Origin of the sequence: Streptomyces sp. NPDC050738 (assembly GCF_040654175.1) — a bacterium.
Taxonomy (GTDB): Bacteria; Actinomycetota; Actinomycetes; order Streptomycetales; family Streptomycetaceae; genus Streptomyces.
Genome location: NZ_JBFAHN010000004.1, coordinates 498,082 through 554,885, shown reverse-complemented (window position 1 = coordinate 554,885; position 56,804 = coordinate 498,082). Strand labels below are relative to the sequence as shown.

49 protein-coding genes and 3 pseudogenes (2 of these 52 only partly in view) are annotated in these 56,804 nt (G+C 66.9%); 24 read left to right on the top strand and 28 right to left on the bottom strand.

Annotation, left to right across the window (positions count from 1 at the left end):
* The 6 genes from AB0H78_RS14315 to AB0H78_RS14290 form a co-directional block, all read right to left on the bottom strand.
* On the bottom strand, positions 1 to 197 hold the beginning of the coding sequence (locus AB0H78_RS14315; RefSeq protein ID WP_363234645.1) for a class I adenylate-forming enzyme family protein. It extends 1,495 nt beyond the left edge of the window; 197 of the gene's 1,692 nt are visible here — the first part of the coding sequence; it begins with the start codon at positions 195 to 197; its stop codon lies beyond the left edge, outside the window.
* A 145-nt stretch (positions 198 to 342) separates the two neighbouring features.
* Positions 343 to 3,255: an FG-GAP-like repeat-containing protein gene (locus AB0H78_RS14310; RefSeq protein WP_363234644.1), complete on the bottom strand. Its 2,913-nt coding sequence runs from the start codon at positions 3,253 to 3,255 to the stop codon at positions 343 to 345.
* Positions 3,255 to 5,828 carry a S8 family serine peptidase gene (locus tag AB0H78_RS14305; RefSeq protein WP_363234643.1) on the bottom strand — a complete coding sequence of 858 codons (2,574 nt, stop codon included), beginning with the start codon at positions 5,826 to 5,828 and terminating at the stop codon, positions 3,255 to 3,257. Before AB0H78_RS14305 ends, AB0H78_RS14310 begins: the two co-directional genes overlap by 1 nt.
* Before the next feature lie 157 nt (positions 5,829 to 5,985).
* Positions 5,986 to 6,342: a hypothetical protein gene (locus tag AB0H78_RS14300; RefSeq protein ID WP_363234642.1), complete on the bottom strand. Its 357-nt coding sequence runs from the start codon at positions 6,340 to 6,342 to the stop codon at positions 5,986 to 5,988.
* A gap of 200 nt (positions 6,343 to 6,542) precedes the next feature.
* A complete protein-coding gene (locus AB0H78_RS14295; protein ID WP_363234641.1) occupies positions 6,543 to 6,806 on the bottom strand; it encodes a hypothetical protein in 264 nt (87 codons plus the stop codon).
* Positions 6,807 to 6,902: 96 nt separating this feature from the next.
* Positions 6,903 to 8,384, bottom strand: coding sequence for an MFS transporter (locus tag AB0H78_RS14290; RefSeq protein ID WP_363234640.1), 1,482 nt, complete (start codon positions 8,382 to 8,384; stop codon positions 6,903 to 6,905).
* 120 nt (positions 8,385 to 8,504) lie between these two features.
* Between AB0H78_RS14290 and AB0H78_RS14285 the strand changes: the two genes are divergently transcribed.
* From AB0H78_RS14285 to AB0H78_RS14270, 4 genes are all read left to right on the top strand, one after another.
* Positions 8,505 to 9,035 (top strand): hypothetical protein, encoded by a 531-nt coding sequence (locus AB0H78_RS14285; protein ID WP_363234639.1) that lies wholly within the window; start codon positions 8,505 to 8,507, stop codon positions 9,033 to 9,035.
* A gap of 74 nt (positions 9,036 to 9,109) precedes the next feature.
* Positions 9,110 to 9,946, top strand: coding sequence for a DUF4097 family beta strand repeat-containing protein (locus AB0H78_RS14280; protein WP_363234638.1), 837 nt, complete (start codon positions 9,110 to 9,112; stop codon positions 9,944 to 9,946).
* 236 nt (positions 9,947 to 10,182) lie between these two features.
* Positions 10,183 to 11,169 (top strand): ATP-binding cassette domain-containing protein, encoded by a 987-nt coding sequence (locus AB0H78_RS14275; RefSeq protein WP_363234637.1) that lies wholly within the window; start codon positions 10,183 to 10,185, stop codon positions 11,167 to 11,169.
* Entirely contained in the window at positions 11,166 to 11,981 is an 816-nt protein-coding gene (locus AB0H78_RS14270) for an ABC transporter permease (protein ID WP_363234636.1), read from the top strand. Before AB0H78_RS14275 ends, AB0H78_RS14270 begins: the two co-directional genes overlap by 4 nt.
* Before the next feature lie 57 nt (positions 11,982 to 12,038).
* Here the strand turns inward: AB0H78_RS14270 and AB0H78_RS14265 are convergent, their stop codons facing one another.
* Entirely contained in the window at positions 12,039 to 13,487 is a 1,449-nt protein-coding gene (locus AB0H78_RS14265) for an MFS transporter (RefSeq protein ID WP_363234635.1), read from the bottom strand.
* 109 nt (positions 13,488 to 13,596) lie between these two features.
* Between AB0H78_RS14265 and AB0H78_RS14260 the strand changes: the two genes are divergently transcribed.
* Positions 13,597 to 14,163 carry a TetR/AcrR family transcriptional regulator gene (locus AB0H78_RS14260; protein ID WP_363234634.1) on the top strand — a complete coding sequence of 189 codons (567 nt, stop codon included), beginning with the start codon at positions 13,597 to 13,599 and terminating at the stop codon, positions 14,161 to 14,163.
* Between the two features lie 688 nt (positions 14,164 to 14,851).
* Here AB0H78_RS14260 and AB0H78_RS14255 read toward each other — a convergent pair.
* The 3 genes from AB0H78_RS14255 to AB0H78_RS14245 all read right to left on the bottom strand — a co-directional run bounded on the left by AB0H78_RS14255 (position 14,852) and on the right by AB0H78_RS14245 (position 16,555).
* Positions 14,852 to 15,223: a toxin Doc gene (locus AB0H78_RS14255; protein ID WP_363234633.1), complete on the bottom strand. Its 372-nt coding sequence runs from the start codon at positions 15,221 to 15,223 to the stop codon at positions 14,852 to 14,854.
* A complete protein-coding gene (locus AB0H78_RS14250) occupies positions 15,220 to 15,480 on the bottom strand; it encodes a hypothetical protein (protein WP_363234632.1) in 261 nt (86 codons plus the stop codon). Before AB0H78_RS14250 ends, AB0H78_RS14255 begins: the two co-directional genes overlap by 4 nt.
* Before the next feature lie 331 nt (positions 15,481 to 15,811).
* Positions 15,812 to 16,555, bottom strand: coding sequence for an FkbM family methyltransferase (locus AB0H78_RS14245; RefSeq protein WP_363234631.1), 744 nt, complete (start codon positions 16,553 to 16,555; stop codon positions 15,812 to 15,814).
* A gap of 867 nt (positions 16,556 to 17,422) precedes the next feature.
* Between AB0H78_RS14245 and AB0H78_RS14240 the strand changes: the two genes are divergently transcribed.
* Positions 17,423 to 17,815: an ATP-binding protein gene (locus AB0H78_RS14240; RefSeq protein WP_363234630.1), complete on the top strand. Its 393-nt coding sequence runs from the start codon at positions 17,423 to 17,425 to the stop codon at positions 17,813 to 17,815.
* Positions 17,816 to 18,029: 214 nt separating this feature from the next.
* Positions 18,030 to 18,950, top strand: a complete 921-nt coding sequence (locus AB0H78_RS14235) for a SigB/SigF/SigG family RNA polymerase sigma factor (RefSeq protein WP_363234629.1) — start codon at positions 18,030 to 18,032, stop codon at positions 18,948 to 18,950.
* Positions 18,951 to 19,767: 817 nt separating this feature from the next.
* On the opposite strand, the gene AB0H78_RS14230 is transcribed toward AB0H78_RS14235, so the two are convergent.
* Entirely contained in the window at positions 19,768 to 19,938 is a 171-nt protein-coding gene (locus AB0H78_RS14230) for a hypothetical protein (protein WP_363234628.1), read from the bottom strand.
* Between the two features lie 290 nt (positions 19,939 to 20,228).
* Here AB0H78_RS14230 and AB0H78_RS14225 point away from each other — a divergent pair, with 290 nt between their 5' ends.
* Positions 20,229 to 20,363 (top strand): hypothetical protein, encoded by a 135-nt coding sequence (locus tag AB0H78_RS14225; protein WP_363234627.1) that lies wholly within the window; start codon positions 20,229 to 20,231, stop codon positions 20,361 to 20,363.
* Between the two features lie 273 nt (positions 20,364 to 20,636).
* On the opposite strand, the pseudogene AB0H78_RS14220 reads toward AB0H78_RS14225, so the two are convergent.
* From AB0H78_RS14220 to AB0H78_RS14210, 3 pseudogenes are all read right to left on the bottom strand, one after another.
* A pseudogene (locus AB0H78_RS14220) lies at positions 20,637 to 20,992 on the bottom strand (ISKra4 family transposase); the annotation flags it as partial.
* Between the two features lie 156 nt (positions 20,993 to 21,148).
* Positions 21,149 to 21,325: pseudogene (locus tag AB0H78_RS14215) on the bottom strand (helix-turn-helix domain-containing protein); the annotation flags it as partial.
* A gap of 2,284 nt (positions 21,326 to 23,609) precedes the next feature.
* Positions 23,610 to 23,708 (bottom strand): annotated as a pseudogene (locus tag AB0H78_RS14210) (IS5/IS1182 family transposase); the annotation flags it as partial.
* Between the two features lie 2,450 nt (positions 23,709 to 26,158).
* On the opposite strand from AB0H78_RS14210, the gene AB0H78_RS14205 reads away from it, so the two are divergent.
* Together AB0H78_RS14205 and AB0H78_RS14200 are read left to right on the top strand one after the other, a co-directional pair.
* Positions 26,159 to 26,557 (top strand): transposase, encoded by a 399-nt coding sequence (locus AB0H78_RS14205; protein WP_363234626.1) that lies wholly within the window; start codon positions 26,159 to 26,161, stop codon positions 26,555 to 26,557.
* A 27-nt stretch (positions 26,558 to 26,584) separates the two neighbouring features.
* Complete coding sequence (locus tag AB0H78_RS14200) at positions 26,585 to 27,514, top strand: LysR family transcriptional regulator (RefSeq protein WP_363234625.1); 930 nt, start codon at positions 26,585 to 26,587, stop codon at positions 27,512 to 27,514.
* Positions 27,515 to 27,646: 132 nt separating this feature from the next.
* Here the strand turns inward: AB0H78_RS14200 and AB0H78_RS14195 are convergent, their stop codons facing one another.
* On the bottom strand, positions 27,647 to 28,849 hold the full coding sequence (locus AB0H78_RS14195; RefSeq protein WP_363234624.1) for an FAD-dependent monooxygenase: 1,203 nt from the start codon (positions 28,847 to 28,849) through the stop codon (positions 27,647 to 27,649).
* A gap of 311 nt (positions 28,850 to 29,160) precedes the next feature.
* On the opposite strand from AB0H78_RS14195, the gene AB0H78_RS14190 reads away from it, so the two are divergent.
* Both AB0H78_RS14190 and AB0H78_RS14185 read left to right on the top strand, forming a co-directional pair.
* A complete protein-coding gene (locus tag AB0H78_RS14190) occupies positions 29,161 to 30,366 on the top strand; it encodes an MFS transporter (RefSeq protein WP_363234623.1) in 1,206 nt (401 codons plus the stop codon).
* A 633-nt stretch (positions 30,367 to 30,999) separates the two neighbouring features.
* Positions 31,000 to 31,833, top strand: coding sequence for a serine protease (locus AB0H78_RS14185; protein ID WP_363234621.1), 834 nt, complete (start codon positions 31,000 to 31,002; stop codon positions 31,831 to 31,833).
* A 536-nt stretch (positions 31,834 to 32,369) separates the two neighbouring features.
* Here AB0H78_RS14185 and AB0H78_RS14180 read toward each other — a convergent pair.
* The 3 genes from AB0H78_RS14180 to AB0H78_RS14170 all read right to left on the bottom strand — a co-directional run bounded on the left by AB0H78_RS14180 (position 32,370) and on the right by AB0H78_RS14170 (position 35,782).
* Positions 32,370 to 33,581: an FAD-dependent monooxygenase gene (locus tag AB0H78_RS14180; RefSeq protein ID WP_363234620.1), complete on the bottom strand. Its 1,212-nt coding sequence runs from the start codon at positions 33,579 to 33,581 to the stop codon at positions 32,370 to 32,372.
* A gap of 1,230 nt (positions 33,582 to 34,811) precedes the next feature.
* The gene (locus AB0H78_RS14175; protein WP_363234619.1) at positions 34,812 to 35,096 is read right to left on the bottom strand and encodes a hypothetical protein; all 285 of its coding nucleotides are present in this window, start codon (positions 35,094 to 35,096) and stop codon (positions 34,812 to 34,814) included.
* A 98-nt stretch (positions 35,097 to 35,194) separates the two neighbouring features.
* The gene (locus AB0H78_RS14170; RefSeq protein ID WP_363234618.1) at positions 35,195 to 35,782 is read right to left on the bottom strand and encodes a vitamin K epoxide reductase family protein; all 588 of its coding nucleotides are present in this window, start codon (positions 35,780 to 35,782) and stop codon (positions 35,195 to 35,197) included.
* A gap of 221 nt (positions 35,783 to 36,003) precedes the next feature.
* Here AB0H78_RS14170 and AB0H78_RS14165 point away from each other — a divergent pair, with 221 nt between their 5' ends.
* Positions 36,004 to 36,231 (top strand): hypothetical protein, encoded by a 228-nt coding sequence (locus AB0H78_RS14165; RefSeq protein ID WP_363234617.1) that lies wholly within the window; start codon positions 36,004 to 36,006, stop codon positions 36,229 to 36,231.
* Between the two features lie 75 nt (positions 36,232 to 36,306).
* Here the strand turns inward: AB0H78_RS14165 and AB0H78_RS14160 are convergent, their stop codons facing one another.
* Positions 36,307 to 36,810 carry a DUF5949 family protein gene (locus AB0H78_RS14160; protein WP_363234616.1) on the bottom strand — a complete coding sequence of 168 codons (504 nt, stop codon included), beginning with the start codon at positions 36,808 to 36,810 and terminating at the stop codon, positions 36,307 to 36,309.
* 207 nt (positions 36,811 to 37,017) lie between these two features.
* Here AB0H78_RS14160 and AB0H78_RS14155 point away from each other — a divergent pair, with 207 nt between their 5' ends.
* A complete protein-coding gene (locus tag AB0H78_RS14155; RefSeq protein WP_363234615.1) occupies positions 37,018 to 37,578 on the top strand; it encodes a tyrosinase family oxidase copper chaperone in 561 nt (186 codons plus the stop codon).
* Entirely contained in the window at positions 37,562 to 38,431 is an 870-nt protein-coding gene (locus tag AB0H78_RS14150) for a tyrosinase family protein (protein ID WP_363234614.1), read from the top strand. The genes AB0H78_RS14155 and AB0H78_RS14150 overlap by 17 nt, the downstream gene beginning before the upstream one ends.
* A gap of 97 nt (positions 38,432 to 38,528) precedes the next feature.
* On the opposite strand, the gene AB0H78_RS14145 is transcribed toward AB0H78_RS14150, so the two are convergent.
* The 6 genes from AB0H78_RS14145 to AB0H78_RS14120 form a co-directional block, all read right to left on the bottom strand.
* The gene (locus tag AB0H78_RS14145) at positions 38,529 to 38,816 is read right to left on the bottom strand and encodes a chaplin (RefSeq protein WP_363234613.1); all 288 of its coding nucleotides are present in this window, start codon (positions 38,814 to 38,816) and stop codon (positions 38,529 to 38,531) included.
* Positions 38,817 to 38,972: 156 nt separating this feature from the next.
* Positions 38,973 to 39,476 carry a hypothetical protein gene (locus tag AB0H78_RS14140; protein ID WP_363234612.1) on the bottom strand — a complete coding sequence of 168 codons (504 nt, stop codon included), beginning with the start codon at positions 39,474 to 39,476 and terminating at the stop codon, positions 38,973 to 38,975.
* Positions 39,477 to 39,762: 286 nt separating this feature from the next.
* On the bottom strand, positions 39,763 to 40,014 hold the full coding sequence (locus tag AB0H78_RS14135) for a chaplin (RefSeq protein ID WP_363234611.1): 252 nt from the start codon (positions 40,012 to 40,014) through the stop codon (positions 39,763 to 39,765).
* Between the two features lie 141 nt (positions 40,015 to 40,155).
* Entirely contained in the window at positions 40,156 to 40,449 is a 294-nt protein-coding gene (locus tag AB0H78_RS14130; protein ID WP_363234610.1) for a hypothetical protein, read from the bottom strand.
* Between the two features lie 960 nt (positions 40,450 to 41,409).
* Positions 41,410 to 42,261: a hypothetical protein gene (locus tag AB0H78_RS14125; protein WP_363234609.1), complete on the bottom strand. Its 852-nt coding sequence runs from the start codon at positions 42,259 to 42,261 to the stop codon at positions 41,410 to 41,412.
* Positions 42,262 to 42,671: 410 nt separating this feature from the next.
* The gene (locus AB0H78_RS14120) at positions 42,672 to 42,914 is read right to left on the bottom strand and encodes a chaplin (protein WP_363234608.1); all 243 of its coding nucleotides are present in this window, start codon (positions 42,912 to 42,914) and stop codon (positions 42,672 to 42,674) included.
* A gap of 889 nt (positions 42,915 to 43,803) precedes the next feature.
* On the opposite strand from AB0H78_RS14120, the gene AB0H78_RS14115 reads away from it, so the two are divergent.
* From AB0H78_RS14115 to AB0H78_RS14080, 8 genes are all read left to right on the top strand, one after another.
* On the top strand, positions 43,804 to 44,979 hold the full coding sequence (locus AB0H78_RS14115) for a glycosyltransferase family 4 protein (RefSeq protein WP_363234607.1): 1,176 nt from the start codon (positions 43,804 to 43,806) through the stop codon (positions 44,977 to 44,979).
* Positions 44,976 to 46,433, top strand: coding sequence for an exopolysaccharide biosynthesis polyprenyl glycosylphosphotransferase (locus AB0H78_RS14110; RefSeq protein WP_363234606.1), 1,458 nt, complete (start codon positions 44,976 to 44,978; stop codon positions 46,431 to 46,433). Before AB0H78_RS14115 ends, AB0H78_RS14110 begins: the two co-directional genes overlap by 4 nt.
* A gap of 53 nt (positions 46,434 to 46,486) precedes the next feature.
* Complete coding sequence (locus AB0H78_RS14105) at positions 46,487 to 47,803, top strand: O-antigen ligase family protein (RefSeq protein ID WP_363234605.1); 1,317 nt, start codon at positions 46,487 to 46,489, stop codon at positions 47,801 to 47,803.
* 76 nt (positions 47,804 to 47,879) lie between these two features.
* On the top strand, positions 47,880 to 49,523 hold the full coding sequence (locus AB0H78_RS14100) for a lipid II flippase MurJ (protein WP_363234604.1): 1,644 nt from the start codon (positions 47,880 to 47,882) through the stop codon (positions 49,521 to 49,523).
* Complete coding sequence (locus AB0H78_RS14095) at positions 49,504 to 50,223, top strand: polysaccharide deacetylase family protein (RefSeq protein WP_363234603.1); 720 nt, start codon at positions 49,504 to 49,506, stop codon at positions 50,221 to 50,223. The genes AB0H78_RS14100 and AB0H78_RS14095 overlap by 20 nt, the downstream gene beginning before the upstream one ends.
* Complete coding sequence (locus AB0H78_RS14090) at positions 50,220 to 51,356, top strand: glycosyltransferase (RefSeq protein WP_363234602.1); 1,137 nt, start codon at positions 50,220 to 50,222, stop codon at positions 51,354 to 51,356. The genes AB0H78_RS14095 and AB0H78_RS14090 overlap by 4 nt, the downstream gene beginning before the upstream one ends.
* Before the next feature lie 115 nt (positions 51,357 to 51,471).
* On the top strand, positions 51,472 to 52,011 hold the full coding sequence (locus tag AB0H78_RS14085; protein ID WP_363234601.1) for a lipopolysaccharide biosynthesis protein: 540 nt from the start codon (positions 51,472 to 51,474) through the stop codon (positions 52,009 to 52,011).
* The gene (locus AB0H78_RS14080) at positions 52,011 to 53,156 is read left to right on the top strand and encodes a GNAT family N-acetyltransferase (protein WP_363234600.1); all 1,146 of its coding nucleotides are present in this window, start codon (positions 52,011 to 52,013) and stop codon (positions 53,154 to 53,156) included. The genes AB0H78_RS14085 and AB0H78_RS14080 overlap by 1 nt, the downstream gene beginning before the upstream one ends.
* 20 nt (positions 53,157 to 53,176) lie before the next feature.
* Here the strand turns inward: AB0H78_RS14080 and AB0H78_RS14075 are convergent, their stop codons facing one another.
* Complete coding sequence (locus AB0H78_RS14075) at positions 53,177 to 54,403, bottom strand: glycosyl hydrolase (RefSeq protein ID WP_363234599.1); 1,227 nt, start codon at positions 54,401 to 54,403, stop codon at positions 53,177 to 53,179.
* Positions 54,404 to 54,995: 592 nt separating this feature from the next.
* Positions 54,996 to 55,229, bottom strand: coding sequence for a chaplin (locus AB0H78_RS14070; RefSeq protein WP_363234598.1), 234 nt, complete (start codon positions 55,227 to 55,229; stop codon positions 54,996 to 54,998).
* Between the two features lie 515 nt (positions 55,230 to 55,744).
* Between AB0H78_RS14070 and AB0H78_RS14065 the strand changes: the two genes are divergently transcribed.
* Complete coding sequence (locus tag AB0H78_RS14065) at positions 55,745 to 56,512, top strand: hypothetical protein (RefSeq protein ID WP_363234597.1); 768 nt, start codon at positions 55,745 to 55,747, stop codon at positions 56,510 to 56,512.
* A 100-nt stretch (positions 56,513 to 56,612) separates the two neighbouring features.
* Here AB0H78_RS14065 and AB0H78_RS14060 read toward each other — a convergent pair whose 3' ends face one another.
* Positions 56,613 to 56,804, bottom strand: the 3' end of a protein-coding gene (locus AB0H78_RS14060) for a rodlin (protein ID WP_363234596.1). Its footprint extends 222 nt past the window's final position; 192 of the gene's 414 nt are visible here — the last part of the coding sequence; the start codon falls outside the window, past its right edge — the gene reads right to left on this strand; it ends in the stop codon at positions 56,613 to 56,615.

Sequence of the window (56,804 nt, the reverse complement as noted above, 5' to 3'; positions counted from 1 at the left end):
GTGCGGGTGCCGCTCTCGGAGATCAGGAAGGGCTGGTCGCCGAAGGCCCAGACCGTCTCGGCGAACTCGCGCAGGGTGCGCGGCCCGGTCGCGTACTCCGGGCTGCCGTCCTCGTTCCGTACGACCTCGAACGGTGCGCCCGGCGCCGTCAGTGCGGCTTCGATCAGGGACGGGGACGGCGGTTCGGTCTGCGGCACTGGAGACCCTTCCTAAGCGCTTGCTCAGTACATCCAAGTGGACGCTATGTCGCATCCCTCCCCCCGGTCAAGGCTCGTGGCCCGGACATGGGCGCAGGCCCCCGGGTCATGAACCCGGGGGCCTGCGAGGGGATGGAAAACAGGGTCAGGACGGGTCGATCGTCGCCGTGACCGTCTGGCGCATCGCCGAGAACGGCAGCGAGTAGGCGCCGCCTTCGAGCGCCGTCGCGCGGTCCATTCCGTACTCGTCGAAGTTGAGCGAGACGATCTCGTCGACGCCGTCACCGGTCAGGTCGGCGACGAACATCTCCTGGCCCGCGATCGCGGTGATCCCGCCCACGGGATACGGGTAGTCCCTCCCGGCGGTGAGCACGGCCGGGTCGTACGTGCTCGCGCCGCCCTGCTCGCCCGAGACAAGGATCTTCCGGCCGCCGGGGCCGGTCGCGAAAGCGGCCGTGTACGAGTCCCCGAAGGTGAACATCTGCGAGTCCTGGCCGTTCGGGCCGAAGGTCGTCAGGGCCGCAATGCTGGTCTTGATCAGGCCGTTGGGACTGGTCAGCCAGCCGCCGAGCCCCCAGACCCCGCCGCCCACGAACTCGTGCAGCAGCGCGCCGGTGCGGCCGTCACGGATCTGCGTGACGGTCGTCAGGCCGCCGTCGCCGGCGGCCCTGCTGAACGAGGTGAAGACGACGGCATGTCCGTCCGCGTAGGGAATCCCGGCCGAGGCGAACGTGCCCGCCCGCAGCGGAGTCCCGTAGAGCACACCGTCCGTGCCCTCCCCCGCCTTCGGGGTGAGGGACCAGTCGAGGGAGCCGTTCTTGGCGTGCAGGGCGACATTGCCGACCACGCTCGGGGCCACCGAGTCCGCCTCGGCGGCGACACGGCTGGTGTACTGCGCGTACAGGTGGCCGTCGGCGAACGACACGTCGGCGAAGACGACATCGCCCGCGGACGCCGGGGCGCCGTACTCCCACAGCTGCTTTCCGCTGCCGCTGTAGACGCGCACCTTGTCGGTGGCGACGACGATCTCGTCCTTGCCGTCGCCGTTGACGTCGGCGGTGGAGACCGTGCGCACGAACTGGCCGTTGCCGCTGATCGTGGTGAGGACCTTGCCCGTACGGGAGTCGATCACCGCGGTCGCGGAGTCGGCGGCGACCACGATCTCGTCGCGCCCGTCCCCGGTGACGTCGGCCTTCACCAGGGCGTGGACCTGGCCGGGCACAGTCGCCGTCCACAGCGGCTTCGGCACGCCCGACACCATCGACGGACCGTCGTAGGCGAAGACGCCGTTGGAGACGCCACCGACGATCAGGTCCTGCTTCTTGTCACCGTTGATGTCCGTGGACACCGCCGAGGAGACCGCGCCGCGCAGCGGGAGGAGGCTCTCCTGCTTGCCGCTGCCCAGGTTGTACGTGCGGACGTTCTCGTTGGTGTCGACCGTACGCAGCTGCCAGTCGCGCCCCTTCAGGAAGGGCTGCGTCCACATCTGCGAGGTGACCAGGCCGCGCTGCTCCCAGCGGACCGAGCCGTCCCTGCCGGACAGCACGGCGAGGCGGCCGAAGCGGCTGGCGCCGCGGTTGTCGGCGGTCGCGAAACCGGCGTCGTCCTTGTACGAGGCGACGACCTTGCCGTCGACGACCTCCAGACCCCAGGCGGCGGCGCCGTCATGATCGTTGGACGGGTCGCGCTTTATGGTGCGGGCCCACAGCTCGCTGCCGTCGTCACCGTCGAGGGCGCGCACGTTGTTGGCGTTGATGAAGATGTCCGAGTCGAGCGTGGCCTCGCTGACCGTGTACTCCGGCTTGGAGCCGCCCTGGATGTCGCCGATCACCAGGTCCAGCGGGAGGGCGTTGATGCGCCGGTCGAGGGTGGTGCGGGAGCCGTCGGAGAGCGCGTACGAGGCGAGCTCGTAGGCGACGCCGTCGCTCGGGTCCGACTGCTCCAGTGCCACGACGCGGTTGCGGGCGGCGTCGTAGTGCAGCTGACGCGAGTAAAGGCGGTTGGTGGCCTGCCACTTGACGGAGCCGTCCTTGGTGTCGAACACCAGGGTGTTGCCCGACGGCGCCGCATCGGCGCTCAGCTTGCGCTGGTCCCACGAGGCGGCGATCAGGCCGCTGTTGCCCAGCTGCTCCAGGCTCGCCCAGGACGCGCCGAGGACGGCGCCCGCGTCGTACGACCAGGCGTCGGTGGAGGTGAGCGCGCCGTCCGCGTAACTGAAGCGGACACCGGTCAGCGTGGTCTTGGTGGTCTTGGCCGCGTTCAGGTTCTGATACGGCGAGTCGGCGACCACCAGGGACTTGCCGACCAGCTTGATCTGGTACGCGCCCGTGTAGAGCTTGCTCCACAGCGTCTTGCCGGTCTTGCCGTCCAGCACGGTCACGAAGGTGCCGGTGGGCAGCGTCGAGCCGGGCGAGGTGAACGGGCGGTAGGGGTAGGAGCCGACGGCCGAGGTGAAGACCACGTCGTCCACGCCGTCGCCGGTGAGGTCGCCGGTGGTGTAGCCGTTGTCGGAGGAGACATTGAAGGGGCCGACCGCGTTGTAGCCCATCACGGTGCGCGCCGGGTACGGCTCGGCCTGCCACGGACGGGTGTTGGTGACCTTCCAGTCCGTGTACAGCGAGGCGTTGTCGCGCCGCCACACCTCCTTGCCGTCGGCGGTGCGGCGCTGGACGGGGCCGAGCGCGTCGAGCGCGAAGTAGTCGCCGCTCGTGCCGGCGACCGGGGCGGTGGCGACCATGCCGTAGTCGCCCTCGACGGACGACTTCTGGTTGACCGTCCAACTGCCCGAGTCTGCCGTGGCGTTGGGCTCAGCGGTGGGCTTCGTGGCCGCGTCCTCGCGTACCGACGCGTGCTGCGGGTCGTACTTCTGACCGGTGACATCGCCGTACGGGTCGAGCTGGGCGCGCTGCGAGAGGTCGTCGGCCTGGCTGTCGGTGAGGGTCAGCAGCCCGTTGTCGCCTTCGTCGGCGAACGCGACGGCCGGTGCGGCGCTCAGCGCGAGGCCGGCTGCCACCAGGGCGGAGGCGAGGCGCAGGCCTCTTCGGTTGATGTTCTTCATCAGGCGGCCTTCGGGGAGAAGCGGATCGCGGAGGCGTCCTTGAGGACGGACTCGTTGAAGGAGTACTGGAGGGCGTCCGTGCCGGCCTGGTTCTCGATGCCGACGGTGGCCGAGGAACCCTTCTGCTGCGCGCTGGTGCCAATCCCCTTGTACTGAAGGGTGATGGCGCCGGTGGCCTCGTCGAAGACGGCCTCGAAGGTGACGCGTACCGAGGTGTCGGAGACGAGCGCCGCGTTGTTCCAGACGATGGCGAAGCGGCGGTTGCCGGTGGCGCCCGTGCTGGTGGTCTGGATGCTCGACTTCTTGTCGATCGTCAGGTCGTCCCAGAACGCGGCGACGGCGCCGTTGGGCTGCGCGGCGGCGGGGAGCGCGGTGTTGGCGTAGTCGCCGAGTCGCGCCGACAGGAAGTTCACCAGGCCGTTGGTGGTGACGTTGGCGCTGGTGTACGAGACTCCGTAGTACTTCACCGGGAACGGCAGGGCGACGGCCTTGGCGTTCTCGTCACCGCTCAGCGCGACCTTGGTCTGACCGTTGATCCAGCTGTAGGCGCCGGGGGTGCAGGAGTACGTACCGGCGGCGTCGGAGCGCGGCGGCAGTGCGGCCTGGACGGTCTCGTTGCCGTCGACGGTGAGTGCGCTGGTCCAGTTGCCGTTGCAGAGCACGGGGGCGGCGGGCTCGACGGAGAGGCGGAAGGAGCCCTCGGCGACGGCCGGGAAGGTGTACGTACCATCGGCGCCGGTGGTGACGGCGGGGACCGGGGCGTCCATGAAGGAGACCGTGGCGCCCTTGAGGGGCTTGCCCGTGACGTCCAGGACGGTGCCGGAGACGGTGTGGCGCGGGACGGCGTTCAGCGGGAGGGCGAGGGTCTCGGTCTCACCGGCGGCGATGGTGACCGTGTCGGTGCGGCCGGTGAATCCGTAACCGCTGGTGGTGACCGTGTACGTACCGGCGGACAGGTGGATCTTGTACGCGCCGGTGGCGTCGGTGGTCACCACGCGCTGGACGCCGGCGCTCTCCACGGTGACCGTGGCGGTCGCCGCCTTGCCGGTGGCCGCGTCGGTCGCGGTGCCCGAGAGGGTGCCGGCGGTGTGCGGCGCGGCGTCGACGGAGGCCAGGATGTTCAGCTTCCCGCTGCCCCAGACATTGTTCATGGCCGCGGTGCCACCGCAGTGGGTGTCGTCGACGTCCGTCGAGCCCCCGTTGAGGAGGGTGCGGGTCTCGTCGATCTTCCCGATCAGCGAGGGGGCGGCGGCCCAGAGCAGCGCGACGGCGCCCGCGACGTGCGGGGTGGCCATCGAGGTGCCCGAGATGGTGTTGTACGTGCCGCCCGGCCAGGTGGAGCGGACGTTGACGCCCGGCGCGGAGATGTTCGGCTTCATCGAGCCGTCGACCAGCGAGGGGCCGAAGCCGGAGAAGTCCGCGATCTTGCCGTTGACGTCGTACGCGCCCACGCCGTAGGAGTCGGCCTGCGAGCCGGGCGGGTGCGTCGTGGAGCACGTCGCGCCGTCGCCGTCGTTGCCGGCCGCGAAGGCCTCGAAAATGCCCGCGGAGTTCCAGGCGTCGAGGATGTCCGTGTAGAAGGGGGTGCCGGTGTCCGGGCTGCCCCAGGAGTTGTTGACGATGTTCGGCGCGAGGTCCGGGCGCGGGTTCTGGCCGTTGTGGTCGGTCGGCGCGAGGATCCACTGGCCTGACTTGAGCAGGTCGTCGTCGAAGCACTCGTCCGTCGTGCAGCCCTTGGCGGCGATCCACTTGGCGTTCGGCGCGACGCCGACGCCGTTCTTGCCGACCATCGTGCCCATGGTGTGGGTGCCGTGGCCGTTGTTGTCGCACGGGACGCCGGCCGTGCCGCACTGGCCGGTCGGGTCGTAGAAGTTGTAGTCGTTGGAGAAGGTGCCGTCACCGTTGTTGCCGCGGTAGTTGGCCACCAGATCCGGGTGGTTGTACTGCACACCGGAGTCGACGCTGGCGACGACTATGCCCTCGCCGCGGTCGTCGTACTGGTCCCAGACCTGGTCGGCCTTGATGTCCTTGACGCCCCACTCGGGGGTCACGGCCGTGGCGCCCGAGGTGTCGTCGACCTTGGTGCCCGGGGCCGAGGTGGCCTCGGTCGTGTCGAGCGCATACGCCTGCCGCTTGACGATGCTCGCGACGTCGGAGCGCTTGGCGAGCTCGTCGACGAGCTTCTGGTCACCCGTCACCTTGAGGGCGTTGACGATCCAGAACGACTCGTGCCCGACCTTCTCCTTGTCGAGGAAGGCGGCGAGGGACTTCTGCGAGGTGCCGGCCTCGGTGCGCAGTGCGGAGTAGGCGGCCTTCGCCTTGTCCGCGTGCTTGCTCTTGCCCTTGGCGGCGGAGAGATCCGCCTGCTGCTTCAGTACGACGAAAAAGGTCGACTCCTTGCCCTTCGCGACGGCGTCGCGCAGAGCGGGGTCGACCTTGGCGGACGCCTTCGGGGCCGGGTCGTTCCCGGTGGCGGCGATCGCGGACGGCGTCGCGCCGAGCACGGCGAGAGCCGTGAACGCGGCCACCGCCCATGCGGCGCCACGGCGCCTGGGACTTCTGGACTGGTACATGAGCGGGAGATCCTCCGGGGTCAGGTTCACGACAGCCCGGCCGGACCCGCGGAGCACGGGGGGGCAACCGCAAGCCCGGCCAGGTTGCTGCACGAAGTTACGAGGAGCCCGTTACTGAGCCATTACTGGCGGCGGGAGGGGCGGCCCGCCCGGCCGGCTACGAGAGGCAGCCACCGGCGGTCGGGGCCAGGCTGGTCACCGTGTGCGTCGCCTCGATGGAGGCTCCCGAAGACACAGAGAAGCCGTACTCCGCGTGGACGCAGTACAGCTTGCTCGTGTCGTTCGAGATGCTCGTGACCTCGGTCGCCCGGAGGAAGGTGTAGGACTCCCCTTCGGGGACGTACACCGTCGGCTCGAAAACGTCGGTCGTGGTGATGCAGACATAACCGTCGACGTGGCAGGCGAGGGAGGCGGTCTGTGCGCCGGCGGCACTCGCCGTACCGGATCCGAATGCGGCCAGGGCGGTCATGGTGGAACCGAGCAGGACTGCGCGCCAGGTGTTCTTCCGCAACATGGTTCATTCCCTTTGCAGTTGGGCACGGCTTGTGGCCGTGTGGGTCGAACCTGACCGATACGGAGGGGAGTTGGCCGCCGACCGGTGAGGCAGTCGGAAGCTAGGCCGCAGCTATTACAGAGCCATTACTGGCCGGCCCGGACATGCCTGATGCCCGGTGCTCGGGCACCGGGCATCAGGGGCGAGAAGGGTTCGGCGGGCTACCGCGGGGGCGGCGGGTCCTGGTAATACCGCTGGTCGTAGCCCTGCTGCGGCTGCTGAGGCTGCTGCTGCGCCTGCTGCACGCGGTCGATGCGCCGCCGCCTGGTGTACGTGAGCAGGACCCCCAGCACGATGCCCGCGGCCCCGCCCCACATCAGGATCGTGCCGAGGATGTTGAGGTTGATCCAGTTCGGTTCCCAGGTGATGGCGTACTTCAGGATGGCGCCGATGATCATCAGCGCGAGTCCGCCCGCTGCGGTCATGGGGCATGCCTCCTCAGGTGCCGGGGTCTGTGGCCCAGCCTGCGGCCGTCCGCCCCGGGTGTCCTGGTGAGCACACCGGTGCTGGGCCGAACGGAGCTATTCGCGTCCGGACTCCAGCGGCGGCGCGGCGACCGCGCAGTGCGTACGGGACTCGGGCCGCCGGCAGTCGGGCGCCGGCTTCCGTACGGTCACGAAGGCGATCAGCGCGCCGACCACCAGCACCCCGGCGCACATCGGCATCGCCCGCCGGAAGGTCGAGCCGAACTCGGCCGCCGAACGGTACGCCTCGGGCCCCATCCCGGCGAGCAGCGGCAGGGCGGCGACCGCGATCAGCCCGGCGGCGCGGGCGGCCGCGTTGTTCACGCCGCTGGCGAGCCCGGCCCGCCCGGCGTCGACGGAGGCGAGGACGGTGGAGGTGAGCGGGGCGACGAGGGTCACCATGCCCAGGCCGAGGACCAGCAGCGCGGGCAGGATGTCCGTCGCGTACGACGCCCCCTCCCCCACGCGCAGCATCAGCAGCATCCCCGCGGCGCACAGCAGCGGCCCGGCGGTGAGCGGGATACGCGGGCCGATCCGCTGCCCGAGCTCCCCCGACCTGGCGGAGAGCAGCAGCATGAGGACGGTGGTGGGGAGGAGGGCGGTGCCGGCCTGGAGTGCCGAGTAGCCCACCACGACCTGGAGTTGGAGCACGGAGAGGAAGAAGAACCCGCCGAAGGCGGCGTACACGCACAGGGTCACCAGATTGACCGCGGTGAACTGGCGCGAGGAGAAGATGTCCGGCGGCAGCATCGGATCGGCCCGCCGCCGCTCGACGGCCACGAACACCGCGCCGAGCACGACACCGGCGACCGCCGCGCCCACGACCACGGCCGATGCACCGCCGGGTGCCTCGATCAGTGCGTACGTGACGAGCGCGAGGGCCGCCGCACCGAGCACCGCGCCCGCCACGTCGAAGCGCCCGTGCTCCCGCCCGTCGCGCGACTCGGGTACATGCCGCAGCGCGACGGGCACGCAGAGCACGGCCAGCGGCACATTGAGCAGGAACACCCAGCGCCAGCCGGGCCCGTCCACCAGCCATCCGCCGAGGAAGGGCCCGACGGCCGCCCCCACCCCGCCGAGCCCCGACCACACGCCGACCGCGCGGGCCCGGTCGTCCGGATGGAAGGAGGCCTGGATGAGGGCGAGCGACCCGGGCGCGAGCAGGGCGCCGCCGACACCCTGCAGGGCGCGGGCGGCGACCAGCACGCCGGCGTTCGGCGCGAGCCCGCAGAGCAGCGAGGCGGCGGCGAACCAGACGACGCCGATCACGAAGACCCGCCGCCGCCCGAACCGGTCGCCCAGCGAACCGCCGAGCAGGATCAGCCCGGCGAGCGCGAGCATGTAGGCGTTGACGGTCCACTGGAGTACGGACATGTCCGCGCCGAAGTCGGCGCCGATACGGGGCAGCGCCACGTTGACGACGGTCGAGTCGAGCATGGCCATGCTGGAGCCGAGAACGGTGGTGAGCAGCACCCAGCGCCCGACGGGCGTACCGGTCCTGACGACACCTGAGGCCGCGGGCGGCAGGGACAGCACCATGCCCGGATCATCCCGCGCAGGCGCGCGCAGGGCCAGTACTGCCACCCTTTGGCGCCACCAACTCAAAGGCGTGGCGCCATAAGACTTGCAATGGCGCCATGATGGTGCCACTCTTAGGTCATGGACCTCACCCCGTACGTCGACCATCTCCGCCACGAGCTCACCGTGGCCGCCGAGGCAGGCGGCGACGAGTCCCGCGCCCTGGCCGAGCGGCTCACCGCCCAGCTCGACTCGGCCGCCCGGCTCACCCTGCTGAACGCCCTGTCCGACGCGATGGACGAGGTCACCCGCGACCTGGCGCCGGGCTCGGTCGACGTACGACTGCGCGGCATGAACCCCGAGTTCATGGTCACCGCACCACCCACCCCCGACTACTTCGACGAGGCCACCACTCCGGCGCAGGCTCCGCCGGCCCCGGCGGCGGCCCCCGTCGAGGCCGAGGAGGGCGCCACGGCGCGCATCAACTTCCGTCCGCCGGCCCACCTCAAGGCCCGGGTCGAGGAGGCCGCGAGCCGCGAGGCGCTGTCGGTCAACGCCTGGCTGGTCCGGGCGGTCACCACCGCACTGGAACCGGCGGCGGGCGGCCGCCGGAAGGACAAGCCGAGCCAGACGTCCTCATCGGGCCAGGGGTTCACCGGCTGGGTCCGCTAGCCGCACGGAAAAGCCTTCACCTCGCTCCAACTCACTTCACTTCAAAGCCACTCACCCAAAAGGACGGCACAGCCATGCCTACATTCACCACCCCCGGACCGCTCACCGCCACCATCGAGATCGAGATGGGCCACGCCAGGTTCATCGCCGGCAAGCGCACCGACACCGTCGTCGAGGTGACGCCGGGCGACCCCGCCAACAAGCGGGACGTACTGTCCGCCGAGGCCACCGAGGTCACGTACACGGACGGGAAACTGTTCATCAAGGGCCCCAAGACGCGCTCGCCCTTCAACAAGTTCGGCGCGATCGACGTGACCGTCGAACTGCCCGCGGGATCGAACCTGGAGGGCAGGACGGGCCTCGGCAATCTCGTCGCCGAGGGCGAGTTCGGGACCTGCCACCTGACGACGGCCATGGGCGACATCACCCTCGAAGAGACCGCGGGCGTACAGCTCAAGACCTCGCACGGCGACATCGAGGTCGACCACGCGAAGGGCGAGGCCGACATCCACGGGTCGGGCCGGGTGCGGGTCGGCCGGATCGACGGTGCGGCCAACGTCAAGAACATCAACGGCGACACCGCGATCGGCGCGATCAGCGGTGAGCTGCAGGTGCGCTCGTCCAACGGCCGCATCAGCGTCGTACGCGCCGAGTCCTCGGTCACCGCCAAGACGGCCAATGGCGCCATCCGCCTGGACGAGGTCGTACGTGGCCAGATCACCCTGGACAGCGCGGCCGGCGCCCTGGAGATCGGCATCGCCGAGGGCTCCGCGGCCTGGCTCGACGTGCGGTCCAAGGCGGGCCGCGTACGCAACGAGATGGGCGCGGCGGAAGGCCCGGGCGAGTCCAAGGAGACGGTCGAGGTCCGGGGCCGCACCAGCGTCGGCGACATCGTGATCCGCCGCGCCTAGCAGCCCGGGAAGTTGAAGCACGACCACAGCCAGGCACCACCCACAAGGCGCCCCCGCGCACCCCTCTGACGAGGGCGGGGGCGCCTTTCTCGTACCCGCGCCCCCATCGTGGCGCCACAATGGCTCGACATGGCGCCATGCATGTGCCAAGCTGATGCCATCGAAAGCGAACGAGGCGCCATCAAGGGTCCCGTCGCAAGGATGCGCCGGTACGCGCAAAGAGAGGACTCCCCGTCATGGCCCCCGTGATCCCGCCCCCCAGCAGCAGCAACGGCCACCGCCCGGCCGCCATCTCCGCCGTCGGACTGCGCAAGTCGTACGGGGACAAGCTGGTCCTCGACGGCATCGACCTGCGGATCCCCGAAGGCACGATCTTCGCCCTGCTCGGCCCGAACGGCGCCGGCAAGACCACCACGGTCGAGATCCTGTGCACGCTGATCAACGCGGACGCGGGACAGGCCCAGGTCGGCGGTCACGACGTGGCCGAGTCCCCCGAAGGCGTACGGCGCCAGATTGGCGTCACCGGCCAGTTCGCCGCTGTGGACGGCCTGCTCACCGCCGAGGAGAACCTGCTCCTCATGGCCGACCTGCACCACCTGCCCCGGCGCGAGGCCCGCCTCCGCGCCGCCGACCTCCTCGACCGCTTCGAGCTGACCGAGGCGGCCCACAAAAACGTCGCCACCTTCTCCGGCGGCATGCGCCGCAAGCTGGACCTGGCGATGACCCTGGTCGGCAGCCCGAGCATCATCTTCCTCGACGAGCCGACGACGGGCCTGGACCCGCGCAGCCGCCGCGTGATGTGGGACCTCATCAGGGACCTGGTCGGCCAGGGCGTCACGATCTTCCTGACCACCCAGTACCTGGACGAGGCCGACGTACTCGCCGACCGGATCGCGGTCCTCGACCACGGCAAGCTGGTCGCCGAGGGCACCCCGGACGAACTGAAGCGCCGCATCCCAGGCGGCCACGTACGCCTGCAGTTCGCGCACGAAACCCAACTCACCGCAGCAGCGGCCCAGTTCGGAGTGGCGACCCGGGACGACGAGTCCCTGACCCTCCAGATCCCCAGCGACGGATCGATCGCGAACCTCCGCGCGGTCCTCGACGTCCTGGACTCGACACACCTCCAGGCCGAGTCGCTGACGGTCCACACCCCCGACCTGGACGACGTCTTCCTCACCCTCACAGGCACCCCCGACGCACAGAAGGAGTCGGCCCGATGAGCACCGCGACCGCCACCCCCGCCACCCCCGCCCGCTCGCACGCATTGCACGACTCCATGACGATGCTGCGCCGCAACCTCAAGCACATGCAGCGCTACCCGTCGATGACGATCTCGATCGTCGTGACACCGCTCCTGATGCTGCTGCTGTTCGTGTACGTCTTCGGCGGCGCGCTCGGCGCCGGCATCGGGGGCGGCACGAGCCACGCCGACTACATCAACTACGTCGTGCCCGGCATCATCCTGATGACCGCGACCTCCGGAGCGGTGGCCACCGCGGTGTCGGTCTGCACCGACATGACGGAGGGCATCATCAAGCGCTTCCGTACGATGTCGATCTCCCGCGGCGCGGTGCTCAGCGGCCATGTCTTCGGCAGCGTCATCCAGGTCACGACGGTCCTCGCCCTGGTCACAGGGGTCGCCTTCGCGATCGGCTTCCGTACGACCGCCTCGCCGGTCGAGTGGCTCGCGGCCATCGGCCTGCTGCTCTTTCTGGCCTTCGGCCTGGCCTGGCTGTCGGCCGCGATGGGCATGGGCGCCAAGACGGTGGAGGCCGCGTCGAACGCCCCGCTCCCCCTGACCCTCCTGCCCCTGCTCGGCAGCGCGATCGTCCCCACGGACTCGATGCCGACGGTGATGCGCTGGTTCGCCGAGTACCAGCCCTTCACCCCGATCAACGAGACGCTGCGCGGCCTGCTGCTCGGCACGTCGATCGGCAACGACGGCTGGATCGCCCTGGCCTGGTGCGCGGGCCTCGCGGTACTCGGCTACGCCTGGTCCCGCGCGGTGTTCAACCGCGAGGCGACGGCCTGACGCGACACGATGGGCGGCCCCCGGAAACTCCCGGGGGCCGCCCCATCGTGTTGCCACCTAGCTCGACGAGGTGACCGCATCCCGCTCCTTCGAACGGTGCGATACCTCCGAACCTTCCACAGGCTCAGCCTTCGCCAGCCACAGGCCGGTGAACACGGCGGCGGCCAAGGTGACGGCGCCGGCGGCGACGAAGGCACTGTTGAGGCCGGCCTCGAACGAGGCGCCGCCGGATTGCCGGTTGCGGACGACGGCTCCGAGTACGGCCACACCGAGCACGGCACCGATCTGCCGGGTGGTGCTGATGATGCCGGAGGCGAGCCCGCCCTCCTGCGGGCTGACTGCTTGGATGGCGGCGCCGGTCAGCGGGGACATGGTCAAGGCGAAGCCGATTCCGACGACCCCGAGCCGCCACCACACGTTCCCGTAGCCGGTGTCGGCGTGCACCATGCCCAGCGCCAGCAGCCCTCCTCCGGCCAGGGCCAGGCCGATGGTGACCACGATGCGGAAGCCGTACCGGGCGGCGAGCCGGCCCGCGAACGGGCTGACGATCACCATGCCGAGGGACATGGGGAGGGTCTGCAGACCGGCGGTCAGGATCGAGCTGCCCTGGACGTACACGAAGAACTGGGAGAAGAAGAACGACGACCCCATGAGCGCGAACCCCACCACGACCATGGCGGTGTTGGACACGGTGAACAGCCGCTGCCGGAACAGCCGCAGCGGCAGCATCGGTGCGGAGCGACGCGCTTCGACGGCGACGAAGGCGGCGAGAAGAACCACCGCGGCGGCGAAGCTCCCCAGAATGACCGGTGCGGTCCAGCCGCGGGCGCCACCCTCGATCAACCCGTAGGTCATGGCCCCCACCGCCAGAACGGACAGCACCGTCCCCGGGATGTCGATAGCGGGGGCACTCGGATTACGGGACTCGCCAAGGTGCCGCAGGCCGACCACCAGCAGGATCACCCCGATGGGCAGATTGACCAGGAAGATGGCGGGCCAGCCGAAGGCCTCGGTCAGCACACCACCGGCCACAGGCCCGGCGGCCAGGCCGATCCCGCTGAATCCGGCCCACAGCCCGATCGCCTTGATGCGCTCCTGCGGAACGGGATAAGCGGCGACGAGCAGAGCCAGCGAGGCAGGACTCAGCGCCGAGGCCCCAATGCCCTGCAGCGCCCGCCCTGCGACCAACCATCCGACGGAGGGCGCAAGGCTGCACATCACCGATGCCGCGGTGAACACCACGGCACCGGCCAGGTACACCCGCTTGCGGCCGAACCGGTCGGCGAAGACGCCGCCGGACAGCAGCAGCATGGCGACGAGCAGCACGTACGCGTCAACGATCCATTGCAGACCGGTCAGTTGAGTGTGCAGCTGATGCTGCATGTCGGGCAGCGCCGCTCCAACAATCGTGTTGTCGAGCAGCACCATGAATTGCCCCAGGCAGGTCACCGCGAGCAGCACGGCCCGGTTCGGTCGACTGCCTACGGCCGCAGGCGATCCAGCCATGGTGAGTCCCCTCAATCGTCAATCACCTAACGCAGCCACCGACTGCGTTAGGTGACTGTAAGCGGGCTCACTACGTAAACGCAAGAGCTGACTGCGTTAAGGTGGAGCCATGAATGAGCGACAGCAAGCCCGGCGACCCGGCGGCCGCGGAGCCCGCGTAGGCGCGGCGGTGCACCAGGCCGTCACCGACCTGGTCACCGATCGCGGCTACGGCAAGTTCACCGTCGCGGAGGTTGCGGCGCGTGCGGGCGTGGCCGACAGCAGCATCTACCGCAGGTGGGGCAGCCTGGAAACCCTGCTCACCGACGTGGCCCTCACCCGCCTCAACGAGCAGTCACCCATGCCCGACACCGGAACCCTGGTCGGCGACCTGCGCGCCTACGCGGCCCAAGTGGCCCGCGTGATCACCGGCCCCGACGGCCTGGCGGTCCTGCGCCTGACCGTCGCCCTGTCGAGCAACGGCGAGAAGGGCCTGCAGGCGCGAGACGCCTTCCTCGCCGAACGCAACGAAAAACTCCAGTCCATGCTCGACCGCGCCACCGCCCGCGGCGAGAACGCCCCCGACGCGCTAGGCGTGCTGGACCACGTAATGGCCCCGATGTACGTCCGCATCCTGTTCGGCCTGGGCCCGCTCACCCCGGAGTACGTCGACGGACTGGTAGACCGACTGCTGTGACCACAGCCGCCGACCGACCTCGCAACGGGCGCATCACACGGCCTCACCTCGATCCGCTACCCTGTCTGTGACCGCCATCCGTGGCGGTCGCACACCTTGTTGAGACCACCTGAGACCTCACTCAGAGGATCCCTCCGCGTTTCGCACAAGGCCCCGCCTCCGTGGGCCTTGCGGAAAAATGCGTAACTGCAGGTCAGCCCATGTGCATAAAAGGGCCCCCGAAACGGACAATGGTGGTTTCGGAAACGCGCCGAACGTCTCCGCAGGTCAGCACCTCAAGGCCCGAGAGTGATCCAGCCATCCGGAATCCAGCCGTCGATGTAGCCCTCGATGAAGGTTGCAAGCTCCAGAATCCCCAACGGTCCTACAGCCTGAGCGGCTTCGCGGTGCCTCGACCGCATCAAGCAGGGGCATCAACAGCCTGATCCCCTTCGGCTGACGGCCTCGGGTCTGTCCACCGTCCCCGTGGGCGGGCCGTCCCACGTGACCACCTGGACGAGCTCCGTCGCCGCGATCGGGCAACCGGGTCTTCCCCGCCACAGCCGCATCGCATCCCCAACACGTCGCGCTGGCGCTCGGCAGTGGACCACTCGTCCATGCGCCCAAGCTGGTGGACGTGGTTTGAATCGCTACCGGGTCCGTGCGGGCCGTGCGCGAGGTGGCCGGGCGGCGAGGCGTTCTGCGAGGGTCAGACGCGCCAGGACCTGACCGCTGCGGCAACGCCGAACACGTCCACGGTTCCGGTGTGCAGACTGGCGCAGAGCTTGATGAGTTCACCGAATGGGGCATCGATTCCCTCGCCGCAGAGATGCATGTACTGCACGGCGCAAAGCGATCCAAAGCGCTCGTTGCGAGCGGGCAGGGGGCGGCAAGTCACGATCGTGGCAAGTAGGGCAGCAGCCCGCCAGGCACTGTCCGGGGTGTACCCGAGGCGGGGCGTCTCACAGCGATGCCGGGCGACGACGGCGTCCAGCGAGGAGTAGTCCGCAACGTCGGCCGACTCCGGGACGACCTCTTCCTGGCGCTGCAGGAGCCAGGGAACATCGACGAAGAGAATCACGCTGCCTGTCCGCTCGGTCCGCGGCGAAGCGCGGCGGCGGTCTGCTCGTCCTCGCCGCCGAACGCGGAGTCGAAAGCGTCGATGGCCTCCTCGGACAAAAGGCTCTGCGCCGCCTCCCCCAGCGGCTGGACCAGGCGGGGGTCTCGGCCGATCAGGGACAGAGCGAGTGAGGTCACGGTCGTACCCCTGGCCTGCGCCTGGGCCTGGAGCGCGGCGTACTGCTCGTCGGGGACGCGGAGATTCAGCTGCTTACTCATCCCCCCACCGTATAGCACCGCTATACGGTGGGGGTAGGGACTCGGCGGTCGCGCAGCTGATGCACCAAGCCAGCTGCGGCACCGCGACGAATCAAAGATGTGAGCACCCGCACGCAAAGCCCGATCAACGACGCAGGGACCGTGCTCGGCGGCCTCGTGGCCGGGGACGCCGCGGTGGGTGTGCACTTCGCAAGGCCGCCCGGAGTCCTGTCGCATCACCGCGGTGGGCGGCGAGGCAAGCAGCTTTGCATGGTGACGCCGATGCACAGGCCGACACTGAACACGGCGAGAACGAGCGCGGTACGACCCTTGCCCGTCGTCACGCGTGTGGCTAGCGGGGCAGGACGGGGTGACGACTGATCAGAAAGTTCGCGTAGGCATCTTGTGGGACCACTCCGGGTGTGACGAGGACGGGGCCATTGCTGCTGAGGTGGTGGATATGGCGGTAGCCCAACTCGGCGGCCGTCTCCCAGAGCTCTTCGAGCGCGGCCGCGGTGAGGCATTCGGCGATCAGCGTCGGGTAGTGGGTGCGAATCGTGTTCTCCATCCCGAGCAGCACCTGCGGTTCCAGGCCCTCGACATCGATCTTCACAAGGTCGACGGGTTCATCCCCCAGCAGCAGATCGGCGGTCGTCACCTCGACGTCGACGGAGGTGACCTCTCTCGGTGAGGGGCGCAGCGAGGCGGCCGTCGTGTCGCCGGGAACGCTCAGCCGGGTACGCCCGGGGGCATCGGACAATGCGGTGCGGCTGATGGTGACGCGGCCGTGGAGGTCGTTGGCGTCGATGTTGCGGACGAGCATGTCGGCAGCCACCGGGTTGGGTTCGACGGCCACAGCCTCGAGACTGCTGTTTGCCCGGCAGGCGAGGAGGGTGTAGACACCGGAGAACGCACCGATGTCGACGAACCGGCGGGCGGTGCGGGCGAGCTCGTAGAACACCGGCACCGTGGTCTCTTCCCAGTGCCGCAGATTCGTCCAGATCACCTTGCGCGCCATGACGTCGGCATCACCGCTGACATAGACAAATGACTCCCCGTCAGGTGCCGCGACGGTCCAGGCACCGGTGGGGTGCATTCGCCTCCATACCGATTGAGGCACAAGGCCGCGCAGTGTTGCGGCGCGGAGCGCTTGCTGCGATCCGGGGATACGAAGAGTCAGGTCTCGGGCGGTGGCAAGGAGCGTTGTCGAGGGCACCCACCGACCGTAGTCGGGTCAGCCTGTGACCAGTGGTCATGCCACGCGAGGCGGTCAGGACTCCGCGCCTCCGGGCGCACGCCTGCGACAAACGCCTCGATCCGTTCGGGGACATTGTTGGGCGCGGTGCCGGAGCAATACGGAACCGCTGAGCACAACACCGCGTCGGGCCCTTTGGAGTGGGATCCAAGCTCATGGGGGCGGGCTCGCCGCCGATGATCGCCGACGGTGCAGGTCACTGACGCCACCACGCTCCTGACCGCCAGCGTCACTGGACTGTCCACCTGGTTGCGGGCCATTGACGGATGGTACGGCTACAGAGTGTGAAGCAGTTCCGTGCCCTCAACAGCGCCTCCGCCAGCTATCGCCCCGGCCATGACAGCGCACTCCGGCCCTGCTGGTCGTCGGCTGCCGAGCGGCGCATCAGGGCTGGGGTCCGCGGAAAGTGAGGAGCGGAACCAACCTCACCGGGGGGCGAAGGGGGGCCTTGGTCAGGAGCATGATCCGTGCCAGCACCGGTTTTCCGACCGTCACTGTCCGCCGCGCAGGGATGGGGCGCATTGCCCACTCTGCCACTTTCAACGCAGCCTCCTCAGCGCTCGTCCGGGGTCCGCACCCATGGGGTCGGATACCTCTTGGGTGCCTCTTGTGGCGGAGTTAGCCCCCCGCTGATCCGGGCAGACGCAGGGTTCATCGAGCCAAAGCTTCTCGTCGACGGGAGTTCCGCAGATGAGTCAGTCACAGGTCATGGCAGATCGCCGGACCGAGTACGCCCAGCGAACCACCTGTCCGGCCACGGCCGCCCAGGCACGCAACGACATGCGCGAGTTCATCTCCGAGTTGTCTCCCGCCCCGACCCCAGAGTTCGTCGATAACGCCGTGCTGGTGGTCTCCGAACTGGTCACAAACGCGCTGCGGCATGCAGGTGGTCTCACCACGCTGCAGCTGGCCGCAGACAGGACCACGCTCGAGATCTGCGTACGCGATCCCAGCCACACGCCTCCCTGCGAGCGCCCGCCGGACCTTAACGGGTGCGGAGGCGGATTCGGCTGGCCCCTGGTCAGCTTTCTCTGCCGTACGGTCGCCGTCAGCCCCGCCCACCACGGAGGCAAGTACGTGCGCGCCGTCCTCATCCGATAGTCAGTGGGCGCCGGCGCCCCTCCGAGAGGATCGCCGATCGATCAGGTGCCGGAGGCGTCGTGGCAGCAACGGAAGGGGGGGGCCGAGTTCCCCCTCCGAGATGGTCCATCCCCGATAACTCCGGAATGTTGTTCCGCTGCGAGATGAATGAACTCCCCTTCAGGGGGCATGCGCAGTCCCTATGAACGGGACGGTGCGATCAGAGAGGGTGACCATGGACACGGTGACGCAGGCAAAGAGCGTGGACCGGCCTGGGACTTTGACGCGCTCCGGCTTGGAGACATCGGCCACCGCGGATGTCCTGCCCTGGATCGAAGATGCGGTCAAGGTCGCACCGAAGGACGCACGAGACTTGTCGAAGCAGTTCTTCGACCAGCTCCAGGTCTTGGAGGAGGGCACCCACGAGTACCAGTACGCCCGCAACACCCTCATCGAGATGAACCTCTCGCTCGTCCGGTTCGCCGCGGGCAGGTTCCGCAACCGCAGCGGCAGCGACCTGGAGGACATCGTTCAGGTGGGCACGATCGGCCTCATCAAGGCGATCGACCGCTTCGACCTGTCACGTGAAGTCGAGTTCTCCACCTTCGCGGTCCCCTACATCGTGGGCGAGATCAAGCGGTTCTTCCGCGACACGACCTGGGCCGTCCACGTGCCCCGGCGCCTGCAGGAACTGCGCGTGGACATGGCCAAAGCCAGGGAGCAGCTCGCCACGGAACTGGACCGCGACCCGACGGTCAAGGAGCTCGCCCAGCACCTCGAGATCAGCGAGGAGGAGGCCACCGAGAGCGTCGTCGCGGCGAACGGATACACGGCCGGTTCGCTGGACGTGCCGGTCGACTCCTCCGCCAGCAGCCACAGCAGTTCCTCGGGACGTACCGTGGCCGATCTCATGGGCGAGTTTGACCCGGGCATGGAGCTGGTCGAGGACCTGCACACACTGGCCCCGCTCCTGGACGAACTCGACAAGCGGGAGCGCCACATCCTCGAAATGCGCTTCGGCCAGGAAATGAGCCAGAGCCAGATCGGCGAGGAACTCGGCGTCTCTCAGATGCAGATCTCTCGTCTCCTCTCGCGCATCCTGAGGAAACTGCGCACAGGGATGTCTCCCGAGGACAGCATCCTCGCCGTGTCCTGACGTATCAGCCCGCGGCACCCAGCACACCCGTCGTCTTGCACTGCCGCCGGAGAAGGGCAACCGTAGGGCGACCACCCTGGGCAAGTCAGCGCGCCGGTCGCTACAGCACGAAGCGGGCTGAGAGCGGATCATCCCAGGCGGGCCCAGTCGGTGCTGGCGTCCTTAAGGTGCATGCCGGTGGCGGGCACATCACCGAGGTGACGTTCACCGGCGTGGGGCCTTGGAGGGGACATGCTCGCCTACTTGAGCACGCACGGCTTCGAGCCTCGCTACGCGAAGCGCAGGGGCCGCCGCCGGAGAACCTTCACCCGTCCGAACGCCGGGCGACCTTGCGGTTCGTTGAGCCTCAACCTGCCGAGCATGGGCCACGCTTGGCGCTCGTCGGGTCCCTATGACTCCATCGGGAGCACTGGGCTTGTGTGCAACCGCCCAGGGCGTGTTTCTCTCTTCCGTGATACGAGTCCTGCCACGGTCACGGAGACACTGGGCGAGTTGGATTCCGCGGTCATGGACTGCATGACTGCGGTGACGGCGACGGACACCTCCCGGGCAACATCGACAGCGCAGTAGCCCCGGTGAAGGATCACATGGATCTCAACCTGCCATGTCTGGCTGGCCTTGTTGCGGTTCACCCGCACTCCGGAGGAGTGCGTCGCTCTGGCGGATGAACCGCTCGCGTCACGCATTTTCGCCAGCGGGCCTGAGGCGCGAAGGAGTTCAGCCAGCCCGGGACGTAGGCAGGCGACGCCCGGTGTGGCAAGGGTTACCTCTCCCACGGCTTCGGTGAGAGCCCGAGGGGCCGAGTGCTCGCTCGTGGTCACTGTCCCTCCACGGGTTCGTCGATGAGGTCGGTGATCGTCACATCGACGGTCTCGACGGGCAGCCCCAGCTCGGCATCGGCCGTCTCCAGTACGCGACGGCGGATTTGGGCGGCGATCTCCTGGAGATTCCAGGTGAGGGCCACCTGCACCTCCAATGTGATGCGCACCGGCCCGCGAGGCAGGGCCGCTGCCGAGGGGGCGCGCCAATTGTTGCCGGGGCCGGCTTCGATACGGCAACTGCCCGCGTGCACACCGGGCAGGGACTCCGCGGCGGCACGTACGGTAGTGGCCGCCGACGCTTCGACGTGAGCGGGTACGAGCGCACGTCGCCGCCCGCACCGCACACCTCACCGGCCTCACCGTGCCCGCGCCATAGGTGCGCATCCAGCGACTGCGCCTGCGGGACAGAACCGAGACCGAATCCGCGGCTCCAGAGGCGGAAGGCGGCTCCCCGGCCGTGGCAGCGGGACTCATTTCCGCCCGTCGTCTGTGGTCCCAGCTTCGCATCCCGGTAGCGGTCCTGGCATTGCTCGACGCCAGCGTCTGCGGCACCGTTCTGTACGACGTACTGGCCGTCCACCTGGGCGAATAACCTCCCTCACGATGGCGCTGGCACCTGATGCACTGGCTGGGCACACACGGGCCGAGCGACAGCGCAGCCCTTGGGACCGCGGCAGCGATCGGCCTGTTCGCACCGGGCGTGGCTGCTGCTGCTCGCGCTCACCCCCGGCCACCTGCCGTCAGCTCACCATGGTGGCACCGGCCCCCGACGTCCACGCGGTACTTGATCGCCGTGCGGCTGCCTCACTCCTGAGGGACGCCATCTCGGAACTGAGGCCGTGGCCCAGGCCGCGCTCGAGGCGCTGTAATCGGCGACGTGTACGAAGTCCAGCAGGACGTGCACCGTGACACCGCGTCGGACACACTCGGCACTGATCAGGTCGAGCTGGTGGCGGGCGCCGTCGACCAGGACGACCCAGGGCCGCAGAAGCTGAGGGGGTCGCGTGCCTGAGCCTGGTCGAAGGCGTCGGCGATGGCCTGCTCGGGCGGGTGGATCACGTCGTGGGGGTGTCTGGGTGCCGGGCGGGTGTCGAAGACGCAGGCCACGGTCGCCATCCGCTTGCGGTTCGGCTTCTCGCCCGGTGCGAGCCGGCCCCGATGGTCGGCGGCTGCTTTCGCTGCGGCTCGGCGGGGGGCCTCCCGCAGGGCCTCGGGCCGCAGCCGGCCAATCACCGTCTTCACGCGGGCCAGCGTCCACCGCTGGTCGGCCCATCCGTGTGCCAGCGGACCGCGCTCCAACTCCCGCTCCAGTTCAGCAATCTGCGTGTCAGACAGTCGGGGCCGACCAGGTGACCCCTTGGAAGCTACCCCGGAGTGACCGTTCTCGGGCCACTGGCGCCGCCAGCGTTCCACCGACCGCACCGAGACCCGCAATGCGGCAGCGATCTCCCGGTTCTTCTCGGCGGCCTCGAAGCGAGTCACAGCCTGGCGCCGGACCCGCTCTCGCGCGGCCCTCTCGGCGTCGGTCGAACCGCCACCCTGCGGATATCTCACCGCCCCAGGACTACCGAAGCCCCCTGGGTGATGTCCGGCGGACAGCCCGACATCACCCGATCAAGTTCAGTAGCAGTGTGAAAGAAGTCGCCAGCCGCCCGTGGTGAGAGCAGATGAGAGATGGGGAAGTCCGCGATCCCGGATCGTTCAGTGCGCTGGCGCACTGCCTTGACCAGCGACTTCGCATGGTGACAGCTCAGGTGGCGAAATTTGTCCAGTTGCCTCGCGTAGGCCCTTCCGGGTTGTTCCTGCGAGTTTCCCATCACCTCTGCCGAATACACACAAATATGCTGCTATGAATACCTTGCGCCATCTCGGCCGCATCGGATTCAGTCCTCAAGGATGTTCCAAAATATCAAGCCCGAGGGTTCTTTGACACGGAGGGAGAAGTGATGGAGCGCGAGACAGGCAGCGCATCTGGGAAACGAGCCGCCAAGGGGAAACGCAACTGGACGCAGCGAGAGATTCGGCTAGTTGAGCAACTGGCGTTGGTGCACAACCGTTTGCAGACAGCCTACGCGGAACGGGCTGCGCTCATCGCTTACATGTCCCGCTCCCACGCATCAACTCTCTCTCCCCCGCTATCTGACGGTACGCGGAGGCTAATCGTCGATACGGGATTTGGGCGGCTGGCATGGGTTATTCCTCCAGACGACCTGCATCACTTTAGCCACTTGCTCGGCGGAACCTCGGCAGAAAGCCGGGAGGACGATGAGACCCGCGACAGCCGACTCGCTGTGCTTCACCTGCAGCGTGCTCCCACGCGTGCTGCCCGAGAACCACGGGACCTTGTTGTAGACGGGCGCACGAACAAGTCCAACGCCCGTCACTGAGGAAGTCATGACTCAGTGACGGTGCCATAGAGCGCGCATGCGACTCAGATGGTCCACTCCGCAGCATTGGCGATACGCTTCGCCGCCCGGCTGCTACAGGTTCGCATCCCCTCGCGTCGGCTTCGGCTGCTGTCGCTGATCCTTCGCTGGGTTCATCGCAGGCTGAATCCTGTGACAGAGCATGGCAGTTGGCACCGTTACACAGCTGCGACTAGAGGCAACGCCAGTTGGCCTGCTGAGACGGGTCGGCCGAATGAGCATGCTTGTTGACACTTACGTTCAGGCGGACGTCTCGCTCGTTCCTTTCGCCTGCCGTGTAGCTCTGGAAGTTCCCGGGCCATGTCGATCTTGGCGCCAACTAACCTGCTTTTGCACCAACTCAACAGCGCCGTCGCAAAACTCAGCCTCGTTGGTATTCCGCTTTCAGGCGTGATGACGGACGCCTGGGACTCGATTGGTTCTTGAGCACCGGAGCCTTGATGCCGGCACGGGTCAGGACTTCAAACTCACCCGACGGACGCCTTCAGTCCGACTGCGTACCTTCGTGCTGAGGCCGTAGACGGCACATTGAGATGCCCCGGCGGTCACGTGGACTGCCGGGGCAGGGCGGACCGGTCGTACTGCATCCCAGGGCAAACCCTGTAAGGCACCAGGCCTTCCCCCAACGCTCCATACTGGCCGGGGGCGGAGCGATCCTATCGGGATCTCACTAGCAAACAGCTTGCCGGTTGGAGCTGGCTTGTCCCCGGCATCGGAGCTGGAGTTGAGGGACGTCTGCACATTCGCGGCAGCCGAGGCAGACTCCTCAGGGGTAGCGGGATCGAGACGTGCGCTGGGTGTGGACTTCTCTGGGTTCACGGGGACGAACTGGTCCCTCCCTCCGAGAATGCGCTTTGGAGGCAAGCCGAGCCCACGCTCGCGCAGCCAGTTGGGCTGTCCTGCGGAGAAGTACGCCTTGTCCGCACGGGGCTTGGCGGGTCGGCGCCGCCGCGTTCCTCGGCGGGACTAGACGGCGGGGCTTCCGAGGGAGAGCGGCTCGAGGGCGAGACCGACACATGCCTATTCACACCTGCCACGGCGGTGGCAAGCGGGATGCACTGGGAATCTCCGCACGTGCAGTTTGCTGCGCTTCTTGGCGCAATTGACCGGGGTCGGTCCGGTCAGCGATCCGCTGTCATGGCGGGAACCCGCGTCCACGATAGGCGAGGTCCCGTCCACTTCGCTCTTGGCCCGAGTTTGTCCAGCACCGCCCGATACGGCCGAGGCCATAGGCCCTTCTATGGCTCGACTGATGCGGCTGATCTGGCAGCCTTCTCGATCGTCGCGCAGTAGGCGGTGCGGGCTACCTCATCGATCTGCGCGGGCCGGCCGGGTCTGGAGCGTGGGATGCGCATGCGTTCCAGAAGGGGGCGTGCGCAGATGCTGTCGTGACGGCCGGGCGCCGGCAGGATCGCGAGCGGGCGTCCTTTGCCGGTGCAGGCTAGGTGGATTTTGGTGGGCAGCCCGCCTCGGCACCGGCCGAGGGCGTGATCATCCAGTTCGTCCGGCCGGCACGTTCCCCATTTCGGCCAGTGGCGGCGGCGTGCTGGTCGGCTCGGAGACGGTGGAGTCGATCTGCACCAGTCAGTCGATCTCGCCGACCGCGTCCGCGGAGGCCTGGACCCGCTCGAGGGGTTCACAGGTCGTCGTCCACTTCCACAGCTTCGACCGAGCCATCCCGCACCCTCAGATCATCGGTCTCCGAGTGATCCAACCATCTCGACGGTCGGACGCGCGTCCGGCCTGGTCAGCGGCTGAGGCCGGAGCGCTCCGGACCGGCCACGCGGTGACCATCAACGGTGGTGAAGGCAGGTACACCCGGAAACCCCCTCCCACGTCGTCGGGTTCTGCGCGACGCAGCAGTTTATGGCGCACAGATTCGGTTGGCCTTGTCTGTAGCGACAGGTTCCTGGAGTGAGTTTGAAGATGCGTGTGCGCTATGGGAGCGGAAGGAATGACCGTCTTTGGCGACAGATGCGGCCCATGTCACATGGTTGTCCAAAAGAGTGACCGTCAGTGTTTTGATGGTTAGGGGAACGCTGCTAGATCGTTTAGTTGGGTATGACGAGTTTTCAGGACTGGGTGTCGGGAATCAAAGAACTGCCAGGGCCCAGTGAAGAACGATTGGATACATTGCGCAACGGGGCCGGTATCGACGATCTCACCGTGGCAGAGAAGGCCGCTTGGCTGCTTCAGATTTTTGCTGACTACCGGCAAGTTCGGTCTGGCTGGGGAGCTGACGTCACCGTAGTGCGATTCGTACCCGAGCGCAGTGGGCGCATCCTCACCGGAGACCCGCTCAAGTTTGTTGTGCTCTCCGTAGTCGACCAGTCTCAGGCCCTGTCAACCATGACACGAAAGCCAGTTCGAGTGATCCACACCGTGAACGGAAGCACCGATCATTTCCTGCCCGCACTGCGGAAGTGCGGGCTCAGCGGCGAGAGTCTCGCTACCCCTCACTGGGGCGTAATCCCTGCCGCTCGCTAGGGAGCGAACCTACCACCCCCGTACCATGAAATATCGCTATCACCACCTCCCGGAACGAATCCCTCCAACAGTCGTTGGACATTGCGCTCGTCTAAAGACTCCCGGCTCCAGAAGGTGGATATGTATCGATATGCGGGATCCAAAATCGGCGTGACATTCCTGCGCACGGCGCTGCGGGTCGGTGTGACACTCGTTGTGGCCGGCACTGCCAGCGGGGCGGGTGCCGCATTCGCGGAGTCGCACCCGAGTGTCGCTTCCCCTGCCAGCCCCTCCCCCGCGGTCCACGGTGCCACGACTGATGCGGGCGACCCTCTGACAGGATCTCTTCACCACGCCCTCCTGCCTGTCAGCCTCATGCGTTTGGACCCGCTCGCAGGCACGGGAGTTGACCCCCTGGACAATGCAGTCGGCACGCAGGTGGCCGACTTCAAACCGATTTCAACGGCGTCTGTGACAGGTGCCGTGACGAAAGGTGCTTCACTCCAGGACTTGTTGAATAACTGAACCGGCTCTGCCGATGTGGCGACCCATAGTAGTCAGCCAAAGGGGTCGTTCAAGGTCTGAACGTTCATGCCGAAACGCCTAAGCGTCCGCAAATAGAACTGGGTGTCAGCGGCGAGACCATGGGCCGGCAGCAGGATGCCAACCAAGAGAGCGGACACCTGCGTGCGGGCCGTGGCCATCGCCTCGTCCAGGGCGGTATGAGAGCGGCCAGCACCTCGATGGCCTCGTGTTTGTGGCGGTGCGCGGAGATTTCGATGCCGAACCCGCCAGAGAGCTGGGAATGGGTGTCACAGCGTCGCAGTCGTGCCAGGGCAGGCTGGGCATGTCAGCCCGTGAGCAGGCTTCTCCAGTAGGTGTGGAACCCCCGCCTCCTCGATGCGAGTTACCCAGGCCAGAAGAGGAGATCTGCACTCGATGCTGCTGGCCGACGACTCCTCTACCGGGAGGTCTATCGTTGTGCAGGAGCATCCAACTCACTTTGACCACAGTGAGGTTGGACGAGACCCTCGGTGCCAGCTGCCTCCTGAGCGAAGTCTGCCTTCCAGGCATGTCTTTGTGGTTGTCGCATCAAGTCCCCGGCACAGTGCACTCGCCGTTGAGCCAAACGGGCTATTGGCCGTTGCCCGATGCGCAGACTCTCGTTCCACAAGTGGGACAAGTCGGCCAGCCGCTATCTACGACTTGTCCCAGTCAGGGTGTCGTTGCTCGCGGAAGCCGCGTATGCCCATACGTGAGCGCTCCCTCGCCTGTAAACCCGGCGAGGGAGTTGCTCTCTTCGTGGCACCACGGCTAAGGATCAAGGGGACCGTGATGCTGGACATCCAGCCTAGGTCGCCACGTTCCTCATGTACGAACAACACTCTCATTTCTCTAAGAGCTCGTAACACGATCTTGTTGAAGTGTGCCGGTAGGGCGTTACCGGTGTGATGATTCGGCCGTTCGTGAGGGGGTGGGTACTCGACCATGGATCGTGGACGATGAGTTGTGGGCGCTGACCGCGCCGCTGCTGCCACCGTGGCCGGCACGCTCGCCGGGGCCCCGACCGGTGTCGGACCGGCGCTGCCCCCAGGGCGTTCTGTTCGTCCTCTACAACGACATAGCCTGGCAACTTCTGCCCTTGGAGCTGGGGTTCGGCTCGGGTCAGACGTGCTGGCGGCGTCTGGACCGGTGGCAGAAGGCGGGGGCCTTCGACCAGCTGCACCGGGTCCTGCTCACGGAGCTGAACGCGGCCGGCAAGCTCGACTGGTCACGCCGCGCTGGTCTGACCGCTCGGCGTGTGATGAGCGGAGCCGTGTGCGCGTGCGCCGGCGAGCCGCCTCCGTGGTCTCCCTCGAACGCGCGACAACGTACGATCCGCACCAACCGGTGACTCGGGGTGTCGTCAGGCGGGGGCGCTATGGAACTGCGGGATATCGAGATCTTTCTGGTGCTGGCGGAGGAGCTGCACTTCGGCCGGACCGCCGATCGGCTGCACGTCTCCCCGGCGCGGGTCAGCCAGGCCATCAAGAAGCAGGAACGGCGTCTTGGCGTCGCCTTGTTCGAGCGCACCTCCCGCAGCGTGATCCTCACTCCGGTCGGCCGCCGCCTGCGCGAAGATCTCAAACAGGCCCACGACCTGATCCAGATGGGGCTCGCCCGCGCGAGCGTCGCCGGTCAGGGAATTCGCGGAACGCTCACGCTCGGCTCGATGGGGGTGGCGGCGAACCTGATACGCCCGGTCATCGAGAGATTCCAGGCCGAGTTCCCGGGCTGCGACGTGGAGATCGTCGAGACTCATTTCAGCTCTCCGTTCAGCCCGTCACGGAGCGGCAAGGTCGACCTGCAGCTGCTGTGGCTGCCGGTGTGCGAACCCGACCTGAGCGTGGGGCCTGTCGTGTTCACCGAGGGGCGCGTACTCGCCGTGGCCACTGATTCCGATCTCGCCGGACGTGAGTCGGTGACGCTGGAGGACCTCGGCGGCCGTCTCGTCCCCGACATGGGCGCCGAAGCCGCAGGCTACTGGGGCGATGCAATGATTCCCACTCACACGCCGAGCGGACGGCTCATCCCGCGAGGCAAGGCGCCGGAGACCTTCCATGAGGTTCTGTCGATGGTCGTGGCCGGGGACGTCGTCTCCCCGGTGAACGAGCACGTCACCCGCTACTACACCCACCCCGACATCACGTTCCTCCCCTTCACCGGCGTCCCAGCCACCGACTGGGCGCTCGTGTGGTCGGCTACTGCGGACTCCGCCCTGCTGAGGGCGTTCCTGGAGTCGGCGCGCGACGGCAGCCCGCGCCGCACGCCAGTCCCGCAGCCGGCTTCGGAAATATCCCCGACCGTCTAAGCAGGCCCGGCAGGTTCCCGGTACTACCGCCCGCCTTCTGCTTCAGTTCCGCCTGCGGGCCCGGGCAGTCGGCCGATGTTCCGCGACGGAGCGGGCGTTCGCCGCCTGGGACCGACGCGGGACAGCGCGCCTCTATGCCGGATCGAGCGGTGCCGAGGAACCGACATCGGCGGCGGGATAGGCGGGCAGATCGATGGCGGTCGCCGCCTTGGTGGTCATCTTGTCCAGGAATCTGCTCATGGGTCCGGCGGTGAGCACTTTGAAGGTCCACGTGCGGCGACGGATGTTCTTCGGGGCGAAGAACGAGCCGACGCCGCCGGCCACCTGCTGGCATGCCTTGGTGAGTTTGGCGATGCGCTGCTCATAGGCGGCGAACGCAGTTCGGTGCTCGTGGGCCGCGGCCAGCTCGCCGGCCAGGACGTAGGCGCACACGACAGCCAGGCCCGTGCCCATGCCGCCGCAGGTGGCGCCGTAGCCGGCGTCGCCCAGCAAGGCGACGCGGCCCTTGGTCCAGGAGTCCATCTTCACCATGCTGATGGTGTCGAAGTAGAACGACGGCGCCTCGGCCATGTCGGCCAGCACCTGCCCGCTGTGCCAGCCCATCCCCGCGAACGCTCCCGCGACCAGGCGCTTCTGCCCGTCGACGTCTTGGCGGTCGATGTTCCCGACGTCGGCCGCGAACACGCACATCACGTTCGCGGCGGTGTCGTCGTGGATCGGGTACACCGACAGGCCGCGGTCCGGCTCGCTGTACAACATCACGTCGCGGTGAAGTCGCAGCCGATTCGGCGCCTCGAAAATTGCCACGTGGTAACCGGTGTCGTGAACGAACTCAGACTCCGGTCCGAAGGCCAGGCGGCGGACATTGGAGTGCAGCCCGTCCGCACCGATCACCAGGTCGAAGGCTTCGGAGACGCCGCGCTCGAACGTCACCCGGACCGCGTCACCGGTGTCGACCAGCTCGCTGATCGAGTCGTCGAAGACGTAGCGGACGGCGTCCCTGGTCAGGTCGTACAGGATCGCGGCCAGATCACCGCGCAGGATCTCGACCTCGCCGCCGGTGAACGAGGCAGGCAGCCTGACCAGATCATGCCCCTGATCATCGACCATGTGCAGATCCCCGTTGCCGGTCCGCCTGCGGTGGACCTCCTCCAGGATTCCCATCTTCTCCAGCACCGACAGGTGCACGTGACCGCGGAAGTCCACAGCCTGCCCTCCCGGCCGAATACTCTGCGCACGCTCGACCACCGTCACCTCGTACCCGTACCGTGCCAGCCAGTACGCGAGCGCCGGACCGGCGATGCTCGCCCCCGAGATCAGAACCTTCTTACGCATCAGTCCACTCCTTGCTGTCGCTGCCGATGGACACGGCCTGCGCCGTGACCGGAGAGCACTCACGCGGCGCCGGCCCCGCGGAGGCAGCCGGCCGCACAAGCACTGCCCGCCCACACTGACCGCCCGACCTCACCTCGAACAACGACGAGTTCGGCGCCGCACCGATAACTCCTGAGTTCACGATCGACGCCGACGATCGCGCAGGGCCGAGAGTCGACTCCTCCAGGCGCCGCCAACGCTTGCTCACGCCGTACGGGTGATGTCCGAAAGCGGCCAGACTTCGCAGTTCTGCGCTGCTTGGCTCAAGGACCATGTCAACGCTCACACAGGTTCGCCCGCGCTCTCCGTTCGTCGACTGGCTGGCGGTCACCTCCCTCATGCTGGGCATCTTCGCGATCGTCACCAGCGAGATCCTCCCCATCGGCCTGCTGACCGTCATCGGGGCCGAGTTCGGCGTGTCCGACGGCGTCGCGGGGCTGACCATGACCGTGCCCGGCGTCGTCGCCGCGTTCGCCGCGCTCGCCGTGCCGCTGTCCGCCGCGCGGGTGGACCGGCGGATCATGCTCTGCGCTCTCATGGCCGTACTCGCCACCGCCGACGTTCTGGCGGCGATCGCCGAGTCCTACCAGGTGATGCTGTTGTCGCGGGTCCTCGTCGGCCTCACCATCGGCGGTTTCTGGTCGATCGGGGCCGGGCTCGCCGCCCGGCTCGTACCACCGCGGTCCGTCGGTACCGCCACCGCACTGATCTTCTCCGCGGTGCCCCTGGGCTCGGTGCTGGGCGTCCCGGCGGGAACCTTCGTCGGAGACCTGGCCGGGTGGCGTACGGCCTTCTCCGCGTTGGCCCTACTCGCGGTGCTCGTGCTGATCGCCCTGCTCGCGCTGCTGCCCCCGCTGCCGGCCCATCAGGTCATCGGCCTCGGGGTCCTGCGCGACCTCCTGCGCTGCCGGGACACAAGAATCGCCCTGCTGGCCACTTTCCTCATCGTGCTGGCACACTTCGGCACGTACACCTATGTCACGCCGTACCTCCGGCACGTCACCCACCTCGGTTCCCCAGCCATCAGCGCCATACTTCTCGCCTACGGAGCGGCAGGAATCGCGGGCAACTTCCTCGGCGGCCGGGCCCTGGCTCTGAGCCTGCGCGGCACCTTCGCGGCGACGGGCTGCCTGATCGCGCTCTCCACACTCCTGCTGCCCGTCCTCGGCACCGCACCCGCCGGTGCCACGGCCCTGCTCGTCCTCTGGGGTCTGGCCTACGGCGCGGCGCCGCTCTGCTCCCAGACCTTCTTCGCCCATGCCTCCCCCGAATCCCCCGAAGGCGCCACGATCCTCTTCACCGCGTCCTTCCAGGCGACCTTCGCTCTCGGCGCGCTCCTCGGCGGAACCGTCGTGGACGCACTGTCGGTCACCACCCTGATGGCCTGCGGCGGCCTCGTCGCACTCCTGATGGCCGTCTGCCTCCTGGCCCTCACCCGACCTGGTTGCCGACAACGGAGGCGCTCTCCTGGTTGGTGACTACGGTCCCCAACCATCAGAATCAAGTTCCCACAGGCTGCAGGAGGCTGTGCACGAGCGCGGCTGTTCACAGGTGGTGTCCTCCTTCCTCGCCCAACCGCACTGACTCCCGGGTATGCCCGTCATCCGCGGTGGCTGGGCCCGCAGTCGGGACGACGGCGGCGGCATCCAGGACCGCGACAGCGGTCAGGTCAAGCCTGTTCATCGCGTAATTGCAGGGGCTGGTCGGGCACAGGCGCCGGACCAGTGGGTTCCGGTTCCCCGAGTCTCCGCGCCCTGATGAGAACTGGCCACCGTGTACGCCCTTGGGTAGCGATCGCAGGATGGTTTCGCGAGGTGCGGGACTCTGCGCAGACCCGGGAAGGTCGCGGGCTCCGACTTCACTTCGACGAGGTGTCACGGCAGATCCCGTTCCCAGTTCAGTGCGGGTATGGGTGGCGAGTGCGCAGTGAGGTTCGCCGCTCAATGTCGTAATATCGGCGGGGTATTGAAAGCACTGACCTATGACCGTTTCATCCCTGTCCGCTCAAATTTCGCGTGAGACGGTTTCGCTCGACTGTCCGAAATACCGTCCGCAGAGGTCGCCTTAGTGACCACCGCACGCGTGTCGAATCTCAATTTTGAGGAGCCGCTGTGCGTCGTCTCACCACCCGGGTGCTGGCGGGTATTTCCTTCCTGATCGCGTTGGCGGCTCCGGCTTGCTTGATTGCGCAGGTTCCTGCCGCTGCCGCGACATCGATTATTGGAGGGCACCCGGCACACGTTGCTGACAGCCCTTGGGTGGTGGCTCTCACCAGTCGCTCGCGCTTTGGTGATGACCGGGCGGGTCAATTCTGTGGCGGGGTCTTGGTCTCTTCACGTGCCGTGGTAACGGCCGCCCACTGCCTGACGCGAGAGGCCCTGGGGATTCCTCCGAGGAGCGTTCACGATCTCAGGGTGATTACTGGGCGTGACAGGTTGCGCGCTGCTGGGGGACGAGAGATCCGGGTGAAGTCGATCTGGTCCGATCCACGCTTCAATTCCACGTCGTTTGCTAACGACTTGGCAGTTGTGACTCTGGCTCAAAGCGTTCCCAAGTCTGCCGTACTGCCCTTGGCGAGCGCTGCAAACCGGAGCGATCTACCGGGCGTATCCGCCACTGTCTACGGGTGGGGGGACACAACGGGTCGAGGGAGCTTCGCAGAGGTCTTGAACACGACACAGTTGCGTGTCTTGCCAGATGCATGGTGCGCAACGGCCTATCCAGGAACTCGAGGGGGAAAGTATCTGGCTTCTTCGATGGTTTGTGCCGGGAGCCTGGATCGTCGGCGCGACTCGTGTCAAGGCGACAGCGGCGGCCCGTTGGTCGCCCGCGGCCGACTGATCGGCGTCGTTTCATTTGGCAGCGTCAAATGTGGGCAGCCCAAGCAGCCAGGTGTCTACACGCGCATTTCAGCGGTAGCACTCAAGATCCGCACACATACTTGATGTTGCAGCAGCGATGTGTGGGCGATTCGCCTTTCGCCCCAGGCGGTATCTCCCGCATGTGGTCCCTCACCACCGCTGGCAGAGGGACCACACCATTCCCGTGCGCTGCCCCGGTGTATGGCCCGGACGCACGATGGCTGCAGGAATTATCTGATGCAACCTGAACGCTCTGCTCAACGATGTGACAAATAATGAGTCACGCTGATGGTGGAAGAGGTGGTGGTTGCTGAGGTGAGGTCTGCGAGCGATCTCTGACAGATGTTCTTGCACGAGGCTGCGAGCCTCCGTGTGACGCCTCGAGTTCAGAGTCTTTCGGGCAGATGCAGCCCATGCGCATGTGAGACCCCGGCAACCGGCCATGTCTTCCAAAACTTGAACCGGTCGCCGGGGAGCTACGAAGGCAGGGTTACAAGGGTTTCCCTGTTCCTGCATGCTCCAGCTTATAGAGCAGGTCTCTTTGTTCGGATCACCACGCCGAGATTCTCAACTATGCCTTCTCGATTTGCTCCGTTGAGAGGTTCAGCGGTTCCGGATACTCACGGCCGATGTGCAGACTGCAGGGCGGCCGCCAGCTTGCTTCCGACTCGTTGCTTGAGCCACCGCATTGCCTCGAGGCGGCCAAGCGCCTGGTCCAACTGGAAGTACAGTCGGGGCGGTAGGTGTGGCAGCAGCGGGGAATGCCTTTGCCCAAGCAGTGAGAACATCTGATGTGGCGTCATGTTGGTGTAGCGCGTCAGGTTCTCGTACCAATGCGCACTGTGCCGGGCCGCACTCTGTGAGGTGAGGATGGCCTTCTTTCGTTCACGGGTGTAGTTGCTCAGCGCGGTGGGGGTGTCGGCGTACTCGGCCTCATGGAGGGTCCGCGCGAGGCTCATTGCGTCGCGCAGGGCCAGGGAGGTGCCGGCACCGATCGAGTAGTGCGTGGTGTGGGCAGCGTCTCCGATGAGGACGAGGTTCTCGTGCGTCCAGGAGGTATTGGTCACTGTAGTGAAGGTCTGCCACTGGCTCCGGTCGCCCGCATCTGTTCGCCCCACGAGTGGGCTCCCGGCGAGCAGGTCGGAGAAGATTTCTTCCATCAGGCCGAGGGCTTGCTCCTCATCGAGGCGATCCAGTGCCAACCCGGCCCAGGTTTCGGCAGAGCACTCAACGATGAAAGTACTGCCGTGGGGGCCGTAGCCGTATGCGTAGCACCAGATCCACCCGTGTTCTGTCTGGATGAACGCGAAGGTGAAGGAGGTGAATACGCGAGCAGTGCCCAGCCAGATGTACTTGTTGGCTCCTTGCGACTTTCGGGTGCCGAAGGCCTTGGCGTGATGGTCCCTCAGTTGGCTGTGTACTCCGTCGCCCAAGACGACCAGGTCGGCTTCGGGTAGCTGCGTGGCGGACACGATGTGGCTTCCGAACTCGATCTGCACACCGAGTGATTGCGCACGATCCGTGAGAATGCCCAGGAGCTCGTGTCTTCCGATGGCATGGCCCACGTCGCCCTGGTGGGTGACCATGGCGCCGCGCAGGTGAGCAACGCCAGAGCTCCAGCTCACTGAGGATGCGGCGATGGCCCGTGCGGATGCTGGATCGTGTTGATTCAGTTCCTCTAGGAGGTCAGGCCAGCAGGTGACGCCCCAGCCGTATGTGCTGCCTGGCAGCCGGCGTTCGAGAACGGTGATCTCGTGTCGAGGGTCCCGCGCCTTGAGCAGGATGGAGAGGTAGAGGGTGGCAGGCCCTCCGCCCACACAGGCAATTTTCAACGCGTACTTCCTATTGTTCTGCTCCGGGAACTGTTCAGTTCGGAGGCTCTACGGGGTCGGATGCGCCTGGATCCGGATGAGGGTGCGTGGGGGCGCGATGGCCGGCCTCGATCTCGCGACGGCAGCCTTGAGGTTCTGGCAGAGCGGGCCGCGAGAGGCCTGGGCGCGGGTCGTTATGTGACCCGGGCCAGGGGCATCTGCGTCGCGCAGGGAGCCCTTGGCCGGCCATGGCCCTCGGAGGCGATGTTCCCGGAGCAGTGGGGAGGCTTTAGGTCAGTGGCGTCCGTGCTTGCGTCGCCGCGAGGCTCGCATGAGTGCCGCACCGATGAGCGTTGTGGCGACCGCTACTGTGCCGAGAGTGTAGAGGCGTTCCGTGGGACCCGTGGCTGCCAGTTCGTGCGTGGTTGAGGGGGGTCCTCCGTGAGGGGAAGCCGCGGGCGGTGTGGAGGCGTTGGCGTGCGGTGACGCCGGGGGGCTCGGGTGCTGGGTGGTGGGGAGCGGGGCTGGGGGGCTGGGGGCGGGAGCGGAGGGTGGGATGTAGGCGCGGTCGCTCGGTGTGGGAGTGACCGCGAGGGGGGTGCCCACTTCGCCGTAGCCCTGGGGGCTGCCATATCCCGTCTCGTCACCGTAGTTGGACGGCTGCTCGCTCTCGCGCAGTTCGATTTCATGACGGGTAGGCGAGGACTCCCCGTAGCCCGGGGCTACGGGTGCAAGTCCACTGCTGCCGTAGCCGTTTGCGTTCTCGCTCTCGTAGCCGCCCGCGCCTTCGGGCTTGATTGTGGATTCGCCTTGTCCGTAACAGGCAGTGGGTGGGCAGGTTTCGGCCGCGGCGTCGTGCACGTATAGAGCGCCTGTGGCTGCCGCCGCGGCGACAACCACAGTCGACACGACAAACCCGGTGGTGGCACGCATGCGCAGATCTCCTTGCTCGTGGCGGTTTTTGCCAAAAGCATATTTACTCCCATCTGAATATCTTCTGATCTGTTCATGAGTTCAACCCGAATGGCTCTGCCCTGTTACACAGGAGGACCACCAGCCGGGTTCCCGGAACGCAATTTGTGGTCCTGGAATACGCGGCTGTGGCAGTTCTGAACCTCATAGCTTCGGCGCGGCCATGGTCATCGTTGCCACGCCATGCGACAGGAGCTGGCGCGCCCCGCGCCGGCGGGGCATGCCACGGCTTTGCGCGTGCACGCGTGTTGCGGAAAGCGGCTGCTCCGGCTGGATCGGTTACTGAACGCTCGGAACCAGGTTGGTAAGGGGTGCAGCCAGGTCGGTGGCCTGGTGCAGTTCATTCAGCTTGTCCAGGCCGTTCAGCTGCTCCGAGATGGCCGGGACGTCCTGCTTGTGCGCTGTGGGGATCGCCGTGGTCCCGAGATTGTCCAGCGTGTCGGTAGCCGAGATGGCTGTGGTCTTGGGCAGCGGGAGCGGTGCTGCCTGGGCTGCCGGCACTGCCAGCCCTGCGGTTCCAGTAAGGATGGCAAGGGCGGTGGCGATCCGTCGAGTGGAGTTCATGCCCTGTCAAACGGCTCAGTGTGCCGGCAGTCACGACGCAATCGTCTTCTCACCCGTGAGGCCCATACACCGGATCGCTTCGATCCCGGGTCGGGGAGTCAGGAATGTGAGCTGGTCCAAAAATCCCACCAGCGGGTGAGGATCAGCATGGCGATGATCCCTACGTGCAACAGCGGTGGAACCAGGGCGAGTTCGTCGAAGAATGCGCGTGGCGCGGATGCGCGGAAGAGCATTCCGCTACGCACGTTGTGTGCGGTGACGGACCAGAACACCACGATGGTGGCGGCCCAGGCCAGGCAGCACCAGAGGCAGAGAGAGTTGATCGAGTAGAGGGACTGGTACTGGAGCCAAGTGCAGAAGAGCACGCCGAGTAGGGCACCGCTGTTGAGTCCGAGCCAGAACCAGCGGCGCAAGGTGGCGCCGGCGAGCAGGGCGACGCCCACGAGTGTGACGACGGCGTAGGCGACGAGCCCGAGGAGTGGGTTGGGGAAGCCGAAGACCGTTGCCTGGTCGCTTTTCATGATGTTCCCGCAGGAGACCACCGGGTTCATGCTGCAGCCTGGCGTGAAATTCGGGTCTGCCAGGAGTTTGAGCTCGTCGATGGTGATGACCCAGGATGCCAAGAGGCCCGCTAATCCACCCCCCACCAGCAGCAGGGCGAGGGCGGCACCTGCACCAGCGTCCATTGGGCGTGAGGTGTGCCGTGGGGTGCGACCCGGCAGGGTCCGCGGGGTACTGCTCGTGTGCAATGCGCTCATCGTGCGCTCCACAGGTTTTGTTGATGTGGCGTGGTTTCCCGTCGGTCCGGGTTTCCCCGAATGCAGTAGCGCCGGGGCCTTCCCCGAGCGTGATAGCCGACACGTGGCTAGCGTCGAAGTGTCTTCACCTACGCTTCGAGGAGTCGAGCATGAAGAAATTCGCTGCCCGCGGTATAGCTGCCGCTGCGCTGGTCGCCGCGGTATCGCTGCCCTTCGCGACATCAGCTGCGGCCGCTGCACCGGCGACCCCGGCGGCCGCCCCGGCGGTCTCACAGCAGCACCACTGCGGTTGGGATCAGGACTGCTGGGACTACTGGCACCACTATCACAGTGGGATCGGCCTCGAACTGGGCGTCGGGCTTGGCCTCTGGCTCTGACTTGCCCTCTGGGCCCTTGATGCGTGTTGTCCCCTGCGCATCAAGGGCCCTTGCTGCATTCTCCGGACCCTTTGGTCAGCCTCGCAGGCTGCGCACCGGGAGCAGGCAGTGGGCGCTGCCTTCCAGAAGTGATGTGCTGCTCACGTACGTACGCAGAGTCTCTTCATCAACCGGTTTCCCTGGTACGGCCGTTGGCCAGGGCTGCGTCGTGCAGATGAAGTAGACCTGCTGGTTCGCTTTTGCTGCCTGTTCCCATTCCGAAGGAACGGGGCACTGCACCTTCATCGAGGGGAGTGTCAGCACAGCCTGGCCCCCTTCGACCAGAAGGGAGATGCCGATGCGCGGCTGCTTTGACAGGTCGATGAGTTGATTGCCGAGCGTCAGACCTGTGCTCGTGAGCATCGAAGACATCGCCTCGCTGCTACCGCGCTCACCCGCGCTTCCGTCCCCCAAGGGGTAGAGCATGAGGTAGGGCGTGCAGGGGTCGTCGCCCTCGGGGTCGCTGGCCCAGGGGATGACGGAGACAGTTCCCAGCAGAGTGGGGTTCCGTTGAGCGGATGCAAGAGGAGGGGAAGTCATAGGGAGCGATGTTAATGCTCCTCATCATGGGCTTCACATCCGTTCACCCGTTCAGCCGAGGCGCTTGCGAGACAGAGCGGCTACCGCCTTTCCACGTACCGACCGAGCGTGCGAGTTTTCATCTTATTTTCGATTCTCCTGGTGCGTTGGACGAGCAGAACGCTTCCGATATGTATTCGTTGTGCCAGGCACGACGTTGCCGCGATCATGGGCAAGGACGTACGTGGGGCTACAAGGGTCGCATCGGATCCCGTGGGGAGTTTCATGAGTTTTCGAGTTGTGCAGCGGGGAGCGGGAGACCACCCGTTCGACCCTGATAGAGGGAAGGGCTGGCGCGGGCGGGTCGCGCCAGCGCGGCGGGGGGTGCTTCAGGCTCTCAGCGCCCTTTCGGTCACCGCATTCACGGGTGGGGCACTGTCCCGGATCGTATCGACACCGCGGCACACGGTCGCAGAGCCCAGCGCCATGGACGTTGCTGACCGCTTGGTTGTCTTCGATGAGATGTACGGCGGCCACCAGCTGGCGGGCTATGCGGCGGCGGCGTCAGCGGCAGAAGATGCCGTCGAGGTGTTCATCGACGGCCGTCCCCTGCACCTGATGCGCTGTGCTCGCGGTGGGTACGTCAGCCACATCGATCACTACCAGTCCTATCCCACACCCCTGGCTACCGCGCGCGCGGCAGCGCTGGAGCTGAGATCCGCGCGGTTGGCGCCGATGCCCGGCCACAACGGGGACACGTACGGAGGGGGTCGTGGTGTACGTCCGTAAGAATCAGCGCAACCTCACCCGTGCCGAGCGGAAGAAGTTCGTGGCCGCCGTACTGGAGCTCAAGCGGCGTGGAATCTATGACCAGTTCGTCCAGACACACATCGATCACTACACCGCAGACGGGGACCATGGAGTTCGTGTGGCGCACATGGGCCCCTCGTTCTTGCCCTGGCACAGAAGATTTCTTCTGGACTTCGAGTCGGCTCTGAGGGAAGTGGACGGCAGTGTCTCGGTGCCCTACTGGGACTGGACCCAAGACAACACGCCCGCTTCTTCCTTGTGGCATGACGACTTCATGGGCGGGAACGGACGTCGGGAGGACTTGCAGGTCATGACCGGTCCCTTCGCGTACAGCGGCGGGAACTGGGATGTCACCGTGAGTGCCAGCGACGGGAGGTTCCTCACCCGAGACCTTGGCCGGCCGTCCCAGGCGATCGATCTGCCCACGAAAGCTCAACTGGCTTGGGCGACTGCCGATCCGGTCTACGATTCCGCGCCGTGGGACTCGCGTAGCGACAAGGGGTTCAGGAACAAACTGGAGGGCTGGGCCGCGGGTGAGGGTAATGAGAGATTCCTCAATCACAACCGCGTCCATCGCTGGGTGAGCGGGCTGATGCTCGGTGGCGGGTCGGTCAATGACCCGGTGTTCTGGCTTCATCACTCGTTCGTCGATGCTGTCTGGTCGCGCTGGCAGCAGGCGCATCCTTCGGCTGTGTACATGCCGGAAGGTACAGACGCATCGTCGTCCGCCTTCGGAAGCAGGGTGGTGGGGCGTGATGAGCCCATGCCTCCCTGGGGTGACAGTCCTTCGTCCATGTGGGATCACAGCAAGATTTATCGCTACGCCACGTAAGACGGGGCGGCGTCCCAGAGACAAGAACGGTCCGCGGCGTCGCCGCGGACCGTCTAGTGCATCACGCTGTCACATTCCTCGTCCCGTGCGGGAGAGTTCAGCCCTCGTAGCCGTAGGAGCCTTCGCCGTAGCCACCCTCGTGCGAGTCACCGTTCGAGCACTGGTTGCCGAAGGCCGGGTTGAGCAGGCCGATGACGTTGACGGTGTTGCCGCAGAGGTTGACCGGCACGTGGACGGGAACCTGAACGACGTTGCCCGAGCCGACGCCGGGGGAGTTCGTCGCCTCACCCTGCGCGCCCGAGTCGGCGAAGGCCATGCCGGCGCCAGCGAGGGCCATGGCCCCGGTACCGGCGATTACGGCCATCGTCTTGACGATGCGAGACATTACGATCTCCTTCGGTGCGGTTACTGATCGCGATCTTTTCGCGATCACCTACCTATAACGCGATCAAAAAGCTGGGGTAACGGCTCTATGCGACGACAGAGTCAAGAGCAGCTTCGTTTCCCGCGCTGCGTGACCAAATCCTGTTTGACCGGCTGTCTAGACGGAGGGGGCAGCAAGACCGAGCCCGGAACTGACGTCACCCTGCAAGGCAGGGGCCAAGATCGCAGCCTGCGGATCGTCGAGTTCCGGAAGCCCGAGCGACTCTCCGTGCGGGAGAGCGAAGGGCCGCCCTACGGCGAGGCCGGGCGTCTTGGCCGCCATCGGTGAACCGCCACTGGTGACGCGGGCGCTGCCCAAGTCCTCGCCGTCAAAGCCCTGGGGCATTGGCGCCTCCAGCACCGTCGTCGGCAGGTCACTTGTGATGGGGGTCTGGGGGAGCTCCAGAGCAGGGTCTGGGTGCTGCATCGCCCGCGTCCGCAAGGGGCTGGGCTCGGACGGAATGGGAATCGGGATACCGGTGCGCACGGTCGGTGCATCCATAGGCAGTGCCGTCTCAAGCCCCTGCAGTGGGACGACCACCGGTGCTTGAACGGCCGCAGCTGGTGTCGCGAAGCCGAAAGTTGCGAGGATGCCGAGCCCTGCGATCGCTTTGAGCTTCATGATGAGGCCTTTCGCATGACAGAGTACGTAGCTTTCCCTGGAGAACGACCGCCGGTTGAAAAGGACTACGGATTGTCCTGGGCCTCAGCAACCAGTGGGCTAACGACTCCACTTACCGGAATAGATGAAATGATTGGTGTCTCATTTTCATCGGTGCACCCCTTACCGCACATCGCAGGGTAACGCCACGTTCTATCCGGCAGGTGCGCCCTGGCTCCCTGGGTGCGAAAAGCAGACGGCCCGGCTCCGGAAGAAGTCCGCGGAGCCGGGCCGTGAGCGTCTGAAATCAGCTGTTGGAGGCCGTGTTGCCGAAGGCCGGGTTCAGCAGACCAATGACGTTGGCCGAGTTGCCGGACACGTTGACGGGAACGTGCACGGGGACCTGGCCGAGGTTGCCCGAGCCGACGCCGGGCGAGTTGGTGGCGGTGCCCTGTGCCGTGGCGCCGCCACCGTCTGCGGCGAACGCGCTGCCCGAGGCAGCACCCGCGGCGATACCGGCGGCGGCGAGAACGAGAGCGGCCTTCTTGACAGTGTTCATTTTCATGACCTTTCAATTGGGGTGAGTAACAGGCTAGAGAGGTACTGATGTCTGCCACTGATCAACACGGGCTCCAAGAGGCAATTACCTCCATCAGCTCATGGACAGTGGGCGGTTGCGAAGGCTCCGCCGAGCCCTCGGCTACTTCGCGAGGGGAAGACCGCCCAGCAGCGGCACCGCGTCATTGAGCGTGTTCAGGGTGCCGGCGGTCTTCTTGACCTGCTCAACCGTCGAGCCGTCGGTCAGGTCCGACTGAAGCGGGTGGGCGTCAAGGTGGCTGGAGATCGTCTCCAGGCCGCCAGTGAGGCTCGTGGGAGCGAGGTTGTCCGTGGCCATGGGGGTCGGGGCCAGGTTGTCGGCCGCCATGGCCGGTGCGGCGGCACCCAGGGCCATCACCGATCCTGCGATGACTGCGGCGACCTTCGTGGACTTCATGAAATGGAACCCTTCCAAGGGAATCACATGGACCTCAAGTGGCTTTATCTGCAAGGACCTTGACGTTCTCGCACACCACTCTCTGGTTCTGTAACGAGCCCTCGGCGCTTCAGAAACTCTTCGAGCGGGAAAAGCACCCTTGTACACCCGGATGACAGATTCCGGTCCTATCGTCAGATCACCCGTGGTGAGCGGTGGGCAGGACAAGGCCGTGCCGTTCTCGACGTAGGGCAGTACGGCTCTGACGTGCGGTTCTGAAGAATCTGGTACTTCTCAACGGATGCCAGCTGGCGGGTCTCGCGGTCGCGCCAGGAGATCCAGGACGGTGTCGCTGAGCCTGAATACGGGAGGTGGTGTCGGTGACCTCCTGGGGGCCCGCTCCGCTGATGCCAAGAGGTGGGCCTCCGGGCCCGGATGGTCCAGCTGCGGGAGTCCCCGACGAGAGTGGTTCGCTCACGGCGTGGGAATCTCGGAGATCGCGAAGGAGTGAAGCGCCGTTGGCGCGTACGCCGGTGGCCGTGGGACCCACGCGTGCCCGGGTTGGTGCCGCCGCCGCATGGAGGTCGCGTAACTCGCCTATGGATAGGAGACATTGAATTCCATAGCGATGGCCCGGGGCCGGCCTGTCCTGCCGTGAATGCCGCCCCCAAGAGCGGAAGCCCGACGATATTTTGTGCCGGCCTGCCCGGCCAGGAGGGCCTTCCGTCCTCCTCCGGCACGATGTTTCCCGCCGGAGCCGGCATACCTCGTCGGGCGGGGTGCTGGAGCCATGTACTGCAGCGGGAGGGCGCTCTGGCCCATCGGGAAACCACTGTCCTGACCTGCTAGGAACCTGCCGAATGCTCCCAACCGTCCACCGTCGACGCCGATCTGGCCTCGGGGGCGACTGGCGCAGGAGCCTCGCGCTCTTCCCTCCAGCACCGCAGTGGTCTCTCCGGCAGATTCCTGGCGGGCACCGGTCTACGGCACAACGACTGCCGGCTCCGGCATTCTGGACAGGGCAGGAGGCTCGGGCAGGGTCGGGCTCTTCCGTGCGGTCGGCGCAGTGGCGGCTGGAGGCCTGGCCGGCTGGCTAGTCGCGTGCGGGATGTTTGGCGTGGCCGGTACGGCGGCCGGCGTCCTGGGCGCCTTGGGCACGGAAGGGGCCTTGGGCACCGTCGATGCGGAGGAGGGCTTTGGAGTCCGGGGCACGCTGGCCGCAGCGGAGGGCTTGGCCACTGTCGGCAGGCCGGGAAGCTGTGGAGTGGGCAATCCGCCGGTCAGGACCGTAGCCACCATGAACTTGACCATCGAGTTCACGGTTTCCTGTGCTTGTTTGAGGACTCTTTCCCCGTTGCCCGCCGTCGCTGCGGTGGCCAGGGCTCGCGCGTACTTGCGGACGTCCTTGAGGGCATCGGCCTTGAGGTCCGGCGGCGTGGCTGCCTTGGTGCTGGGCTCCGAGGTGGCCGTGGATGTGCTGGGCGTTGCCGGTGTGACGTTCGCGAGCGCTGTTGTCACCGCTCCGAGATACCTCTGGGCTGTGCCTGCGCTGAGCCTGTGGCCCTCTGTGGTCAGCGCTGCTTCGATGAGGTTGGTGACGGGCGTGAGGAGGCCGCCGACTTCCCCGAGGGTTTGCATCTGCCGCAGGAGCACTGTGGCACCGGAAACCGGCGCGATCTGGCCCTCGGAGCGCACGACAGGCGTGTGAGCCTCGGCTGGGGCGATCACCCCGAGACTCAAGGTGGCGCAGACCGTAGCCGCAGCTACGCTGCTCGAAGCCAAGAAGCGCATCTTTTTCCTTTTCCACGGTGATCCGGAGAGGGTTTCTCTCACCGTGCAATTCGCCGTGGCGGGGCGCAAAAGGAAGTAGGCCGTGCGTGAGTGAGATTGGTCCGTGTGAGTGGGCGCAGTGGTCTGGCCTGTGGATTGGTGCCGGAAAGACTGGCCGTCGCCAGGGGTAGCACCGATCGGGCTGCACAGAGTCTGAGGGCCTCTGCTCGCCGGCTGATCTGATCAGGTGTTCCACCGGGCGCGATGCTACGGAGACACCGGGTTCAGTCGGGGATCGGGGCAGCCGCCCGATACTCCCTCCTGCTCGCCGTCGGGAATGTTGAGCGCCCGGGTAGGGCGTCGCTCACACGATCCTGGCGGCGGGTGTCGGGTGCGCCCGGTGTGCCGCCTGGTCGGGCGGCGCACCGGGCCCTGGCTCTTCCTTAGGTAGGACGAGCCGGATTTGACTGGAGTCAGCTGTTGGAGCAGGTGTTGCCGAAGGCCGGGTTGAGGGCACCGATTCCGTCAACGGTGTTGCCACAGACGTTCACGGGGACGTGAACCGGCACCTGGAGGACGTTGCCGGAGAGGACGCCGGGCGAGTTCTGGGCCGTACCCTGGGCGCCGCTGTCGGCTGCGGCGACACCGGCGGCGCCGGCGAAGGATGCAGCAAGCGCTCCGGTCAGAACAACAGCCTTGGCGATACGAGAAGACATGAGAGCTCTCCATGTGATTCGGATGTACAGCCGGCCCGAGAAGGTCGGTTGTGTAATCAACGCGCTGCCCTCACTGCCGGTTTCGCGCCAAATGAGTGAAAGATTGTCTTTTCAGCCACTGCGCTAGCCTCTCCTCCACCTCGGATGACGGACGCCCGGCCGGTCTGGCTGCGGTAAGGATGTGTCGCCTTGGGATGCGCGGGGGTGTTTCTCGGCCATCCGAGCCGCGACCAGCCGTTGTGCCGCCGAGCGGAGACCGAACCGCCGGTGCATCCGTTTCGCGCCTTTTGGCCGAGTGCGTGAGCGACATAACGACCAACTGATGCCGGGGATACGCGATGTTACCCATGTGGGCGGCTAGCGTGCTGATTCGCTAAATGTTGGTATATAACGTTCCCCGGTGTTCCTCTCACCTTCCCCGGGCCAGGGCCGCAGCTTGGTCTGCGCTGCCTGTTCAAGTCCCCGCCGCCACGGGCGGCTTACCGGTCACACCACACGGAGCATGTCTATGCGAGATTCGTTGGTCTCTGCCGCGCGACGCGGTGTGCCGTCGACGGTCGCTTCACGTCTCCGGGCACACGACCCCCTCCCGAAATCCCCTCTTTCGGCGCGCTCAAGGCAGAACATTCAGCGCATTTGTTCGATGCGTTCCAAAAAACTCGGGTCTCCTGACGCGGTGTCGGTCGTGACCCTCCATCCCCTGCCGACACGCGTTCTCGCTGGGCCACCCGTACCCCGGCGCATCTCGACGCACGGCACGTGTGTCGGCTGAGGAGACGGTGCGTTCGAATCCCGAGGCTTCGCTTGGCCATCGGTCGTAACTCTGATTTCCGTTGCGGGAGGCCACAGCCTGGTCCCGCAGCGGTCTCTCTTGGTGGAAAGAAGAAGCGTGAGCCCTCAACAGCACCCAGACGCGCGTGGTTTCGCCGTTCTCCACGTCGTGCAGCCCGGTGAAGGCGGCGTCGCGCGCGTGGTGTTGGACTTGATCGCGGCCCAGATCGATCAGGGGTTCAGGGTGCTCCTGGCGTGCCCGCCGAGCACCTCGTTGGCGGAAGCGGCAGTGGAGTTGGGCTGTGTAGTCAGCGAGTGGCCCGCTGTGCGCAGTCCCGCGCGACACGTGATCCGCGAATGCAGGCAGCTCGCTCGACTGATTTCCGCGCTGGGCCCCGATGTAGTGCACGCACACAGCGCGAAGGCTGGGCTGGTCGCACGGATCGTGGTGCGCGGGAGGATCCCCACCATCTACCAGCCGCATGCCTGGTCGTTCGAAGCGGTCGACAGCGGCACCAGCACCCTGGCGCTGTGGTGGGAGCGGTGGGCTGCCCGGTGGGCCACCCGTGTGGTGTGCGTGAGCAAGGCCGAGCAGCGCCGCGGCCACCAGGCAGGCATTCGGGCGGAGTATTCCGTGGTGCGCAACGGCGTCGACGTGCAGCGTTTCACTCCGGATACGGACTCGGTCCGGGCACGCAGCGAGCTGGCGGAACTGGAGAGTTGGCCGGCCTCGGCGCTGTCTGTCGTCTGCGTGGGCCGGCTGTGTATGCAAAAGGGCCAGGATGTGCTTCTCCAGGCCTGGAGTGCGGTGGTCGCCCGGTTCCCCGATGCGCGTCTGGTGCTGGTGGGAGACGGGCCTGACGGCGAGGCACTGCGTCGGGCGGCGCTGCCGTCGGTGACTTTTGTGGGTGCCGTCAAGGACACCGCCGCTTGGTATCGGGCCGCGGACCTCGTGGTTCTGCCTTCGCGGTGGGAGGGAATAGCGGTAGCCCCCTTGGAGGCGATGGCCACGGGACGAGCCGTGGTGGTGACTGACGTGGACGGCGCGCGGGAAGGTCTGCCGCCGGGGCACCACCCGGTGAGTCTCGTACCGCCGGATGATCCGGAGGCCCTGGCGTCGGCTGTGATCAGCATGCTTGGCCAGCCCGTGTTGCGGGTCATGTTGGGCGAACAGGCCAGCCAGCATGTGCGTAGCCACTTTGACGTGCGGCGCGTCAGCGCGGCCATGGCGGAGATCTACCGTGACGTGGCCCTGGGGCAGCACCACGAGTTCAGGGAGCCCGTTTCCCCGTGACCACAGACAACACGAGTACCTCCGCCGTGCCGCAGAGAGTGATGGCGGCAACGGTCGCGGGGCAGCGCACACCCGCAGGTCTCACCGCGCGTCGCGGCCGTGCCCCCGCGCCCTCGGATTCGCCGGTGCCGCCGCTCGTCGCTGCGGACTGCGCCGCAGTGCTTGTCGCGGCCGTGCTTCTTGAGGCAGCGCAGCGCGATGTGAACCTGCTGCTGCAACTCAGCGTGCTCACCATCGCTCTCAATGCCCGGGGCCACCTCTACCGGGTCAGGATCCGCCCTGCCGTCTTGGAGGAACTGCCCGCGCTGGCTGCGCGAGTGGCGGTGGTCTGGACTGTGGCGGCCGCGCTTATCGCCGTCCGCCGTGGTGGCCCCAATCCTCAGTTGTCGGTGCTGTTGGGGGCCATCGGCATTCACCTGGCCGTGGTCTGTGCGGTGCGGGCCTTCCTCTACGGGCAGCGCAGGAGATCTGCTCGAGCACGGCCTCGCTCCACGCTGATCGTGGGCGGGTCCTCGGGCACCCACCGGCTGTGCACCGCGCTGGCACAGCATCCCGAGTATGGGATGCGCGCGGTGGGGGTGATGACGACACGTCAGGCGGTGCCTCAGCAGGCCGAGGAGGTGCCTGCGGTGCCGGTGCTCTCCTCGCCTGAGGAGGTGGTACGTGCGGTGATCCAGAACAGTGTGCGCGATGTGCTGGTCGTCGGGGCTGAGGGCGCTGCGGACCATGTGGATCTGGTCGAGCTCCTTCAGCAGTATGGCTGCGCCGTGTGGTTGCTGGGGTCGCAGCCCGCTGGTGCTCATTCGGCGCTGGCGATGGGTGAGCACCTGTGGGGGTATGACTGCCGCCTTCTTGAGCCGGTGGCGGGCAACCGGCGCATTCCGGGCGCCAAGCGTGCACTGGATCTTGTTGTGGCGGGCCTCATGCTGCTGTTGGCGCTGCCCGTCTTGCTGGTGTGCGCCGCAGCGGTGCGGATGTCCGATGGCCCTGGTGTCTTGTTCCGTCAGGAGCGCGTGGGCATGCACGGGCGGGAGTTTGTCCTGCTGAAGTTCCGTACCCTGCGTCCGGCTGACGACCGTGAGGCGGAGACCAAGTGGAGTGTGGCGCACGACGCTCGAGTGGGCGCGGTGGGCAGGTTCCTGCGCCGTTCCTCCCTCGATGAACTACCGCAGTTGTGGAACGTGCTGCGCGGTGACATGAGTCTGGTGGGGCCCCGGCCCGAGCGTCCTTTTTTCGTGGCCCAGTTCAGTCTCACGTATCCGCGGTATGCGGCACGCCACCGGATGGTGGTGGGGCTGACGGGACTGGCGCAGGTGCACGGCCTGCGTGGTGACACCTCGATCGAGGACCGCTGCCGCTTCGACAATCACTACATCGATCACTGGTCGTGGTGGCAGGACGTGTGCATTTTGCTGCGGACCGCGAAGTCTCTGACGCGTCCGGGGGGAAGCTGATGTCTGTCGTGAGTGCTGCTTCGGAGAGCCGATCCCTCGGATCCGGGGGAAGGATGATCTGGGGTGACCGGGCCAGAGCGGTGTTCCCGCTGTTGCCGGTGCTGGCCGTGGTGGCTCTGCTGATGGCTCCCGTCGACTCTGCTTCGGAAGGGAGCGGGACGGCCGCAGATGCTGCGTCGGGATTCTTGGTCGTGTACTGCGCGGTGCGGCTGTTGCGCGAGCGCCTTCGGCCCTTGTCGCCGACTGCGGCGGTGATTGTCGGCCTGCCGGTTGTGGGGATCTGCCTGTCCTGTGTCACCTCGGCCGACCCCGCGGCGAGCCTGCCGGGAGTGCCGCGCTACTTGCAGATCTTCGTCCTGGTGCCGCTCGCGGTTCTCCTGCTGGTGCGTACAGGCAGAGATTTCAAGGTGATCGCATGGTCGTTGATCGTGCTGGCACTGGGGCAGGGGGTTATCGGCGTTGAACAGTTCCTGACCGGCACGGGCGCCTCGTACGTGGGGGAGAACGTCCGCGCGGTAGGAACGTTCGGTGCGTCGGATGTGATGGGGATGGCGACGGTCGTGTCCTACGGGCTGGTCGTCGCGGTGGGGTTGTCACTGGGAGCGCAGGCGCGGCGCGGTGTCACCTCTCCCGCTCGGAGGGCGGCGTTGGTCTGTGTGGGGCTGCTGTTGGTTCCCTTGGCCTTGTCGTTCAGCCGTGGGGCGTGGATCGCGACCATTGCTGCCTGTGGTGTTCAGCTTGCGCTGACCGGCGTGCGCAGGGCGGCGCGTGTGGTGACCGTCCTGGGGGCGCTGGGCGTGGTTCTGGTGCTCGGCCTGGGGGTGGGGTCGACGCTGGTGCAGGATCGGCTGTCCAGCATTACGCAGGTCACCGATGCGCCGGACCGGTCGGTGACTGACCGCTACACGATGTGGGCGGCGGCCGTGCAGATGTGGCGGAGTGATCCGGTGTCCGGGGTGGGGCTCAAGGAGTTTCCTGAGTACCGCGACAGCAATGCCTCTCTGGCACTGTCCTCGGGCAGCGATACGGCCGGTGCGGGGCAGACGTTCAAGAAGCAGGCCTTGTTGTCGCCGCACAATATGTACCTGCTGGTGTTGGGTGAGCAAGGTGTGGTGGGGCTGGTGGCTCTGCTGGGCAGTTGGGTTGCTCTGCTCGTGATGGCGTTGCGGCGGTTGGTGCAGGAGGGGGCTGCGGGGCGCAGCACGCACTGTGGCGTGGTCGCCGTGGGGCTGCTGGTCTGGCAGATGATCGATTTTGCGTACGCCGACATCGGTGGTCCCTCGACTGTCTTGACGTCGGTGGTCCTGGGTCTGGTCGCGTGCTGGGCGCTGACGTCGCCGGGCGACTCGCTGAGGGAGGGGCGTGGCTGACGGGCGGTCACCGGCGCCTGGGATCGGGCAGGTGGCGCCCCGGGGCTGGGCCAGGGGGGTTTTCGGTGCCCGCAGGGTGAAGAGGGGGGAAGGGGGTTTGGCCCGGGCTGCGCTGCTGACCGCGGCGCTGACGGCGGTGGGTTCGTTGTTGGGCCTGATGCGCGACCAGGCGCTGGCGCATCTTTTCGGCGCGGGCAGTGATACGGATGCCTTCCTCGTGGCCTGGACCGTGCCGGAGTTCGCTTCGACTCTCCTGATCGAGGACGCGATGGCACTGCTGTTGGTGCCCGCCTTCAGCCGGGCTTTGGCGCATCGGGCCGCAGGCCAGCTGGCGCACGGGGACCCGGTGCGTCACCTGCTGCGGCACACCTTGCCGCGGCTCGCGCTGGCATCGGGGGCCGTGGCGGCGGTGGTGGTCGCCTGGGCGCCCGCCCTGGTGGGTGGTCTCGCGCCGGGTTTGGCCGATCCGTCGCTGGCCGTTGATTGCACCCGACTGACGGCGACATGCGTGTTCACCTTCGCGTTGGCGGGCTACTGCAGCGCGGCGTTGCGGGCTCATGGCCGGTACATCTCGCCGGCCACGATTTATGTGGCGTACAACGTCGGGATCATCGGGACCTTGCTGCTGTCATCCGGAGCGCACTGGGGGGTGCGCTCCGCGGCAGCGGGGGTCGCCATTGGCGGGGTGCTGATGGTGCTGGTCCAGGCGCCGTCGCTGTGGCGGGTGCTCCGCACGGCTCCCGGGGAAGGAGTTGCGGCGCAGCCGGCGTCCGGCACTCCCCCGGTGCTGGCGCTTGCGCTGATGGCACCGGTGGTTGTTTTCACGGTGAGTCGGCAGTCGCAGGTGCTGGTCGAGCGCTATCTCGCGTCACCGCTGGCGGGAGGTGCCATCTCGCACCTGAACTACGCGCAGAAGGTTGCACAGATCCCCATGATGCTTTCGCTCATGCTGTGCACGGTTAACTTCCCTGTCGTCGCACGGGCCCTGGCCGCGGGTGAGCCGCGGACCGCGCAGCGCCGGATGGAACGAGATCTGGTGGCGGCCGCGGCGATTGTGCTCTTTGGCGCGGCCGTGGTGACCGCGGCGGCGCCCCAGATCATCGAACTGCTTTTCCAGCGCGGGGCATTTGATGCGCAGGACACCGGTGCTACGGCCGCCATCATGCGGGTGTACGCCCTGGGGCTGCTGGGCCAGACCCTGGTGGGGACACTGGTGCGCTGCTATTTCTCCGCCGCGCGACCGTTGTGGTACCCAGCGGTGGCCATGCTGACAGGACTCGCAGCGAACATTGTCGGCGGCCTGGTCGCAGCAGCAGTGTGGGGTGCCGCTGGAATTGCTGCGGCCAATGCCCTGGGGATCACGGTCACCGCGGCCATGTTGCTGTGCGGGATCCGCCGCCAGGGCGTCCCCCTGGCGGTGGGCGGGTTGAGTCTCGCCCTGTTGAAACTGACCGTGGCGGCCGCGGCCGCCACCGCAGCGGGCTGGTGTGTCGCACGTACACCCGTCGCGCCCGCCCTGGCCGTCGCTCTGACCACAGGTGTGGCCGCGGTGACCTTCCTCGCTCTCGCCGCTGCCGTGCAGGCGCCGCAGATTCCGTCCTTGTTCTTCTCAGTGTCCCGAAGGCTTACTCATGCCAAAGAGAACCCGCAGCTGGGTCAGAACTCTCTGCCCGGTGCCCAGCGCTCCTCTATGGATCGGGATGTACCACTCGATCAGTGACTCTCCTGATGATCCGTACCGTGTGACGGTTTCACCGCACCGCTTCGAGGAGCAGCTGCGCTGGCTCCGTAGTCGTGGGCTGCGCGGGGTCAGTGTGCGGGAGCTTCTCGATGCCCACACACTCGGTCTGGCCAAGGGGCTTGTGGGGCTCACTTTCGACGACGGTTACCGGGATTTCGCGTCGTGCGCGGTGCCGCTGCTGCGCCAGTACGGGTGCACCGGAACGGTGTTCGTGCTGCCGGGCAAGCTCGGCCAGGACAACGACTGGGACGCTGAGGGGCCACGCAGGACGCTACTGAGCGCCGAGGACATCCGTGGGGTTGCGGCGGCTGGCATGGAAGTGGCCTCGCATGGCATGCACCATGTGTCCCTGCGGGGAGCCGATGAGAGCACGCTGCAGGAGGAGACGGTATCGAGCCGCGAGGCCGTCGAATCACTGTCTGGGGCACCGGCTGACGGCTTCTGTTATCCCTACGGTCACCTGGATGCCCGGTCGGTGCGGGCCGTGCGTGAGGCCGGCTATTCCTATGCCTGCGGTGTGGATCCCGGCTCACTCTCCAGCCGCTTCGCGCTGCCGCGCGCGCATATCGACCAGCGGGACACTGCAGTGCGGCTGTTCGCGAAGCAGGTTCTGCACCGGATGCGCCGTGTGTCGCCGTCCGATCTGACGATCCTTGAGCAGACCGCGGGGCGATCGTGAGGGTCCTTCAGGTGATCACCGGCCTCAATATCGGCGGCGCCGAGCAGCAGTTGCGGCTCCTGGCCCGGCACCTGCCGGTGGAGACACATGTGGTCACCCTCACCGCGCCCGGGGCCGTGGCGGCGGGTCTGCGCGAGGACGGCATCGCGGTGACCCATCTGGGGATGAGCGGCAATCGTGATCTGAGGGCTCTGCCGCGGCTGGTGCGCCACATCCGGGACGGGCGCTACGACGTGGTGCACACCCACCTCTACCGGGCGTGCCTCTATGGGCGGTTGGCAGCGCGGTTGGCCGGCGTGCGGGCGGTGGTCGCCACCGAGCACTCCTTGGGACGCCACCAGATCGAGGGGCGGCCGCTGAGCTCCGGCACACGGGCGTTGTATCTGGCCGGAGAGCGTATGGGCCGGCGCACTGTGGCTGTCTCGGCGTCGGTCGCCGAGCGGCTCGAGGACTGGGGCGTGCGTGGGTCAAGGATCACCGTGGTGCCGAACGGTATCGATGCCGCGCGGTTCGCGTTCAGTGCCGAGGCGCGCCGTGCTGCCCGCCAGCGGCTGGGGATTGCGCAGGACGCCTACGTCGTGGGCGGGGTGGGGCGGCTGGCAGTGGGCAAGAACTTCGCGTCCCTGATTCGCGCGGTGGCCGGCGTTCCGGGGGCCCGGCTGGTCCTGGTGGGTGAGGGCGACCAGCGCGTTCACCTGCTGCGGGCCGCGCAGCAGTTCGGGGTGGCCGACCGGGTCATTCTCACCGGTGCCTGCGAGGATCCGCCCCCGCCGCACGCTCCGGCGGGCAGTGGTTTGCCGGCCCTGCTCAGCGCCATGGACATTTTCGTGTCCAACTCCCCCGATGAAGCGTTTGGTCTGGCAGTGATCGAAGCGCTGGCCGCTGGGCTGCCGGTGCTCTACGCCGCCTGTCCTGCCATCGCTGATCTGCCGGCCCAGGCCGTACCCGCAGCAACTCACATCAGCGGTGCGCCCGAAGAGCTGACCCGGATGCTGCTGGCCGGGAGCGCCGTTGCCGGTGCCCGCTGGCCGGTGGCCGAAGCGGTGGTGCGATACGACATCGCCCACAGCGCCCGGCAGTTGATGTCCCTGTACGAGGACGTACTGCATCAGTGCGCCACTCCATCGAAGTGAGGTAGTCATGAACCGGGAACTGCACCCCGCTCCCCACTGGTTCTCCCGAGTGACGGCACGCCCGCGTGCCAGATTGGCGGTGTGGGTTCTGCCCTGTGCGGTTGTGCTGGGCGCCTTGTCCGGGCTGGTGTACGGGCTCGTGCAGTCTCCGCAGTACGCCGCCACCAGCTACGTCATCGTCGTGCCGGGGGAGAAAACCGACCCGGGATCGGCACTGGGTTATGCCCAGGCCTACGGGCGTGTCGCCATCGACGTTGCTGTGCGGGCCAACGCGGCGGTGCAGGCGGGGGTGGATCCCCATACGCTGCGCAGCGGTGTGCAGGCCGCGACGTCCCCCGACGCACCGATGATCTCTCTCACAGCCCGGTCGGGAAGCCCCGAGACCGCCGCCGCGATGGCCGACAGTGTGGCCCAGGCCCTGGTCCAGAGCAGCTCCGATGCCCAGAGCTCCACCGGGGTGAAGGTGCTCAATTTCTCCCGTGCCACCGAGCCGACCGCTCCCGTTTCGCCCTCTGCTCCCGTTGCGGCGCTGGTGGGGGGCTGCGCCGCAGGGCTGCTGTGCGGACTGGCTCTGCTGGTACGCCCCCGGCATGCGAAGGATCGCATGGCTGTGGTGCCGGCACCCGCGGCCCTGCCCCAGCGGGAGTCCGTGTGATGAGCACGGCTCGTGAGAACTTCCGGAGCTCGGTGTGCCGCGACAGCAGGGAGTTTGAGCAACTGGCCGGGGACTGGGGGGACCTTCAGCGCCGGTGCGAGACGGCCACGCCGTTCCAGACTCACGCCTGGTTGTTCTCCTGGTGGACGGCCTATGGGGTGCCGGGTCGCCTCAGGGTGGTCCTGGTACACCGGCAGGGGCGGCTGGTGGCTGCGGCCGCGCTGCATCGGGTGCGTGGTCTGGTTCCCGTCCTTACCCCGTTGGGCGGTGCCATCACCGACTTCTCCGACGTGCTGCTCGACGACGGCTGTCCCGGAGCGGCGGAGGCGCTGGCACGGGCGCTGGCCGGTCTTGCCCGTTCGGCTGTGATCGATTTCCGTGAAGTGCGTCCGGAGGCTGCCGTCGGGTGTCTGCCGGCGCTGTGGGATGGGCCGAGCCGTATCCTCCCGGATTCGATGTGTCTGGAACTGCCGGCTGTTCCCATGGCGGATCTGGTGGCGCGGATGCCGTCGTCACGGGCACAGCGCACCCGGGCGAAACTCCGCAAGCTTGATGCGGCCGGCGTCGAGCACCGGGAGGTGGAGGCGGCGGAGGTGCCGGCCGCAGTCGAACGGTTGCTGGCCCTGCACCAACGCCAGTGGGAGGGACGCGGTGTGACGCCCGAGCACCTCACGGGGCGCTTCGCCGCGCACCTGCAGCGGGCTGTCGCTCCCATGGTCGCCGATGGTGATGCGCGGGTTACGGAGTTCAGTATCGGCGGCCAGGTGGTGGCCGCCGATCTGACCCTGGTGTCACCCCGTCTCGCGGGGGGCTACCTCTATGGGGCAGAACCCGCACTGCGGGAGAGGAAAATCGATGTGGCGACGCTGCTGCTGCGGCACTCCGCCCAGCAGTCGAGCGTCAACGGGCAGAGCACCCTCAGCATGCTGCGCGGCACTGAGCCGTACAAGAATCACTGGTGTCCTCAGCGGGTGGGAAACCGGCGCCTCCTGCTGGCACGGCGACGCCTCCTGCCGGCCCTGGCCGTGCTCACGGCCCAGATCCGGGGACGGATCTGGGCCCGTGACACGGTGCACAGCTGGTCTCGGCGGACACAGCAGCGCACCGTCGGCGCACCGGTGCGGGCCGGCTCAGGACCGCATTAGGTTCCGAACACTGTCTCGGTCTAGCGCCATTTCTGGAGCCAGTCGAAGCGCAGGCACAGCTTGCCACCCATCCAGTACTCGACCCATGAGCCGAGTTCCAGTGGCATGCAGGAGGGGGGTTGGGTGGGCGTGGTGGGAGGCACGGTGGGTTCAGGCACCGGGGTGGGAGGCAGAGAGAGTTTGCTGCGGAAGACCTTGGACGATGCCGGGTTCTCGTTGCACTGCCAGACACCGTGCGGGCAGTAGTCGGTGATGGTCTGGTACAGCGGTTTGTGCTTGTCGATCCAGTCCAGCATGCCCCGCATGTATGCGGGGTTGTCCCCGTTGCGGAAGAGCCCCCACTCGGGGTACGAAATGGGCTTTTTGTGTTTCGCAGCGAAGTCGACCTGCTGCTGGAGCCCGAACGGTTCGTTGGCCTGTTGTTGGAAGGTGCGGCCGGGGGGCTGGTCGTAGGAGTCCATCCCGACCACGTCCACGACGTCGTCACCGGGATAGCAAGTGGTCCAGGGCACTGCGTCGCGGCCGCGGTTCGGGGCGAAGTCGAATTTGAACTTCTGACCGGGCACCGCGCGCATGGCGGTGACGATCCTCTTCCAGTAGGTCTTCCACGCCTCGGGATCGGGACCGCAGCGGTGGGTGTAGGTCGCGCCGTTCATCTCCCAGCCGAGCACGATCACGGTGTCGGGTACCCCGAGGTTGACGAGCCGTTCGGCCAGGGTCCGGAAGTGGTGGTCGTATGCGCCGGCTGCGCCTTCGCTCAGTCTCTGGCGTACCTGATAGTCGCTGACTCCGCCTTCGTTGTCGTCCAGCATGGGCACGTTGAGAACGAACAGCCTGTCGGGCTGCGCTTTTCGCCACTTGGCCCAGGCGTCGAGGAAGCCGGGCTTCCCTTCGATGTTCGACCAGAGGTCGCCGGGCAGATAGGTGTGCCCTACCTTCAGGTCGGTGCCGCCGAGCCACTTCTCAAGCCCTGCGATTCGTGTGATGCCCTGGGGGCCGAAGTCGAGGTAGGCGCCCATGACCGTGTCGCGGACCGCGCCGGTAATGGAGTCTTTCACCGAAGGGGTGCCGGTCGCTTGTGGCGTCGGTTTTCCGCCAACGTCGGGGGCTGGTGGCGTGGGGTCGTATCGCCCTGCTGGTGGTTCTTGATGCTGGGGCTGCGTAAATCCGCAGGCCAGCAGTCCTGCCGTGGTGGCCGCGGCGGCCGCCAGCCACGTTCGCTTGGGTGCTTTCCTTCGCTCGGCCATTTCGCTCCTTCGCGAGACATCCATCGGATATCTCTAAAAAGTGTGCCTAATGACCCAAATGGAAACACAGTCAGCGGTCCTGATGGTCTGTTAGTGGAATGGACTCACCGATCGGATGCATCGCGACCCAAGCGTGGTGCACTCGTCGCACCCGCGTACGAACGTCGCGGGAGGGGGCGTGTCCGCTCGCGCCTCAGGGCCCGCCCGGTCCGCCTCACCGGCGTGCGAAGGGCGGGCCGGCGGGCCGTGCGCGCCGCCGCGCTCTCGTTCGCATTCATTTTCGATCGTGCATCGCTGAGGCAGCCGAGGTGCTGTCACCACGGCAGTTCTCTCAGGCCGGCCTCACAGTGCGTCGCTCGATACTCGCCATCGCCATTTCGCGTGACAGCGTTGCCGCCGTGGGACGCGGGTCCCCGTCCCGGACTGCCTCCGCGGTCCGGCCGGATGGCGGCGCCGGCGCAATGCCCGCCTCTCCGCGGCCTGGATCCTGGACGCCCTCCCCCCTCCCCCGGCGAGTCGGCACGCGATTCCACATAGCGGCGGCCCCAAGCAACCGGCTTGGGGCCGTCCGGGTCCTGCTCGACGTCGCCGATCAGTCGTTGACGCAGTGGTTGCCGAACGACGGGTTGAGGAACCCGATCACACTTACGGTGTTTCCGCAGGCATTCACCGGAATATCAATCGGGACCTGGATCACGTTGCCCGACAGGACGCCCGGGGAGTTCGAAGCGTCACCCTGACCACCGGAATCGGCGACCGCCGGGGCTGCTGCGCCCAGGGCCATGACCAGACCAGCGACGGCGATTGCAACCTTCTTGTACGTCATTGCACCCAACCCTATCTACAGGCACGTCGGTTCGCGTATTTCACGATCATCGTGTGCTGTTAGACAAACATGTTCCCTATGGCTGCGATGCGATGAGCGCCAGCTGCTCAATTCATCCGAATAACCCTGCCTGGGCGGCAATTGGGCTACTCTCGCCTCTGCATCGTTTGCGGCACCCGTCATATGCGTTTTTGCGCAGCATTGGTCAGGACGGCACCATCATGACTTTTGGCACCCAGCTCTGGCGCCCCTCCGGACGAAGTTGGGAGGTCAGCAGCGTTGCCTTGCCCTCTGCCAGGCGTAGTTCAACCGCCGCTCATTGCTCAAGTGCCGAGTGCACCATCCAGACCCAGATGCCCTGCGCAAGTCCCAAGGAATGGGCGGTAGCCCACCTCCGGTCTCATGCGCAGCAGGTGGGTGCACCGAGCGCAGCGGCGTTCTGCAGGTGCAGAGCCCAGCACTGCACGCTGCACGCGGAGGAGTTTGTCTGTCAGGGCCTGGTCCAGTTGGTCCTGGTGCCGCTGGCCACCGGCTGGGGGGCGATCGAGGCGTGCGCCGCCTGCGCAGATGCGATTCCAGACGGCGAGGTCATCGCGGTAGCCGAGGTGGTGTCGCAAACGCCTGCGAGCGGGGAGTCTCTGACTCCGGCGGTGCAGCGATTGCTGACAAAGCATCAAGGCCTGGCCGTACGTGACACCTTCGCCTACCTCAACAAGGCGTTTCCCGCCCTGTCACCGGATGCGCGGCTGTTCGCGCTGATCCTGACGCTCCGAACGGTGTGTTCGGGCACCACCACTTTCAGCGCGGATGACATCACCAGGCTCCGACTGGAGGACCCGAAGGCAGCCGTCACCGAATTCCATACGGCGGGCTGGGCGGACTACTCGGTTTCTGAACTCCTGTCGGCGCCAGCGCAGCGCCCTGCGTCGGTTCGGGTGCTGCGCGACGCCGATATGCGGCACGACCTGCAGATGGGTGACCGAACGCGCAGTCGCGCTTCGGGCTGGGTCACAAAGAGCAACTCCTACCGGCGGCTGCGGAACCAGGGGTCAGCCGTCAAGTTGGCGTCACTGTTCCTGGCTGCACATGCGGACCCGGCCGGCCACATCCACGTCTGCACACGGGAGATTGCCGTGGCCTGCGCGGTGAGAACAGAGGCTTTGCCCGCAGTGCTGGATCGGCTCGTCGCAAGCGGCTGGATCGAGTACCTGCACACCACAGATGATCAGACCGTGGGGCAGGTGGACCGCTCCGCACAGCGTTTCGTACCAGGCGCGGCATAAGAAAAGGGGCCGACGGAGACGCTTTTGCGTGCTCCGCCGGCCTGGACTCATAGCGTCAGGCTGAAGGAGGCGTGACGGTATGAGTGATTTCGGGGCTTGATCAGCCGTTGTTCTGGCCGTTGCCCGACAGAACCGGGATGTCGTCGACGATGTGCGAGAGCGGCTCGTCGCCCTTGGCCTGGGTGGAGTTCTCGACGCACTGCTGGTTCTGCGGGGCGGACAGGACGGGGATGTCCTGGACCGAAACCGGCACGACACCCACGAGGGAACCGGCGTTGAGCTTGGCCGGCAG

What these genes read in the sequence shown, in the direction of transcription:
- AB0H78_RS14310 (WP_363234644.1), bottom strand. Translation starts at nt 3,255, where the DNA reads ATGAAGAACATCAACCGAAGAGGCCTGCGCCTCGCCTCCGCCCTGGTG.
- AB0H78_RS14305 (WP_363234643.1), bottom strand. Translation starts at nt 5,828, where the DNA reads ATGTACCAGTCCAGAAGTCCCAGGCGCCGTGGCGCCGCATGGGCGGTG.
- AB0H78_RS14300 (WP_363234642.1), bottom strand. Translation starts at nt 6,342, where the DNA reads ATGTTGCGGAAGAACACCTGGCGCGCAGTCCTGCTCGGTTCCACCATG.
- AB0H78_RS14295 (WP_363234641.1), bottom strand. Translation starts at nt 6,806, where the DNA reads ATGACCGCAGCGGGCGGACTCGCGCTGATGATCATCGGCGCCATCCTG.
- AB0H78_RS14290 (WP_363234640.1), bottom strand. Translation starts at nt 8,384, where the DNA reads ATGGTGCTGTCCCTGCCGCCCGCGGCCTCAGGTGTCGTCAGGACCGGT.
- AB0H78_RS14285 (WP_363234639.1), top strand. Translation starts at nt 8,505, where the DNA reads ATGGACCTCACCCCGTACGTCGACCATCTCCGCCACGAGCTCACCGTG.
- AB0H78_RS14280 (WP_363234638.1), top strand. Translation starts at nt 9,110, where the DNA reads ATGCCTACATTCACCACCCCCGGACCGCTCACCGCCACCATCGAGATC.
- AB0H78_RS14275 (WP_363234637.1), top strand. Translation starts at nt 10,183, where the DNA reads ATGGCCCCCGTGATCCCGCCCCCCAGCAGCAGCAACGGCCACCGCCCG.
- AB0H78_RS14270 (WP_363234636.1), top strand. Translation starts at nt 11,166, where the DNA reads ATGAGCACCGCGACCGCCACCCCCGCCACCCCCGCCCGCTCGCACGCA.
- AB0H78_RS14265 (WP_363234635.1), bottom strand. Translation starts at nt 13,487, where the DNA reads ATGGCTGGATCGCCTGCGGCCGTAGGCAGTCGACCGAACCGGGCCGTG.
- AB0H78_RS14260 (WP_363234634.1), top strand. Translation starts at nt 13,597, where the DNA reads ATGAATGAGCGACAGCAAGCCCGGCGACCCGGCGGCCGCGGAGCCCGC.
- AB0H78_RS14250 (WP_363234632.1), bottom strand. Translation starts at nt 15,480, where the DNA reads ATGAGTAAGCAGCTGAATCTCCGCGTCCCCGACGAGCAGTACGCCGCG.
- AB0H78_RS14245 (WP_363234631.1), bottom strand. Translation starts at nt 16,555, where the DNA reads ATGCACCCCACCGGTGCCTGGACCGTCGCGGCACCTGACGGGGAGTCA.
- AB0H78_RS14240 (WP_363234630.1), top strand. Translation starts at nt 17,423, where the DNA reads ATGGCAGATCGCCGGACCGAGTACGCCCAGCGAACCACCTGTCCGGCC.
- AB0H78_RS14235 (WP_363234629.1), top strand. Translation starts at nt 18,030, where the DNA reads ATGGACACGGTGACGCAGGCAAAGAGCGTGGACCGGCCTGGGACTTTG.
- AB0H78_RS14200 (WP_363234625.1), top strand. Translation starts at nt 26,585, where the DNA reads ATGGAACTGCGGGATATCGAGATCTTTCTGGTGCTGGCGGAGGAGCTG.
- AB0H78_RS14195 (WP_363234624.1), bottom strand. Translation starts at nt 28,849, where the DNA reads ATGCGTAAGAAGGTTCTGATCTCGGGGGCGAGCATCGCCGGTCCGGCG.
- AB0H78_RS14190 (WP_363234623.1), top strand. Translation starts at nt 29,161, where the DNA reads ATGTCAACGCTCACACAGGTTCGCCCGCGCTCTCCGTTCGTCGACTGG.
- AB0H78_RS14175 (WP_363234619.1), bottom strand. Translation starts at nt 35,096, where the DNA reads ATGAACTCCACTCGACGGATCGCCACCGCCCTTGCCATCCTTACTGGA.
- AB0H78_RS14170 (WP_363234618.1), bottom strand. Translation starts at nt 35,782, where the DNA reads ATGGACGCTGGTGCAGGTGCCGCCCTCGCCCTGCTGCTGGTGGGGGGT.
- AB0H78_RS14165 (WP_363234617.1), top strand. Translation starts at nt 36,004, where the DNA reads ATGAAGAAATTCGCTGCCCGCGGTATAGCTGCCGCTGCGCTGGTCGCC.
- AB0H78_RS14160 (WP_363234616.1), bottom strand. Translation starts at nt 36,810, where the DNA reads ATGACTTCCCCTCCTCTTGCATCCGCTCAACGGAACCCCACTCTGCTG.
- AB0H78_RS14155 (WP_363234615.1), top strand. Translation starts at nt 37,018, where the DNA reads ATGGGCAAGGACGTACGTGGGGCTACAAGGGTCGCATCGGATCCCGTG.
- AB0H78_RS14145 (WP_363234613.1), bottom strand. Translation starts at nt 38,816, where the DNA reads ATGTCTCGCATCGTCAAGACGATGGCCGTAATCGCCGGTACCGGGGCC.
- AB0H78_RS14140 (WP_363234612.1), bottom strand. Translation starts at nt 39,476, where the DNA reads ATGAAGCTCAAAGCGATCGCAGGGCTCGGCATCCTCGCAACTTTCGGC.
- AB0H78_RS14135 (WP_363234611.1), bottom strand. Translation starts at nt 40,014, where the DNA reads ATGAACACTGTCAAGAAGGCCGCTCTCGTTCTCGCCGCCGCCGGTATC.
- AB0H78_RS14130 (WP_363234610.1), bottom strand. Translation starts at nt 40,449, where the DNA reads ATGAAGTCCACGAAGGTCGCCGCAGTCATCGCAGGATCGGTGATGGCC.
- AB0H78_RS14120 (WP_363234608.1), bottom strand. Translation starts at nt 42,914, where the DNA reads ATGTCTTCTCGTATCGCCAAGGCTGTTGTTCTGACCGGAGCGCTTGCT.
- AB0H78_RS14105 (WP_363234605.1), top strand. Translation starts at nt 46,487, where the DNA reads ATGATCTGGGGTGACCGGGCCAGAGCGGTGTTCCCGCTGTTGCCGGTG.
- AB0H78_RS14095 (WP_363234603.1), top strand. Translation starts at nt 49,504, where the DNA reads ATGTACCACTCGATCAGTGACTCTCCTGATGATCCGTACCGTGTGACG.
- AB0H78_RS14080 (WP_363234600.1), top strand. Translation starts at nt 52,011, where the DNA reads ATGAGCACGGCTCGTGAGAACTTCCGGAGCTCGGTGTGCCGCGACAGC.
- AB0H78_RS14075 (WP_363234599.1), bottom strand. Translation starts at nt 54,403, where the DNA reads ATGGCCGAGCGAAGGAAAGCACCCAAGCGAACGTGGCTGGCGGCCGCC.
- AB0H78_RS14070 (WP_363234598.1), bottom strand. Translation starts at nt 55,229, where the DNA reads ATGACGTACAAGAAGGTTGCAATCGCCGTCGCTGGTCTGGTCATGGCC.